Consider the following 45,426-nt stretch of genomic DNA (forward strand, 5'->3'; position numbering starts at 1 on the left):
CCAGCTAACCTGCGGCAAAATATCTGCGCCATCTAACTCGACCACCTCATCAAAGTGGGCGCCCGCGTCTGAGACTAAATCGCGCCACGCGGCCACGGCTTTATCCCAGTTTTCGCCGGTAGGCGCATAGGGGCGACCTTTGACATACTCAATCGTCGTATCATCGACAGCCACCATACCGGCGCGCGCGCCAGCCTCAATGGCCATATTGCACACGGTCATGCGACCTTCCATGCTCATATCGCGAAACACCTCACCGGCAAACTCAACCGCATAGCCGGTGCCGCCGGCTGTGCCAATTTTGCCGATAATAGCCAGCACCACATCTTTTGCGGTAACACCCGCGCCGAGCTTGCCGTTAACATCAATACGCATGTTGCCCATTTTTTTAGCGACCAAGCACTGAGTGGCCAGTACATGCTCCACCTCGCTGGTGCCGATGCCATGAGCCAAGGCCCCCAAGGCGCCATTGGTCGCCGTGTGGGAGTCGCCACACACCACTGTCATGCCCGGCAAACACGCGCCCGACTCGGGCCCAACCACATGCACAATACCCTGGCGACGGTCATTGATCTTGTACTCTACAATGCCAAACTCGTCGCAGTTGTCATCCAGCGTTTGTACCTGAATAAGTGACACCGGATCTTCGATGCCGCTGACGCCCGAGGCGCGCTCTTTAACGGTGGTAGGCACATTGTGATCGGGTGTTGCTAACACAGAGTCGACTCGCCAAGGCTTGCGCCCTGCTATACGCAGCCCCTCAAAGGCTTGCGGTGACGTTACTTCATGGACGATGTGGCGATCGATATAAATCAACGCTGAGCCATCGTCGCGCTGTTGTACAAGGTGGGCATCCCAGAGCTTGTCGTAAAGAGTTTTTGCGGCCATGTTGTCCTCGTTTGTGCGGTTCACGGTGCGATTTAAGAGAGCCTCTCACTCTAAGGTGAGATCGGATATACCGGCATATTTTGTAAGATCAATAATAGAGCCCACTCACAAATAAAACAAATTCATATTTTTTATATTTTCCATTCCATAAGGGAATGGTATTCTTGCCTGATGGATACGCAACACCTCACCACATTTATCACCATCGCCGAGACCGGCTCTTTCTCGGAGGCGGCCAATCGCTTACACCTCACCCAACCGGCGATCAGTAAGCGCATCGCCCTACTGGAGGGGCAATTAGATAAAAAACTGTTTGATCGGTTTGGCAAACATATCCACCTGACCCCCGCCGGACGAGTGCTACTGCCTCATGCGCGGCAAATACTGCAAAGCGTTGGCGACGCCAGCCGGGCGCTCACCGACCTCGACGGCGACGTCAGCGGGCCGCTCAGCATCGCCACCAGTCACCATATTGGCCTCCACCGCTTACCCGATGTGCTTAGTGAGTTCTCTCATAAATTTCCCCAGGTGCACCTCGACCTGCACTTTCTGGACTCCGAAAAAGCACTTCTGGCGGTTGAACAAGGCGAGTTTGAGTTAGGCGTCATTACCTTGGCCGAGAACATCGGCACACATATGGCCGAGCTGCCCGTCTGGCAAGACACCTTAGAGTTCGTCTGCGCGACCAATCATCCGCTGGCACAACGCGCGCACTTGCAGTTGAGCGACTTGTGCGACGTGCAGGCCATCGCTCCAGACAACAACACTCACACCACACGGCTGATTCAAAAACTGTTTGATCGCCGGGACTTAACCCTCAACATATCCATGGTCACCAACCACTTAGACACCATCAAAATGATGGTGTCTATCGGCCTGGGTTGGGGAGTTTTACCTCGCTCAATGATCGACGCCGGCTTAACCATTCTCGATTTACAGCTACCTCCACTGACGCGGCAACTCGGTGCGGTATTTCACACTAAACGCAGCCAAAGTAACGCCGCGCAAAACTTTTTAACGGTTTTACAAAGCTCAACACAAGCGCGCTGATCGAGACTGTTTTAGCGAATGCCACAATGCTATGATCCCGCAATTGCTCGTTCCACTCCGCTAGTTACCGCAAGGACTTTACCATGAGAGCTATTTTTGCCACGCCACTTGCCGCCCCTTTGGTCGCGTTATGCATAAGCGCCACAGCCCACGCAGACGCGATTGGTGTAAAAGGCGATATTGGTTTGTGGCGCTCTGATTACGCAGGCGACATTGGCAGCGCGTCGACCTCTGTGGGCTCGCTCGGTTACACCGATGAAACCAATCGTTTTCTGCACATCTCCGTAGAGCACCCTATTCCGCTGATTCCAAATTTTCGCGTCGGCTACACCGATATTAACGCCGGACGCTCAGTCGAATGGGAGGGCGGCAGCGCCAGCTCGACCATTGAGCTAACGCATCTCGATAACACCGCTTACTATGAGGTTTTAGACAACTGGGTGAGCATCGACCTTGGTTTGTCGCTACGCATCTACGATGGTCGCATTAGCTTAGCCACACCTAACACCAACGAGAGCATGAAAGTCGATGACGTTTTACCAATGGGGTATTTGCTAGTGGAAGCGGAACTACCTTTTACCGGCTGGTCGGCGGGAGTTGAAGGAAACTATACCGACTTTAGCGACTACCAGGTAACTGATTACACCCTTAAGCTGCGCTACCTTTTTGACTCACTGGTGGACTTAGGGGTTGAGTTTGGTTACCGCAATCAAGCGCTTAATATTGATCAAGGTATCGGCGCCGACTTAACCTTAGATGGCCCCTACGCGGCGTTTGCCTTTCACTTTTAAAACCGCCGATGAGCCGATGATGGGCCAGTAAAAGTGCGACGCTAAAAAAAGCCCAGACAAAATATTGTCTGGGCTTTTTTATTGGGCAACTGGTTGAGCCGGTGGATCATCAGGTTCAGGCCAGCGCAACGTAAAGCACGCCCCCCCTAAAGCCTGACTACGGGTCACCATAACCGTACCACCATGCCAATCGACAATACGCTTAACGATTGCCAACCCCAAGCCAAACCCTTGACTGTCACGGGAGGGCTCTTGATGCAACCGAACAAACGAATCAAACACCCGCGCGCAATCGTCATCGGCGATACCCGGCCCATCATCTTCTACCGTTACCCAATAACTGCCACTGTCATAGGCTAACGTCACCTGCACCTGAGTGTCGGCATATTTTGCCGCATTTCCCAATAGGTTTTGCAGTACGCGCTCAAACAAGTTCCACTCGCAACAGACACGCTTACCGGCCAACTGGTCGTCAAGATGAAACACCGGCATTCGCGTCGCGGCCGCTGTACCTCGCCTGATGAGATTATCGGTCAAGCCCTCCACCAAGGCACGCAGTGCTCCGGGGGCACCCGCTTGCAAGGTGAGCGCCTGCGTTTGGGTTTCAAAGCCGGCGTAATTTAACAATTGATTGATCAGGGCATCCATCTGCGCGACATCGGTGCGCAAGTTAACTATTTGTCGCTGACGCTGCTCTGCGGAAATGTCCCCTTCCGACAACTCTAACGCGAATTTCATACGCGCCAACGGGGTGCGCAACTCATGAGAAACCGCATAGGTCATCTCCCGATAAGACGCCAGCAACTCATCGATACGCTGCTGCATACGATTAAATTCTTGCGACAAACTGTACACCGCCGAGCGTGGACTAAGCCGCACTCGCGCGCCCATGTCAGCCCGACCGACAAGGCGCGCCTGAGCTTGCAGCGAGCGCAAATCACGCACCAAAGGCCAAATCCACAAATAAATAACCAGTGCCAAAAGCAGGTAAAAAATCACCAACAACAACCGGTACCACACTCCTTGCTCGGGTTCCGCCGGCAACACCAAACGCACCACTAAATCGGTATTGCGCAAGCGGTAATACACTTGACGCTGCTGCTCGGCAGTTAACACCACCGGGGTACCCGCAAGAATCTCTTGCTTCAGGCTGGAGTCCGCGAGATCAGACAGTTGATAGGCGTGGGCTGGCAGCGCCAGCTTATCAAGCTGACCGCGCAACGCCACTATCGGTGTCGCACCCGCTTGCACAGCGGCAATGACATTGGTTTCAAGCAAGGTAAAAAATGCGCGATTAATGGGGTCTGGCCGCTCGGGGTTAGTCACCGACAAATACAGGCGATCGAGCCCCCAGCCGGCCCCTAAAATAACGAGTACGACAATTAAATAAAGCGTTAAAAAAGTGCGCCCAAGCAAAGCACTTATTCCCACGCGTCGGCCACCAACATATAGCCGCGCCCCCACACCGTTTTTATACGCGTAGGGTTATCGCTATTATCACCAAGCTTTTTGCGTAAATGCGAGACTCGGACATCCACGGTGCGATCCAGCCCATCATAGGGGCGCTGACAAATCGTGGTAAATAAATACTCCCGGCTAAGCACCTTGCCCGCTTGGCGCGCCAGTGTTAACAACAAATCGTACTCGTGGCTAGACAGTGGCACTGGCTCCCCGGCAAACTGAACCTCTCGAGCGTGAGTGCGCAACTTTAACTGCCCTATTGTGACATCACCGGTGTCCACAGGCTCGCGATTAGAGCGGCGCAAAAGTGCGTGAATACGCGCGAGTAATACCCGAGGCTCCGCGGGTTTAATAACATAATCATCGGCGCCGACCTCAAACCCGAGCACCTGATCGGCATCGGCATCGCGAGCGGTTAACATCAGCACTGGCCCTTCATAGTTGGGGCGAATTTCTTTGCAGATGCTAATGCCATCTTTGCCTGGCAGCATTAAATCCAAAATCACAATATCCGGCTGCAGGTTTTGCACTTGACGGGGCACATTCAATCCGTGGGACTCAACCACAACCGTGAAGTCATTGGCTTGCAAAAAATCTTTTACTAAACCGGCCAGACGTTCATCATCTTCGGCTAACAGCACCACACTCATCAAAAAAAACTCCATGGATTACGCCGCCGACGACGGTAGCGTTTGGCGTCGGCGACGACCTCAAAAGCGCGACTGGCAACCACCTGCCGGCCGCTCGCCTCAACCAGTTGAAATTGCACATCACTTTCAGCCTCTAGCACAGAGGTGTGGCTACCGGAGCGTGTCTGTTGCCAACAATCAAGCGGGTCGGGCTCGCCGGATTCATACAGACACAGCGAACGACTGTGCGGCGCGCGCCAGTTTATCTTTACCTGATCGCGGCAGACGCTTTCACCTTCGGCCAGCACACATAAGCTTGGTTGAACAATTAACTCCACAGCGCCATTGTCTGACGCCGCGTACACCGGAACCACCGCTAACAGCGTGATGCCAATACCCAACACCAGCGCCGGCAAGTGCGGACTAAAAATGGTAAATACCCCCAATAAATACCGTGCTCGAACCGCTGCGATCAACCAGAGGACTGTCTTTAATGGCGCTGCCAAACCACTTTTGGTGGAGCGTCGCCTGCAACGTCCAGCGCTTGCTTAAGGGCCGGCGCCAGTCGAGCCGAAGATACGGGGTGACACTATCGTCAGCTTGATACTGTAACTCGGGGGCTTGCTCCACTTCTCCGGCATCCAACCCATAGTAGTAGTCCACCAACTCATCGCTCTGCCACACCAACCCGCCAGCTATTGTGTACTCATTTTGCCCTTGCTGAAAACGATGATCGGCCCCAAAGCGAACCTCTTGCCCGCCGTGCACCGCAATTAAGTCACTCAAAGCCTGCAGGCTAAGTCCAGTGTTTTGATAGTAAACGCTGTATTCCAGGCCACCCAAAACCGCCATCCGGCGAGGACTCAAATTATCCAGCGTGACTAGATCACCCCGCTCACTGGTAGCATTTACCGTTTTGTGAAAAAACTCACTGGGGCCGTCTTTGTCGGTGGTATTAGGCGTGTTGGTGTTGTCTTCGGGGACGATCATATCGTCGGTAACATTTTGCTCTGACGGAGCGGCACTGAGGGCATAGCTGCCACCCGCGCCTTCAATCACAAAATTACCCAGTGACAGATCATTGAAATACATATGATCGAGCCCTAAGGTCGACACCAATGACAGTGACTGACGCGGAGTCTCAAGCAGTGTAAAACCTACCGTGGTGGTATCAAAAAAGAACCGCTCACCGTAGTAGCTGGCCTGGGGTAACAGCAATATCGGAATATCGTCGCCACCCACCAATGGGTTAGTACGTCCGCCCAAGCCAACACCTAAGGACACCTGCCATTCACCAACGGCAATGCAATCACTCGGATGTTCTTGGCAATGCGGGTCCGCAGCACCCGCTATGGGCACCCAAAACAGCGCAGACAATAGCCCCGCCATAAGCCACGCTCTGCGCATCAGGTTCAAGATTGCCCCCACATCACTACCTCAATCACCGTTAACATAACTCCACTTCGGGCTCTTTGCGCCGAAATCCCTTCACTATAAGAAAAATTGTGAGGATATAGCTACTAAATCACCCGGCGGTTTTGTAACAGATTGTAATAACTAGCGTTTTAAGTGTTTTGGATCGGGGGTGCGCAGACGGCTCGCCAGCGGGTGTTGTTGGCGCTTGAGCTCTGTCAACACCAACTGTGCGACCTCGCGGGCACCTAAGTGATTCAAGTGCGTGTCGTCGCTCACCCCTATAGGGTAGTTGGGGTGCAAATCAGCGGCAATATGCATAAAGCGCAGCGCCGATAAATCATCACCCATTGCCTGAAAGTACTCACGAGTGATCGCCTCCATATCGAGAAAGGTCACTTTTTGCTCGCGCGCTACGTCGCGCACCAAATCGGCGTATACCCCATGGGTAGGCTCGATCACACCTTGCTCGTTAAAATAGCGGCGAGTGATGGGGGTCAGCAAAATAGGCTCTGCGCCCTTGCTGCGTACATCCGCCACAAAACCGGTTAAATTCGCCTGAAAGTCTTTGGGTGGCGTATAACGATCTTTTTTATGCTCGGACTGATCATTGTGCCCAAACTGGATAAACACATAATCATCTGAGCTTAGCTCGTCCATAATGCTCTGCCAGCGACCTTCGCTTTTAAACGTGCGCGTACTGCGGCCGTTGCGCGCGCGGTTATCCACTACCAGGTGCTCGTCAAAAAAATAACTGAAAGGAACGCCCCAGCCGGTTTCGGGGTAATCCTTAACCTCTTTAATCGACATGGTCGAATCGCCAGCCATAAATACGTGAGTCATCTTATTTGTCGGCTTAACCTCGGCAGCATGGGTCAGCACACTTACCAACAACACAAAAAAAACAGCAAAAATACGGAGCATTATTAACCTCTCTTTAGGGTTTGTCGTTATTGAATTATTGTTATGGGAGCGTTAGTCAATTACCAGAGAAAACTCATCGCCATCGAGGTGCGCAGGAAACCTTGCGCGATAATCGCGAAGCGCCGCTTCGCTCAGTTGTGCCGTGATTACCGACGCCTGATCACCAGCCTCGACCAACAATTCTCCCTCGGGCGAAAACACCACACTGCCCCCGGCGTAAGCTTGCTCGTAGGCATCGTGCCCGACTCGGTTTACGCCGATAACATAAGCTTGATTTTCAATAGCGCGAGCCTTTAAAAGCGAGCGCCAATGATCGTGTCGCGCTGCGGGCCAATTGGCCACATAGAGCGCCAGGTCATAATCATCGCGGTTGCGACTAAACACCGGAAAACGCAAGTCGTAACACACTTGCGCCAGCACCCGCCACGAGCCAAGGGTAAATATGCAGCGCTGGCGACCGGCGCGATAGCGCTCGTGCTCACCGGCCATGCGAAATAAGTGGCGCTTGTCGTAATACTGCAGAGGCTTATCGGGGGCGGCCCACAGCAGACGGTTGCAATGAGCATTGGCATCGTTAAACACCACTGAACCTGTCACCACAGCATTGTAGTGGTTAGCGTGCCGAGCGAGCCACTGACTAACCGGGCCGGCAGCGGTTTCGGCGTGTTGCCGTGCGCGGGGATGAAAACCGGTGGTGAACACCTCCGGCAGCACAATCAAATCGAGCGGATCAGGGCAATTCGCGGCCATTTGCCGCTCAAGAGCGGTCAAATTGGCCGCACTATCGTCGGGGATAATATCGCTTTGAATCAACGCCACACGTAAGTCAGACATATCGCCTCCCATAAAACTCACGGGGACTATAACATGGGCAAACCAAGCGATAACGGATTCAGCCCGATGTTATCGCCCCGGGCGCTAATCAGTCACGCTGCGCTGGGATATGCGGAATATTGTGCTCTACCCCACCGTTTTGGCCACGCTGGCGCAGTGCGTGATCCATCACCACCAACGCCAGCATCGCCTCGGCGATGGGCGTGGCGCGAATACCCACACACGGATCGTGACGGCCAGTGGTGACCACCTCAACCGGGGCGCCGTAAACATCGACACTGCGGCCGGGAATTCGCAAACTGGAGGTCGGCTTTAACGCCATGTGCGCGATAATATCCTGCCCGGTTGAGATACCGCCCAGCACACCGCCGGCATTATTAGAGGCAAACCCCTCAGGCAAAATCTCATCGCGGTGCTCAGTGCCCTTTTGCGCAACACTGGCAAAGCCGGCGCCTATCTCTACCCCTTTAACGGCGTTAATGCTCATCAGCGCGTGGGCGATGTCAGCATCTAAGCGGTCAAACACCGGCTCGCCCAGACCGGGCGCTACACCACTGGCCACCACGGTGATTTTGGCTCCTACCGAGTTGCCCTCTTTGCCCAGCGCTTTCATGTACGCTTCCATCTCGGGTACTTTACTGGCATCGGGGCAAAAGAACGGGTTGTTGGCAATCTCAGCCCAATCGACCGACTCGATAGCGATAGGGCCTAACTGCGACAAGTAACCGCGTATCTCAACACCGTAAGTCGCCTTTAAATACTTTTTAGCAATCGCACCCGCCGCCACACGCATGGCGGTCTCACGCGCTGAGCTGCGCCCGCCGCCGCGATAGTCGCGCACGCCATATTTGTGCATATAGCTATAGTCGGCGTGGGCGGGACGAAACTGATCTTTAATATTGGAGTAGTCTTTCGAGCGCTGATCGGTGTTCTCGATCAACAGGCCGATAGGGGTGCCGGTGGTTTTACCTTCAAACACGCCCGACAAAATCTTAACCTGATCCGCCTCGCGGCGCTGGGTGGTATAGCGCGACTGACCCGGCTTGCGGCGATCTAAATCCAACTGGATATCGTCTTCGGTCAGGGGCAATCCGGGCGGGCAACCATCAACGATGCAGCCAAGGGCCAAGCCGTGGCTCTCGCCAAAGGTTGTGACGGTAAAGAGTTTGCCAAAACTGTTGCCGGACATAGCGGTTCCATTACGGTAGACGAATTAAAGGGCCAGTATTATACGTAAATTACCAGTCGATGTATTGCCATAAACAAGGATATCGGCCAGCTTAGCGGCCCGCCTGAGCCACCAGGGCCTCGCGGGTGATGACAAACACCCCGTGGCCGCCGCGGGCAAACTCGACCCACTGAAAATCCAGCTCGGGGTAAGCCTGGGCTAAGGCCTGCGCGCTATTGCCCACCTCGACCACAAGAACACCGCCGTCGTTCAAATAATCCGGCGCCTCAGCCAGTAAACGGCGGGTAAAATCTAAGCCATCAAATCCCGACCCCAAACCAATGTCCGGCTCGGCGTGAAACTCCGCTGGCATCGCGACTAAATCGTCGGCGTCCACATAGGGCGGATTGCTAACAATTAAATCAAAGCAGCGCCCGTCCACGGCGGCAAATAAGTCGCCTTCAGCCGTGACCACTTGCCCGGCCAAACCGTGCTCGGCAATATTACTCTCGGCGACCGCCAATGCATCCGCACTGATATCGCTAAGCACCACCTCGGCATCGGGAAACTGATAGGCACAAGCAATACCGATACAACCGCTGCCAGTGCATAAATCCAACACATACTCGGGCGCGCCCGCAAGCCAGGGCGCAAAGCCCGCTTCGATCAGCTCGGCAATGGGCGAGCGCGGCACTAGCACCCGCTCGTCGACATTAAAATCCAGCCCACAAAAACGCGCACGTCCGGTTAAGTAGGCGGCGGGCACGCGGCGCTCAATCCGCTCAGCGATAAGCGCCAACACGCGGGATTTTTCGGAATCCGTCAGACGCGCATCCAGCACATGGGGGTTTTCAAAACCCAGCAAATGAATCGCTGCCAACACCAGTTGAGCTGCCTCGTCCCAGGCGTTGTCAGTGCCGTGGCCAAAAAACACACCAGCTTGATTAAAGCAGCTGGCGCCGTAGCGGATAAAGTCACGCACCGTAAAAAGCGCGGCGCGGGCGTCGTTAGTTTGCACTTGGTTAGCTTGCTGCACAGCGTCATTACCTGCTTTGGCCAAAAAAGCGCCATTGTACCGGTAATTAATGCAGGGGGAAGCCTTTACCGGCTGCAGAGTTTGGCGTAATGTTGCCGCCTTTTCACAAAACGTTAATAATGCGGCTTGTGTTACACAGATTCATCCGGCCGGCGCCGCGCGCCCGTCTTAGACAGGGTACCAACCATGCAGCAACATTTTGCCAAAATTATCGAAGGAATCGGCGAAGATTTAGAGCGCCCAGGGTTGGTAGATACCCCTAAACGCGCCGCCAAAGCTTTTGAGTTTTTAACCAAGGGGTACCACCAGTCGATTGACGAGGTAGTCAATGGCGCGCTTTTTCCGTCGGACTCTAACGAGATGATTATGGTAAAGGACATCGAGCTGTACTCGATGTGCGAGCACCACATGCTGCCGTTTATCGGTAAAGCTCACGTGGCCTATATTCCCACCGGCAAAGTCGTAGGGCTGTCTAAAATAGCGCGCATCGTCGACATGTACGCTCGCCGCTTGCAAATTCAAGAGCAGCTCACCGTGCAAATCGCCGAGTGTATTGCCGATATTACCGGCGCATCGGGCGTTGGGGTTATCATTGAAGCGAAACACATGTGCATGATGATGCGCGGTGTAGAAAAACAAAACTCCAGCATGAAAACCTCTGCCATGCTCGGCAGCTTTCGCAGCAATCAAGCCACTCGCACTGAGTTTTTATCGCTGTTGCGCTAGCACAGCAGATGTTGTCCCCGGCACCGCCAGGGGCAGCACTTACCTCGCCTCAGGCGCATCGCGCCGCAACACCTCCAGCTGCAAATACACCCGCTTATTGCCTCGCAACACCGCATACACAGTGACATAAACGCCGTTAGTGCCCGGCAGCATCACCTCGTAGGCGCCGTAATACTGATACTGATCCAAGCCGTAGAGCTGCAAGATATTAAAGTGGTTATTGGCCCAACTATTGGATTCGCCGCAGTCGCGTGATTCGCACACAAATAGCTCACGCAACGGATATTGCTGCAACTGTTTGGTGACAAACAAAAAGCCTTCTCGCGGGGTATGGTTGTCGGGCAAGCGAAATGTTTTGCGCTGCAAGTCACCACGTAAACGCAACTCCTCGACGCGCCATAAACCTCGTATTTTGCGATAAGTGCCAAGCGCCACCAGATAATCATCGGCGTGTTGCCGAGAGCTGGCTTCAAGGCTGGCGCCGGGAAACCCTTTAATACGTAAGCTTGCGCCCTCACCCATCACACTCACCGACGCTTCATCGGTGGGCGGGTTATCTTGCGCCGTATCGGTTGCCCCTAAGCTAACTGAACGCTCGCCAAGCGCGAGGGCCGGATGTGCCAGCACAAACAAAAACACAAAACAAACACTAAGACGAAGCGCCATTTTTATACGGTTAAAAAAAATCATTAATGTAACTCGCCACCTTCTCAGCTTGATCTTCCATATGCAGATGGTGACCACCCTCTAGGGTAATAACCTCTAATTGCGGGTACTGCTGCGCGGCCTCGGTAAAGCCTGGGTAGAGTTTGGGCATGCCGCCGTCAGCCAGCAACACGCGCGCGGGTGATGTAATCGCTGAAATAAAAGCGTGAATTTGGCCACGAGTTAACTTAAACGACGATGGCGCCAACAGACGCTGATCGGTACTCCAACTAAAACCGCCCACCACAGGTACCGTGCCTCGCTCGGTCAGTGCGCGCGCCGCGCCTTCGCTTAAAGGAAACATACCTTGCGTACGGGCTTTGACGGCCGCATTTAAATCGGCAAACACACGCAGCGGTTTATCGCCCAGCTCACGATTTTTACGGATGGAATCCGCCAACTGCTTGGGGGCGTTCTCAGAGCTTACCGGCTCGGGGAACAAGCCTTCCACCAGCACCATTTTATCGACTCGCTCGGGAAACGCACCAGCCAACAACGCGGATATAATCGCGCCACGAGAGTGGCTCAACAAACTAAAGCGCTGCCAACCAAGCGCATCGGCAATCGCCAGCACATCGGCCACGTCATCCCAAATATTATAAGGAGCGCTGCCCGGGCGGTGATCACTTTGCCCGTGGCCGGCCATATCCAAAGCTACTAGATTTAAGTTCGCCAACTGGGGGGCAAGGCGGCTAAAGCTGGCGCTATTATCAAGCCAGCCGTGCAAAGCCAATACCGGATGCCCCGCCTCACTGCCCCATTGCTGCGCCTTATATTGCAGCCCTGCTATGTCAAACTGTCGCGGCTTAGGGGTCATAAGAACTCCAAGGTAATCAAGAATGCCGGCGCAAAAACACCGGCACAACACCCCCGCTCGGGGTCGTTGTTATGGATGCACTAACCATCGTAATTGCCCCATATCGGCGGCAACAACATCCAGATCAACCGCCGCGAGCGATGCCGTTGACATATGGTGGGCTTCTGACGGGCCGCATAAAGTATCCAGCAACGTTGAAACCAACGGCTGATGGCTCACCAACAACACGGTGTCTAACTTAGCTTGATAGAGCGCATCGATCAGGCTGAAAACACGAGCCTCGGGTACCAGTAAGTTACTGACAAGCTCGCAAGTGTCGGGCAATGCTAGTACTTCACGGGCAATACCGGCGGTTTGCTGGGCGCGAAGATAGGGACTTACCCAAACATGGGGCACCGACCCTAGCGCGTCGCATTGACGGGTCACAACCTGACGAACGTCTTCGCGCCCAGAGGCTACCAAGGCACGGCTAGCATCGTCGGCTTTAAACGCTTCAGCACGGCCATGGCGCAACACAAATAAACGCACAAAAGCACTCCTGTTCCCAAAAATTTAACCCGTTTAAGCGACGCTACACTGACTTAGACTGACGATCGTCCCGATCATCGTCCGACTCAGAACCATCAGTAGGCATGTGGGCACTGGCTTCAGGCTCCACAACCACAGGCTCTGCCGCATCAGGCACAACAGCCTCAGCCACTGGGGCCGGCTCAGGCCAGTCGGCAAAAGGAAACGGCTTATCGTCGCTGTTATAGGTTAAAAAGCGCAGCGTTTGGGCAATATACTGAGTGAGTGAATCCCCCAGTTGACGCAAATTGCTATTGTCACTGCCGGTGATCAACGCAAACAAAAACTGCACTAAGACCAACACTCCAACTACAAAGGCGGCCACATACAAAATAAACGCAAACAAGATCATAAACACCAACCGAATCCAGTGATCGGCAGAGGTGATATTGGATTTTATCGTTTCGTTATCCATGGATAATCCCTAATTTAATTAAGATGTACACCTGTACAAACGACGCAACAAGCAACCTCCAGTGTACCATTGTGTGAGAAGAATCCCACCGCTCATCGGCCTGCCCTTGGTCGCGTATTGTTCGCACTTGGCTCATAAACTACTGATACACGCCACGGCGGTCGTAAAGCTCGTCCCGCTGGATCACATAAAACGCTTCAACCAAGCCGCAACCCCAAATAGCCTGCCCCAAAGGCCCAAGTCAATGCGCGAAAATAGAATAACCGGAAACACCCGCGCGGCGATAGGAATATCGCGCCGTGAGATGAGCGTTTTTGCCAAGCCAAGCGAGTGAAACTTTCGACATCAAGCACTGGCGGCAAAGCGCCAGTTTAGGGGCAGGAAAATACGAGCAACACGCAGCGGACGATCGTCGCTATCGCCATAATCGGCCAACGCCCCGACCCACCAAGCAGCGAGCATCTAGCCAAGAGGTGTAAGCGACGAGCAATAAAACGCGCGATAAAAATCCTCGCGTTTTACGCTAACGTCAATCAAGGTCGGGTTATTAGGCCCCGCGGTATTCCACATCGTTGCTTTGTTCGCCCAGCATTAGCTCGCGCACCACATCGGCAACCGCGCGACGCTCAAATAAGATGCTGTAAAGCCCCGATACCAAAGGCATATAAACCCCCAGCTCATCCGCCTTTTGTTTTACTTGATGCAGCGTATTGACGCCCTCTGCCACTTGCCCAAGGCCCGAGACCACCGCATCGAGCGGCTCACCTTGCCCCAGCTGGTAGCCCACACGGTAGTTGCGACTTAGATCAGAGGTGCACGTCAGAATTAAATCACCCACCCCCGCCAACCCCAAAAATGTCATGGGATTAGCGCCCATCTCGCCCGCAAAGCGCCCCATTTCGGCAAGGCTTCGGGTCAGCAGCATAGCTTGCGTGTTTTTCCCGGCACCCATGGCGGCCGCCATGCCGCAAATAATGGCGTAAATGTTTTTTAGGGCACCCCCGAGCTCAACGCCACCGCGGTCGGTATTGGCGTACACCCGAAACGTCTCCGAGCGCAAAATCTGCTGCACAGCATGACAAACACGCTCACTCTCGCTCGCAATCACGCTGCCGGTATGCTGCATGGCAACAATTTCTTTGGCAAAGTTGGGCCCGCTCAACACCCCGATATCGTGCTCTGGCAACTCTTGCAGCAGAATATCGCTCATCAGGGTAAAGCCCTCGGGCTCGATCCCTTTAGCCGTACTCACCACCATCGCATCACTCTTTAAATACGGGCGTAACTGCCGCGCAACCGACCGAAACGAGTGGCTGGGAATCGACACAAACACCAAGTCGGTAGCGGCAGCCGCGCGCTGCAAATCGGCGGTCACTTCCAGCCCTTCGGTCAAGCGGACACCGGGCAAGTAGCGTTCATTCTCGCGACTTTGCTGGCAGCGCGCGGCGTTCTCTTGATCACGCATCCACAAAAATGTCTGATGGCCGTTGGCCGCTACTATATTCGCAATCGCTGTACCGAAGCTTCCGCCTCCCAGCACTGCAACCTGTTGTTTATTACTCATGGGTTGTGAGTCCTCACCTGGCCTGCCGAACCCTATTGAACAGCAGTGCATATTTAAATTACTTATTTAGCCAATACCGCAATATAACCACCAGCATGATCAAAAACCGTCACTGTTGCTTGTTACTTAGTCAGCCAGACTGTAACCATTTTGCACAATTTCTCAGCGTTTAATTTTTTCCACACTTTCTGTGGATAACTTGGTGGATTGTTTTTGGGAAAAGCACCCTAAAGCCCGTATTTACTGGCAGGTGTACAAATTGAGCATTATTTAACCTTTATATTTAAATCCTTTATAATCAATAACTTGCGCAACTCCACCAGTGTTTTGTGACGTTTTGGAGTCATATTCAAGTAAAACGGCCAGATGCACTCGATAGATGTGCATAAAAAGTTAGTGGCCGTTAACCGCAAACTTGCCGTAGACACAAATCTTTCATAATTCCAACACACCTACGACGCCAAACTGTCATATTTCATTGCTCACCAGCGGTGCAGGCGCTGCTGGTGGCCCGCGCCCACGTTAGTGCTAACGGTGGCGTAGGTTTAGTCTTTATTGCTGTGAGACAACATGCCATTGAGCCGCTGGTAACCACCACTGTGATACAACAGCGGGTCCGACTCATGCTCGCTGACTAAGACATCATCGATACGCGCAATCACAATATGGTGGGTGCCGTAGCTCACCACTTTGTCAGTTTGGCAAAAAAACACCGCCTCAGAGTCCGTGAGGTAGGGAGTCGACTCGGGCCCTTCCAACCAGCTACCGACACTAAAACGATCATGCACCGGCTCAAATCCCGCGCAGACGTTAGAGACTCGCTCTTGGTGGTGCCCCAGTACATTTACTGCAAAGTGGCACCCCAAGTTTTCTAAATGTCCCTGCAACGATATTTGTTTGTTAATACACACCAGCAGTGATGGCGGACTATCCGACACCGAGGTTACCGACGATACCGTCATAGCAAAGCGCTCATCGTGCTTAATCCGCGTCGATAGTACACTGACCCCAGACGCTAAACGCCTCATCCCCTGCTTCATCGCCAGAGCTATATCAGTATTGTGCATAGAACCTCCACATTCATCAGGCCGCTATTTTGACCATCGCCGCCTAGAGACACAAGTGTACATCCATCTTGCTCGCCCCACCGATGCGCTTTTACCCAGTTTGCACGCCTTGCATGCAATTTGCGCATTCGCTGAACGACACCTAGCAAAGCCCACGCTCACGCTTCGATTTTTTTATAAATTCATTGGTTTTTCCGTTGACGACACGCTGGGGCATGGGTATTATGCGCACCTCTTGAAACGCGGGATCAACAACACCGCAACAAGACATCGGAGTGTAGCGCAGCCTGGTAGCGCGTCTGCTTTGGGAGCAGAATGTCGGGGGTTCGAATCCCTCCACTCCGACCATTTTACGCAAGCCGTCCGGTTCAATGCTCCAGCCATGCGCCCGTAGCTCAGCTGGATAGAGCATCCGCCTTCTAAGCGGATGGTCGCAGGTTCGAGTCCTGCCGGGCGCGCCATCCCTTGCTTGGGCCAAACCATTGCCTAATTAAGGTACACACGAACCGCTTTGCGGTATCTGTTTGCGACAAGAACAGGCAACGCCTGACTCAATGGTGGCTGTAGCTCAGTTGGTAGAGCCCTGGATTGTGATTCCAGTGGTCGCGGGTTCGATCCCCGTCAGCCACCCCACCCCCCTTATATAAAGCACCGCAAAACCTGCACCCCAGCACCCAGTGTCACAGAGTATAGGCGCGGCCAATCTAATCCAGCCAAGTCGTGTTATCCGCCTTTTTACTCAGTGCGCTATAGTTAATGAAGCTGTTATAGCAAAGCACGTAACGCCCCCTAAAAAAACCGTAAATTTAACGCTCGGCGCCTTGGCCTAGCGCGTCAGCTATGTGAAAATATCGCCCCTTTTCTCACGCAACGCAGCGCGCCACTTACTCGCGCGCCGCCAACTAAGGTAACTGCACTCCATGTCTGCACTGCTTCTCGATGGCAAGGCCCTTGCGGCAAAAACCGAACAGGAATTGTCTGCCCGGATTAGCGAGCTAAAATCTGATGGCAAAGGTCAAACCCCTATTTTGGCAACCATTCTGGTGGGCGATGATCCAGCCTCAGCCACCTATGTGCGCATGAAAGGCAATGCTTGCGAACGTATCGGCATGGAATCGGTAAAGGTAGAAATGCCCACCGAAACCACCACCGAGCAGTTGCTGGCTAAAATTGACGAGTTAAACAACAACCCCAATGTTCACGGGATTTTGTTGCAACACCCGGTACCCGAGCAAATCGACGAACGCGTCTGCTTTGACGCCATCGCCCTACAAAAGGACGTCGATGGTGTTACCTGCCTGGGATTCGGGCGCATGAGCATGGGCGAAGAAGCCTACGGCTGCGCCACCCCGAAAGGGATTATGCGTATATTGGAAGCGTACGATATCGAGCTGGCCGGCAAGCACGCCGTGGTCGTCGGTCGCAGCCCTATTCTGGGTAAGCCAATGGCGATGATGCTATTGGGCGCCAACGCCACCGTTACGATTTGCCACTCTCGCACCAAAAACTTAGCCGATCATATTCGTCAGGCGGATATAGTGGTGGGCGCAGTAGGCCGCCCCGAGTTTATCAAAGCCGACTGGATTAAAGATGGTGCGGTTGTGATTGATGCCGGTTACCATCCGGGCGGCGTCGGCGATATCGAATTGGCACCGCTGGTTGAGCGCGTTGCCGCTTATACGCCGGTACCCGGCGGTGTCGGCCCGATGACCATCAACACCTTGATATATCAAACCGTAGACTCCGGTGAAAAGGCCATTGCCGGAAAGTAGACAACCGTGCCCAAATCGAGCACCAGGAGCAAGCTTTATGGGTCGTACCATGTGTTTTTTTGTCGCGCTGATGGCTGCGGTGGCCGCCAGTGCCGCCGAGCCTGTTGCCAACTACACCTTTGTTTGCCAACTCGATGACAGCCGCCGCCGTATCGAAGTCGCCTATTTGCTACCCGACCAAAAGGTACCCTGCGAAGTCCGCTACCAAAAAGACACCGAGGATACTAAAGTGTTATGGCGCGCCGATAACCAAGAGGGTTTTTGCGAAAGCCATGCGCAAACCCTGGTTAAACAGCAGCGTGACTGGGGCTTCGAATGTGTCAGCGATGATGTGCCGCCACGCTCCACCGCTTTTAACCTTTACTGATACCTGCGCGACGTGCCCACCCCCGCAACGGTGCCAAGCAGCGAACCCGAACTGCCCATCTTATACCGAGACCAATACCTAGTTGCGATCAACAAACCCAGCGGGCTGCTGGTGCACCGCAGCCCTATTGATCGTCACGAAACCCGCTTTGCCATCCAGTTATTGCGCGACCAAATTGGCCAGCGGGTTTACCCCGTACACCGGCTCGACAAACCCACCTCTGGAGTATTGTTGTTTGCCCTAGAGCGCGACGTTGCCAGAGTCGTTAACGAATCCTGGCAAGCGGATAAGGTTAGCAAGCACTATGTGGCATTAGTGCGCGGCTATTTTAACGCGCCCTGCTTGGTCGACCATCCACTGCGCTACCAAGCGGACAAGCACGGGGATGCCCCCGGCAGTAGCCAGCCACTGCAAGAGGCGCAAACCGCGTTCACGCCACTTGCGCAAATTGAGCTACCCGAGGCTGTAGATCGCTACCCCACCAGTCGTTACTCACTGGTGCACTGCCGCCCTATTACCGGGCGTAAGCACCAGCTCCGGCGTCACCTAAAACACCTACACCATCCTATTATCGGCGACCCTAAGTATGGCAAAAGTGTTCACAACCGCTTTTTTGCCGACCGCTTTGGCGCCAATCGCTTGCTACTGGCGGCCACAGAACTGCAACTACAACACCCGGTAACCGGCGCGCCGCTAAGTATTTGCGCCCCCATTAACGGCCGCTTTGCAAAAGTCGTTGATAGCTTACAATGGCGCACGGCACTGCCCACTAACTGGCGCGAGAGCGATTATGCGACTGGATAAATTTATCGCCCACTGTACCGGCGCAAGCCGCAACGAGGTAAAACGTTGGCTGCACGCCGAGAAAGTCACGGTAGCAGAAAAAACCGTTAAAAATTCAAAGCAACAAATAACCTCCGAACAAATGGTGCGCGTAAACGGTCAGGCACTGCAGTACCCACATCCGCGTTATTTTATGCTGAATAAACCCGCCGGTGTTGTCTGCAGCAACGATGACGGTGAACACCCCACGGCACTCGATTGCTTAAAAGGTATTTCGCAAAGCAACCTACAAATTGCCGGCCGGCTCGACAAAGACACCACAGGCCTGGTACTGATTACCGATGACGGCCAATGGAATCACAAAATCACCGCCCCCCGGGCCGCAAAAAACAAAGTCTATTTAGCGTCGCTCGCGCAACCTATTAGCGAGTCGGCCGCCCAAGATTACATCACGCAATTTGCCAATGGTTTACAGCTCAACGGCGAGAGCAAGCTAACGCGCCCGGCACAACTCGCGTTTATTAACGAGCGCGAAGCCCGCGTCACATTGCAAGAGGGGCGCTATCATCAGGTAAGGCGTATGTTTGCCGCCTGCGGCAACCGCGTCGTCAGTTTGCACCGCGAATCGATCGCCGGCATAGTGCTCGACTCGACCCTCGCCCCGGGTCAGTTTCGCGCGCTCACTGAGGCCGAGCTGACCCAAACCCTAATCGCGCAAAAACACAACGCCCAACCTAAAAGCACTGACTCTCATTCATGAACGATCCCGCATTACACTGGCTGTTAGAGCACTACCACAATGCACCCGCCGCTATCGACTCGGTCTGGCTGTGCGATGAAGCGAGCCGAGAATTTACCGACCACCTTGCTGTTCGCGCCCAAACACAGTTTATCAGCAACCGTTGGGATGTATGTGAGCGTTTAAAAGCGCACCAACACGGCGTTACCTTTAACGACTTTGACTTAAGCGCGATCGCCGACAACTCGCAAGAGCGAGTTTATTATCGTATTTCCAAAGAAAAACCCGTGGTGCACCATATTATTAACGCCGCTGCGCGCGTACTACAGCCAGAAGGTGAATTAGTCATCGCGGGTTTAAAAAACGAAGGCGCCAAAAACTTTTTAGATAAAGCGGCGCAGGTAATGGGCTGCAGCAAAGCCACACAAAAGCATGGTCTGGCCTACAGCGCACAATTAAATAAGCGGCAAATATCGGCCCTGCTCGACGACAGTGACTATTCACGCCTGCGTCCAATCGCACCACTTAACAACACCGGCCAAACTCAAGGCGCAGGCGAGCTTTTGCTGTGGAGCAAGCCCGGGCAATTTGGCTGGCAAAAAATCGATGCAGGCAGTGCATTTTTGCTATCCACGCTGGCGCAACAAAACATGCCCAGCAACGAGCCATTAACGGTGCTGGATTTAGGCTGTGGTTACGGGTACCTAAGTTGCCGCGCCGCACAAACCTTATTTAACACACCACAAACCGCGTTTACCTTGACAGATAATAACGCCGCCGCGCTGCGCAGCGCGCATTACAATTGCGAGCAGCTCGGGTTAGATGCAACGGTTGTACCTTCTGACGCTGGCACTGAAATTGCCCAGCGTTTTGATGTCATTCTGTGCAACCCACCTTTTCATCAGGGTTTTAACGTCAGCGATGATTTAACCGAACGTTTTATTGCCAGTGCCGGGGAGCACTTACAACCCGGAGGGCAAGCATATTTTGTCGTCAACGCGTTTATTGGCGCCGAGCAAAAAGCCAAAGCGCACTTTGCTGAATGCCGGGCGCTTGCCAACAACCGTCAATTTAAAGTGTTGGCATTAAGCAAGCCGCGTTCAAAGCCTTAGATTTTTCGCGCTGTAAAATCCCGCGAGTTTGAGCGAGGAAGACAATGTGCCAAGGTGTCTCGCCAGTGGCGAGCGCAAACTTGACGGTAAAACGCACCGATGCGATTTTCATAGCGCCGGTGCGACCACTCAAGTGCCCCGGCAAAATAACAAGGGTCATCGCGCAACACCTGCCAAGCCGCGCGCAACTCGGACGCCGCCGCAAAATTTACCAACAATAAACCTTGGGCTGTTAAGGCGCGACACAACTGCCGTGACCACGCAGGCGTAAGCGCCACTACTCGCGTAGGCTCGCCCTCTTGCGCGGCAAACAAATCATCAATAACCAGATCAAACGCTGGCCCCGCGTAAAACTGCATAAATGCCAGGGCATCCGCCTCGATTAACAGCGTGTTAGGCCCACCCGCGCGAAAAAAGCGCCGGGCAATGGTCAAGTGCACCGGGTTTATATCAACCCCGATAATCAAGGCGCGGGGGTAGCGCTTGCGCAGCGCACAAATAACCGCGCCACCGCCGACGCCCAACACCAAGATTCGGCGCACCGACTGATTGCTCAGCGCAACGCTCGGCAACCACAGCAAATCCCATAAGCTGCCATCAAATTCACGCTTTGGGTGGTATTGTGTATGAAAAACTCCATCAGTATACAAACGCAAGCTTTGCCCGGCCCGACACACCCGGTAGTGGTGACCATACTGATCGCGGTAGTTAAACAGCTCCATTGCTTGCCAGATCTCTGCGCAGCACCGCCACCGCCCAATTAATATGCTGCAATTGCTCGGTATCGCCGCCGCGATCCGGATGCGCAGCCATCGCCAGCCGACGATAGCGCTGCTTAACTTCGGCTAAAGTCACCGGCATTTGCAATGACATAATCTCCAGCGCTCGGGCACGATCATCACAGCTCACCTGTGTCTGCACCGCCTGCCGCCAAAAGTCGCTTAACAAGTCTTCCACGCTGCGCTCAGTGGCGGCGTGGTAATGTGACCAATCGAGGTAATAATCACGCAGCTTGGCCTCGCGGGCGCCACCTACGGCCTGACTGGATGCCGATTCGAGGGTTCTCACTCGCACATCCAGCAAACCGATATCGAGATCTAGCCCCTGGGTTAACAACTCATCGCGCCAAAGGTATAAAGCATTAAACAAGGCAAAGTGAGTCTGAAATAACAACAGCGGATTAGCGCTGTAGTTTTCGGGTAACAACTCTTGCTCGACCAAGAGCTTGATTAAGCGTTGCTCGCTATACACTTGGCCGGCTTCATAGAGCAGCAGCTGCAGCGGTTCTAGCAATGGATTGGTCGCCATATATTCCCAGTTATAACTCAGTGAACCTTTTCCCAGTATAGCGATTTAGGCTGCGAGTGACGAACTCCCCTCGCAGGCTATCCTATTGAATTGTTTAGAGTTAATACAAATTGTGGAGTATTTGCTCAAGCATCTCTATTTATTCATTTTTTTAAAAGAAGGGGGTTGACGAAAAAGCAGAGGCTCTATAATATGCGCCCCACTTCCACAGAGGAAGTGACCGATCCGCTTTAGCTCAGTTGGTAGAGCAAATGACTGTTAATCATTGGGTCGCTGGTTCGAGCCCAGCAAGCGGAGCCAAATTAAGAACGAGGGGTTACTCACTAGTGAGTAACCCCTTTTTCGTTGTGCGCACCAAAGATCAACGACTCGATTGCGGTTAATCATTGCTCGAATCGCGGCCATTCGAGCTCGTTCGAGCCCAGCAGGCGGAGTCATATTAAGAGCAACGACCTACTCAGTAGTGAGTGGCCCTTTTTCGTTGCATACCCCGACGCTCAACGGATCTTTTGGCCTGCTGTTAATCATTGTCGAATCAGCAAGCGGAGCCACATTAAGATTGCGGCACTATTCAGCAATGGACAGCCCCTTTTTGTGGAAAGACAAAAAACAACGTCCCTTCAGGGAATCTCTCACCACCCAACCCTACCTCAGGATAAAAGGACATCGCTATGTTTGATGTAAACAACTACTTTGAAGGCAAAGTTGCCTCTATCGCCTTTGCTGGCGAAAAACTCCCCGCCACCGTCGGCGTGATGGCCCCAGGCGATTACGAGTTTGGTACCAGCCAAAAAGAATATATGAGCGTTATCAGTGGCGCACTCACCGTAAAGCTGCCCGGCAGTGACGAATGGGTAACCTACAGCGCTGGCGAGACATTTGAAATAGAAGCCAACCAAAAGTTTGGCGTCAAGGTTGCGCAAGATACCGCTTATTTGTGCCTGTACGAATAAACCCCTAACCGCTTAGCCTTGCTAGCGCAGCCGGCCAGTGTTCAGCGCAATCCTCAAAGCGCTGGCGCTGGCCACTTAAATACTCCTCTAGCTGCGCAAGCGCACAGCTTTTACTGCCCAGCACATGATGCCCTATCCCGCCAAACTCCGTCAGCTTGCTTGCGGGCCAGTGCCGGTGCAACTCGCGCGCCCACGCCACTGGGGTAATAGGATCAAACTTCCCCGCCAATAACGCCACTCGCGCAGGGGGCGCCGGTAGCTCTAAAGGCGCACCCTGGGGCCAGCGCTGACAGATTTGTCCCTGCCACATCCCGTTGAGAAAAGGCACTAACAGCGGGTGACGTGCCACGGCCGCCTCAAACTCTTGCTCGCGACCTAAACGGTTGTCCCGGCAATCTACGGCCATAAAGGTAAAGCTGGTAATAGAGTCTGACAGTGCCTGCGAGACAAACAATTGCATCAGCCGCGCCAGCGGCGCCCTTTCGCGCTGCTCGACGGCCCCCAGGGCACGAATGACGTCGCTCCAGCGGTGACGATGGTAACTCGCCGCAAAAACGGCGGCTAACAGCCGGTGATCATTAACCACCACTCGGCGCGGCAAACCCGCTACCTGTACATCCACTCTCATGGGCGCACGGCGCAACAGTGCCAGACTCGCAAACAACTTGGCTTGAAGCTGACTGGGATCTATAGCCGCACTAAAGCCTTGCTCACGCCACGCTTGCACGCAATCGGTATCATCCACACACGCGCGGTAGAAACCATCCAGCGCCCGCGACAGCGTATCGGGCCAATCGATCAACCCGCCTTCACCGGGGGGATACACAGAGTCGAGCACCATAGCTGCCACTGCCGGGCGCGTTTCACTCCCCGCCTTAGGCGCCGAGGCGAGTGCCAGCGCCAAGCGCGACCCATAAGACACCCCTAACACGTGCCAGCGCGCAATACCCAGCGCCACTCCTAACTGCTGAATATCGGCGGCGCTTATGAGCGTGCCGTAATCCGCAGGATTAAAACCCGGTGCAGCTGCTAAACAGGTATCAAGCACCTGCTGTGCTTCGCGCCACTCTTGTTGCAGCTCGAGGTTGCGCCCTAGCACCTCGCGACTAAAACGCTCGTACGCCTCGCAAATCTGACGGGGCTGACTGCCACCGGTACCGCGCCGATCCACCAGAATCAAGTCCCGGCGCAAACCGGAAAAATCTCGCCAATCGCGCCAGCGCTGTAGTGACCGTTTATCCCCTATACCCGCCCCGGCACCAGGGCCACCCTGCAAATAAAGCAAAGGCGTTGCCTGCTTATCATTTTGCAGATAACGCAGAATTACCACCGGTAGCGTAAAACGGCCATCACTTGTGTGCCACTCGCCACAGGTTAAATCCGCAGGGTGTGAGTCAAACGCCCCCTCCGGGCAGGGCCGCTGGCGCCAAGTGGCCGGTGGTGATGCGGAGGCGGACAACCTATTAGGTGAGCTTGAAGGGGTATTGCTGCGGTTCGCTGACGACAACATAAACCACCACAGAGCGAGCGACAACCCAATCAGGCTCAGCCCGACAAGGATTGTTATCTTGCCTCGAGCTAACACGCCGGCCATGCCATATTCCACGGCTCGGCCACATCGATAACGTCTCCACTCATCAGGTGGGTAAACGCCGTATCGCCAAATAACGCGCCGCTGCTTGGCGGTTGCGTAAAGCGCTGATACTCACCATTAATCTCAAACCCAAGAGAGTATGCGTGCAAGTACAGTCGGTCGGATGGCTCCGCACCATAGAGGGTATCCCCGACAATGGGTGCCCCCACACTTTTAAGGGCTACACGAATTTGGTGAGTGCGCCCAGTCGCAGGTTTAACCACAAACAACCGAAGCCCGGGAGCCATATGGCAACTGACAAAAGCGGTACGGGCCGGATTGTGTCGCGTTCGCGTAAGCATCCAGGCGCCGCGCCGCGCGCTGGTCATATCGCCCACCACCGACCCCTGTTTTTTACGGGGCTTTTTGCCGCTAATAGCAAGGTAGTACTTGTCGACTTGCCGCTGACGAAACTGCTCGCACAATTGCCGGTTAGCGTCGGCCGTCTTGGCCATCACCAATAAACCAGAGGTCGGCTTATCCAGCCGATGCACCGGATACAAGCTCGGAAACGATTGGGTCAGTGTGGCAAACAAGCCCGCCTCGCCCTGCTCGGAATGAAAATTCACCCCTGCGTGCTTATCGATCACCAACACCTGATCGGACTGCCAGACAATGTCGAACATAACCACCTTAATAAGGCACGCGACCGATAAACCGCCCGCGTAAAAGCCTCTATATTACCGTAAAACGTATCGCCAGATGGGTTAAGAGCCAGATCAACTAACCAGCCCATAGCCTTAAAAACTCACAGTGCTACACTTAGTTCAGGTGTCCGCCCGCCCGCATAACGGGATACGCTCGACGACTGCGTTCGCATAGAGGGAATCTGGCAGCGTTGATGAGCCTACGTTACCTGTGAGTGTCCACTCGATACTCCACCACGATCCGACAATGCACGCCCTAGCTCCGCGTGTTTCGGTGCACAAAAGAAACCGGCAGCGATTACCGCTGCAATGAAGGCGGCGGACACCTTTTCTTCCCCCCGCCTCACCAAGACGCTCGCAACCCCATCCCTCAAGGCTAATCACCCTCTTGTGCGCTATCGGCACGGCTGGGCTCTGAGCTACAATGGCGGCACATCTCTATAGGTTACGCCCTGCTTTATGCCCGATTCTGCCACCTATCAAGCTCAGCACAAACGCCGCTTAAGCTATATGCCCTGGCTTTATTACCGGCTAAAGCCTAAGCACCTAGAATGGGCCGCACCGTGGCAAGCCGCCATCCAAGCGCGCCTGTGTGAGCTTGAGACGGTTGAGATCGGGCGCAATGTCTTTATTGCCCCAGAGGCCCAGCTGTTTGCCGAGCCCGGCCGCCCTATTATTATTGGCGACAACAGTTATATTGCCGCCGATGCGGTATTGCACGGCCCGATCACCCTGGGAGAGAGTGTGTCCATCAATCATCACGCCAGCTTAGACGGCGGACGCGCTGGCATTCACATTGGCGACCACTGTCGCTTGGCCGCTTACTGCTCACTCTATGCGTTTAATCACGGCCTGGCGCCAGAGCGGCTGATTCGCGAGCAGCCAGTCAGCTCTAAAGGGATTATTTTGCAAAGCGATGTGTGGCTTGGCAGTCACACCGGGGTGGTTGATGGCGTAACCATGCGTCGTGGCGCCGTCGCGGGTATGCAATCGGTTGTAACGCGGGACGTGGCCAGCAACACCATCGTGGCGGGCAACCCGGCCCAAGTCATTGGTCAACGCTAGAACAGCGCTACCGCCGCCCTACATGTTCACCCAACTGGACATCGCCGTCAGTTTAAATTGGTGGTCCCCCTTGCGCAGAATCACACCGTCCTCGGCAATCACCTCTACCTCTAAATCTCCCAGTGTTTGCCCTTCGCGTAAGCTTTGATTATTAATCGTCACCTCACTGGCGCCACCTTGGCGGTATTCGTGAGCGGCGTACATCAGTGTCGGAATCGCATTTTGCACCGCTAAAGGTAAATCGCGAATAGTGCCCACATTGGGGTGCGCTGCCAGCAATGATGATCGCAGCGCTGCATCATCGGGCGCCGGACGAGTCGCCGCGGAATCTGTAATGGCCGATGCGGTCGCTGGGACCTTAACGGGCGCTACCGCTGGGCGAGGCGCAACTGTCTCAGGCGACTCGTCCGGTGGCGGTGCGCTATACAATCGTGCCACCTCAGCATCAACCGCAGGCTTATCCAGATTCTCTTGTGTGTCCATTTGCGTCGTATCGCTAGAGGCCTGCCCGGCCGCGGTTTGCGCCATACGCTTACTGGCGAGCGCGGCAGTGCTGCCCGACGCGACGCTTGATGCCGTTTTACCGTCCAACTCGCCCGGCGCTACCTCAAGCGATAGGCTGTCAGCCGACGCGCTGGTGATAGTGGGTGCACTCGCAACCGTTGCCTGTGCGGGAGCTGACGGTTTGGTTATGGACGAAACCGGCTCGGGTGCTTGAACCACCACCGGTGCCGCCTGATGACGCTCTAGCGCCAACCAGATAACCGCGGCCAATAACCCCAACACCACAACTGCGATCGCCACGAGCCAAGGCCATAATCTGCGAGGTGGCACCTCGGCCCGAGCGTGTGCCGCATCAAGACCCGGCACACCATTTTGTTGTTGCTGGCGCTCGCGGTCAGCCTTACGCAATGCATCCAAAATCAACGACATGCTCAGGGCTCCTGCACAGGTTCTAAGGTGGTATCGATCTCCAACCTTTCGTTGAGTTTAAGCAACGTCTGCTGCCCCAGTATGCCATCGGCAGTCAGCCCAGCTTGACGCTGAAATATTTTTAACCGCTCGGTTAACGCTTGGTTAAAGCGATCGTTCGTCAACCGGCGCGTCTGGCCATCTAACTGCGCAAACTGCTGCGCCAACCAGTGTACCGTTTGTCCTTGATCGCCTTGACTGATCGCACCGGTATAACCGGGCGGTTTATGCCAGACATAAAACACCGCACCATTCCAACGCTGGCCCAGCTCAGTCAATGGCATCAGCTGATGCTCGCCGGTGGATGTAATCAGCGCTGCCCGGTATTGCCCCAAACCGACTAATACTGCGTATACCGTAAATTTATCGGGAGTATTAAGGGTTAACACCGCCGGGCGATTTAAATCCCGCAGCTCAGACCAGGTGCTAAATTTGCGAGTCTCACACTGAATATCACTCGCAGCGGTTTGCCAGCAAGGGTTGCCCTCACCTGTCGCCATGCCGACATGGCCATATAATGCTTGCTGCGCCTCTTGCAGCCGCGCAAAATAAATAGCCTCTTGCGCCGGTCGCGCATTATTATTTGGCTTATTAGCAGCCACTGACGCGACCGATGAACTGCTGCTAACCGCGCTAACCTCTAGCGGTTTACTCGTACTTTTATCACCGGCTACAGGCCACAACACCCACAGCAATAACCCGATCACCACAACTAACGCCAGACCCAAGCCCCACACCAACCAATTGCGCAGATCTTTTGCCGGCTCATCCAAGCCGCCGACGACTTCGCGCCGCGCTAAGCGATAGGTTGCATTGTCGACCCGTTGTTTGTTGTGGCCGTATAAGCCCACCAGCGCCCGCTCGCACAAAATATTAATACGCCGCGGAATGCCGCCACTAAAACGATGAATTTTTTTCACAATGGCGCGCGGAAAAGGGTTGCGCTCTTCCGCCAAACCAGCCACTTGCAACCGATGGGCAATGTAGGCCTCGGTCTCGGCCAGGGTTAACGGGGATAAATGAAAACGCGCGGTAATACGCTGCGCCAACTGACGCAAGCGCGGCTGTGACAAGAGTGTGTTTAACTCGGGCTGCCCCACTAAAATGATCTGCAATAATTTTTTAGTGTCAGTCTCTAAGTTAGTCAGTAGGCGAATTTGTTCCAAGGCATCGGCAGAGAGCAACTGCGCCTCATCAATCAACAGCACCGTACTGCGGCCTTGGCGATGATTCTCCAACAGATACAAATGCAAGGCATCGGTCAGCGATTTTACGGTGTGCTCATCGGCGACGTACTTAACCCCAAGCTCGTCGCAAATCATACCAAGCATCTCGGGTACGTTGGCCATCGGGTTGAACACCATGGCGATATCGGTATTGTCGGGCAACTGCTCCAGTAGCGAGCGAATAATCGTCGTTTTACCGGTGCCCACTTCGCCGGTTAGCAACACAAAACCACCGCCGCGCACACCGTACAATAAGTGCGCCAAGGCCTCTTTGTGCTGATCGCTCATGTAAAGGTAGCGCGGGTTAACCGCAATGGAAAACGCAGGCTCTACCAAACCGAAGTATTGATGGTACATAAAACCCCGTCAGTGTTAGACCAATATCGTGGCCGTGATCATACCCTGTCACGCTCGCTGTGCCTATCGTCGCCCGCCGCCGCTAAAACGTCGCGGACATTAGCCTTTAATCAACAGGGCCATAGTTTCCAGATGCGAGGTCTGCGGAAACATCTCCATCACCCCAAAGCGCTGCAAGCGATACCCCTGATCGACCAAAATTCTTGCATCCCGCGCAAAGGTGGCGGGATTACACGACACATAAACGATACGAGCGCGCTTCAGCTTTCCCAGCTGCTCGCATATATCTCGTGCCCCATCACGCGGCGGGTCCAGCACGATCGCATCGGGCCGGCCCGCCTTTTGTACCAGCCGGTCAATGGACGATTGGCTTAAATCGGCGGCGAGAAACTCGATATTGGCAATATGATTGGCGGCGGCGTTTTCGCGCGCGCGCGCCACCATCGCCTCGACCGCCTCGACCCCGATTACCTGAGCGGCACACTGCGCCGCCGGCAACGAAAAGTTACCCACGCCGCAAAATAAATCCCACAACCGCTCACCGGCCGACAAACCCAGCCACTCGAGTACCTGGGTCACCATTTTTTGATTAATCGCCGGGTTTACCTGAGTAAAATCAGTGGGATGAAAACCTATGGTTAACGCCTTTTTTGCGCCGGGGGCAGCCGTTAGTGTGTAATGCAAGCGCGGGTCCACCGATTCACCACCAACAGTGGTGAGCGCTTTTTTATCACTGCCCGGCTGTAACAACACCTGCCAGCCACACTCATCTGCAAGCGTCATCAGCGCCTCGCTCGCATCATGTGCCAATGGCCGAATTAAACGTATCACCAAAGTACAAAGCTCAGTCGCCACCAGCTCAACATGAGTAACCGCAAGCACGTTAAAGCGCTCCAGCCACGCGGCCAGCGGAGCCAAGACCGACTGCAATGACGGTTGCAACACGGGACACTGCGAGAGTGCAACAAGCTGTTTATCGCCCGCGCGCCGAAACCCTAACGCCACCTTACCGGCCTTATTAAATTGCACCCCAAGACGAGCGCGAGCGCGATAACCCAACACTTGTGCCGTCAATGGTACGGCCATTTGCTCGGGCACCACATTGGCAAAGCGGCGCAATTGATCCAACACCCCTTGCTGCTTAGCGGCAAGCTGCTCAGCGGCGTCCATGTGCTGCAACTGACAACCACCACACTGACCAAAATGCACGCAAACCGGCGCTTGGCGCTGTTCGCTATGGCTGAGCAGCTCAAGCACCTGCGCTTCGCTATAACGGCCAAACTCTTGCTGTAATTTGGCGATTACACGCTCGCCCGGCAAGGCCCCACTGACAAACACCGTCTTGCCTTGGTGCGTGCCAATACCGCGACCATCGTGACTGAGCCTTATGATATCCAGCTCAAGCGGCGGCCCCGCAGGGGCTTGCCGTTTGGTTTTGGGTCGCTGACGTCCGCGATGGGGGGCTCGGCGGCTCATTGTGTGTTAGCGTCGAGTGCGGTATCAAATAACCCAGACGATAAATAGCGATCGCCGCGATCGCAAACGATCGCCACAATCACGGCGTTGTCCAGGGTTTCGGCCAGCTCCAGAGCGGCGGCCACCGCACCGCCCGACGACACGCCGCAAAAAATCCCTTCCTCACGCGCCAAACGCAAGGTCATCTGCTCGGCGCGGCTCTGACTCATACTAACAATACGATCGACCCGCGAAGCCTCGTACACCGCGGGTAAATAAGCCTCGGGCCAGCGCCGAATACCGGGGATACTCGCCCCTTCTTCGGGCTGCAAACCGATAATAGCAACCTCAGGATTTTGCTCTTTTAAATACCGCGAGCAACCCATAATGGTACCGGTCGTGCCCATAGAGCTGACAAAGTGCGTAATGCGCCCCCGGCTCTGCTGCCAAATCTCGGGACCGGTGGTACGGTAGTGAGCTGCCGGATTATCCAAATTGCCAAATTGGTCGAGTACTTTGCCCTCGCCGTTGGCCTGCATTTTGAGTGCAAGATCCCGCGCGCCCTCCATTCCCTCTTCTTGGCTCACCAAAATCAAACGAGCGCCGTAAGCGGCCATGGAGGCTTTGCGCTCGGCAGTGCTGTTATCGGGCATGATTAAGGTCAGCGGGTAACCTTTAATGGCGGCCACCATCGCCAAGGCGATGCCGGTATTGCCGCTGGTTGCCTCAATCAGGCGATCGCCGGGTGTTATTTCGCCGCGCGCTTCGGCGCCCTGAATCATCTCCAGTGCCGGGCGATCTTTAACCGAGCCGGCCGGGTTGTTGCCCTCAAGCTTCAGCAACAAGGTGTTACTGCTTTCGCCCAGTAATCGCTGAACCCGCACCATTGGGGTATTGCCCACGTACGCTTCAATGGTTGGGAAATCCATGCTTACCTCACAGCCATATAACACATAAAGGCGCCGCGCTTGCAGCACCACACAAAAGCCGTCTATTCTACTCGGCAAATGAAACGCGGGAAACAGGCGCTAGCGCACCTGCCTGCCATAATTTGACGAATTACCGCACCCCATGAAACCAAACAGCGTCAAAACCGAAGTCTGGCGACTTATCTTACTCCCTGCGATCAGTATTACAGTGCTGCTATCGGCGACCCTGACTTTTCTTTATATCTCGAAGCTCAACAACTTTGTCGAGCAGCGCGGATTGCTACTTACCGAAAAAACCGCTCATCTGGTTCACGTCGCCCTGAGTAACGGTCAAACAGAACTGCTAGAAAGCCTGATCCAGGCCACGTTAGAAGAGCCCATGGTGCGTGCCGTCCATTTATATGACACGCGCAACAATCGCCATTTACACAGCGGCCCCCGTTTTAACATCGGGGACATCACCCCCGCCAGCGTCGATCTCCATGGCCAAATGACCCGCACCGACAATGGCTACCGGTTTCGCTACCCAATCGTCGATGCGAATAAACAGCAAAGCTTAGGCTGGCTGGATATTGAATTAGTATTGTCTTCTTACTGGGTAACGGTATATCAAATGCTGTTAATTGTGGTACTGGCAACCACGGCCTGCTTACTTTTAGCCGGTTACCTCGCAATAAAGCTACACGGTAATATTATCGACCCACTCGCCAATATTCGGCAGGTCGTCAATAAGATTAGCGCCGGCCAGCTCGACGCTCGGGTAAACGGTAGCTTTGCCGATGAATTTCAGCGCCTGGCAAGTGCCGTAAATGCCATGGCCAGCACACAAGAACTCGCGCAACAAGACATGCAGCAACACATCGACCAGTCGATGGACGACTTACGTGAGACTCTAGAAACTATTGAGGTGCAAAACATTGAGCTCGATATGGCCCGCAAAGAGGCGCTGGCGGCCAGTCAAATTAAATCAGAGTTTCTCGCCAACACCAGTCACGAAATCCGCACCCCACTCAATGGCATTATCGGCTTTACCAACCTCGCGCTAAAAACCGAGTTGGACAAGCGGCAAAAAAACTACGTGCAAACCATTCACGACTCCGCCCAGAACCTAATGGCGATCATTAATGACATTCTCGACTTCTCCAAAATCGAGTCGGGCAAACTAGTACTCGACTACGTCTCGATGACGCTGCGCACCTTGGCAGAGACTACCGTCGACGCACTCACATTTGAAGCGCAAGAAAAAAACCTGCAGATTGTCACCATTATCGACAACAACATCCCACCCCAGCTAATGGGCGATCCATTGCGATTCGGTCAGGTGCTATCCAATCTGCTGGGTAACGCCATTAAATTCAGCCAACGCGGCACCATTAGCATTGAGTTTATGCTGCAACACTTTGTCGAAAACCAAGTCACCATTAAAGTGGTCGTACGAGACGAAGGCATCGGTCTTAGCAAAGAGCAGCAAGCGCAGCTGTTTTCAGCGTTTGCGCAAGCGGACTCTTCCAGCAGTCGCGAGCACGGCGGCACCGGGCTCGGGCTCGCCATCTGTAAAGGCTTGGTGGATCGAATGCAGGGCGAAGTGGGCGTTGACAGCTGCCCCAACAAAGGCGCGACCTTTTGGTTTACCGCCAAACTGGGAGTCGACCCCAATTACGCGGCGCCCGAGCAAAATGCACTAAAAGACAAGCGTATCCTGATTTGCAGCGATAACCCTCTCAGCTATCGCCAGCTCGAAAGTCTTGCCGATTGCTGGCAAGCGCAAACCCTTTGGATTGAATCCGTGCACGATATCTTTCCGCGACTGCGCAACGAAGGATTGGCTGGCCGCCCGTGTCATTTAATGATTCTCGACGTCGCCCCGGACGAGCGCAAACTCCCCCCCGCGCTACTTGGCAATCTCGCCGAACAACTAGAGCTGGAGTTTTCTTGTAAGGTGATTGTGTGCTGCATTAGCGCCCACATGGATGTTTTTACCCAGCACGACAATAGCGGAGCGATTGAGTTTGTCACCAAGCCAATCACTTACGATCACCTATTAAGCGCCATTAGCCACAGTCTTGATGTCGACCTTAACGATAGTGAGCGTAAGCCCGAGGCGCTGCCCGGCCCACAACAACGAATTTTATTGGTGGATGACAATAACGCCAACTTACAACTCACCACTGAGCTATTGCGTGATTTAAACGTCGAGGTCACTCAGGCCAACAGCGGCGAACAAGCCGTTAGCTTGTTTGCCCCAGGGAAATTTGATTTAATTTTTATGGATATTCAAATGCCGGGAATGGACGGCATGGAGACCACGCAGATACTTCGCGATCGCGAGGCCGCCTATGGCAAGCGCACACCGGTTGTCGCCTTAACCGCACACACCCTGACCGAGCACAAAACCGAATTGTTAATCGCCGGGCTCGATGACTGTATTCGCAAACCCGTGTCCGAGGCTTTACTCGCACAAATGTTAAACCGCTGGACCGGTCTATCATTAACCCAGCAGCGCCAAACACCAGTACCAACAACCGACAACAGCCTGCCGGAAGAGCCCGGAAGCCCGGTTAATATCTCCCAGTGCTTGGCGCTGGCTAATCACAAAGCCGACCTCGCCCGAGACATGCTCACAATGCTGATCGACAGTCTGGACACAGAGCAACAGGCGTTAAATTCGGCCTATCAAACCCAGGACTTTACGCTATTACAAGATCACATCCACAAACTGTATGGCAGTAGCTGCTATACCGGAGTGCCTCACCTGCGCAGCATCACCGGGCTGATGGACAAAGCGTTAAGTGCCGGGCAAACCAGTGACCTTGAACCCACCATCATCTGCTTAAACAAAGCCATAGACCATATTAAACAATGGCGTCAGGGGCGAAACATAGACGTTTTATTTGGGTTTAATTCGCCCAGCGCGTAGGCGCGCGGCACTATAAAAACAATTGGCGAGACTTCAGCGGCTGCTCGCCCAACAGCGGCCGCAATAGCGCTCGGCTAATATGCTTGGCGACTCTTTTGGTATCTGGCAACGCGTACTGATCACTGGCAATATCCATCAGGCAAGCACCAGAATAAGCGTTCGCTAGCCCAGCCGCGCCTACAGGAATAAAACCCGACTGGGTATCCAGCCTGTACCAGGCATCAGGTTTTAGCAGCTGCCCGGTGTCAGCATCACAACGCCAATCGATACCGTAGCCCAACTCGTGCAGCAAGTGTTTCTCAAAACGACGTAAGACAAGCTCTACGTCAACCTCGCAGGCGAGCTCCCCCAGTGCCTCCGTGTAATGACGGAATAAATCTGGGCAGCTATCCCATTCGGACAACACCCGCAGCAACAATTCATTGAGATACAAACCAGAAAATAACCGCGTGCCGACTAAATCCAAGCGATGCCCACTAGTCTCGATTCCGGTTAACAGCTTAAGAGAGCTTTTGCCTTGCAGTGAGATCAATAGAGGGATAAAGGGGTTGAGCAAAGAGCGTTGATTGTTTTTACCGCGGCGAACACCCCGTGCGACAGCACACACGCGACCGTGATCTGGCGTAAAACAATCAACAAGAAAACTGGTGTCCCGATAGGGCCTGGCGTGCACAACAAAAGCGGGTTGCAGCTCGATGCGGTGCATAAGTTTATAAGTCGTCGTACCCTAGGCTGCGCAAAGCGCGATCATCATCCGACCAACCCGATTTAACTTTTACCCAAAGGTTGAGCATAATCTTGCTGTCGAGCAGCTTTTCCATATCGAGCCGCGCCTGCTGCCCAATCTGCTTAATTCGATCGCCTTTATTGCCAATCAGAATACGCTTTTGCCCTTCCCGCTCAACCAAAATAACCGCGCCAATGTGTAGCACTGGGCCGCGCTGCTCGTACTGTTCGATCTCAACCGCCATTTGGTGAGGCAATTCATCACCTAGCTGACGGGTGATCTTCTCGCGGACAATCTCGGCAACCATAAAGCGCGCCGAACGATCTGTAAACTGATCTTCATCAAACATATGCATCCCTTCGGGGATGTAATTGAGAATAATGCTTTCCAGACGATCAAGGTTAGAGCCACGCAGTGCCGACAAAGGGATTATCTCGGCCACGCCTAAGCGGTTCGACAACTCTTGTAAATGTGGCAGCAGCTTATTTTTATCTTCCAATAGATCGACTTTGTTAACCACTAAAATAATGCTTGAGCGGGAGTTTTCCAGCTGACGGGCTACCAGCTCGTCCTCCTCGCTCCAAACCAAGCGATCCACCACAAACAGCACCAGATCAACGTCTTTCATGGCGGCGCCAGCGGCGCGATTCATATAGCGATTAATGGCGCGCGGCTCGTGTTTATGTAGCCCCGGGGTGTCGACGAAGATAATTTGATCGGCACCTTCGGTTTTAATCCCGGTGACATTATTGCGCGTCGTTTGCGGCTTGCGTGAGGTGATACTCACCTTTTGCCCCAACATGTGGTTCAACAAGGTTGATTTGCCCACGTTAGGCCGACCCACAATGGCAACATAGCCGCAGCGGGTAACAGGTTGGTCACTCATGGTTAAACTCCAAGACGCTTAAGAGCCTGTGCGGCAGATTTTTTTTCAGCAACCCGGCGGCTGCTCGCGCGCGCGCGCTCGGGGGTATCTAGCAAAGAGACATGGCACTCGACCGTAAACACTTGAGCGTGTGCCTCACCGTCCACTTCGGCGACGCGGTAATCGGGCAACGGTTGCTGCCGGCTTTGCATATATTCTTGCAAGCGGGTCTTAGCATCTTTGGCGGGGGTGTCGAGCGATAAGGTAGCGAGTCTTGTTTGATACCAATCCAGTACACGCTCGCGGCAGGTTTGCATACCGGCCTCAACATAAATCGCACCGATAATCGCTTCAACCGCATCCGCCAAAATCGAATCGCGCCGCTGTCCACCGCTTTTCATTTCGCCCTCGCCCAACAGCAGGCAGGGGCCTATTTCAAACTCCCGGGCAATCTCGGCGAGGGTTTCACCTTTGACCATTTGCGAGCGCAAGCGGCTTAACTGACCCTCGCGGGCAGCCGGAAACTTATCAAACAGCGCCTGGGCGATGATAAAATTCAAAATTGAGTCGCCCAAAAACTCAAGGCGCTCGTTATTGTGGGCGCCTACGCTGCGATGGCTTAACGCTAAGCGCAACCGCTCGGACTCCTCAAAAGCGTAACCCAACCGGCGCTGCAGGCGCTCAAACAAAATATCGTTCACGCTATTATTCCGCAGCCTTGCAGCACTCATCAGGGCGGTCGCTGTCGAGTACGTTTTTAAAGCTCACCACGACGTCGATATTGGCCAAAAGCGGAACACGGGATTCGTATTCATTAATCACCAACAAATTCCGGCTATTGCGAACCACCTCTAGCTGCTTGGCACCTTCGCTCCTGACGTTATTAATAGTGTAATAACGGTTCATCGCCTTCTTGATGTCATTGGTGCTCATTTTACTCAAGTCGGGGTTATCCTCCGCCAAGGTTTTTAAGCCCGCCGTAATGTAGTAATTCTCGGCATAGATTGGCACCACTTTAAATGCGCACAGCATCAAAAACGCCGCAATAACGAGCACCAGCAGCAACGATATAGCCGAAAGACCTGATTGTTTTATGTTTACTCGCATAACTATCCCCTGCGCAACGCGCCAGCCATTACCATCATTAAATGCATTAGTCGATCGCACCAGCCCGATCAAAGCTCGGCAAACTCAGCAAAGACTCCCAGTGCATCCATACCACCACCGCTTTGCCGACGATGTTTTTCTCGGGGACAAAGGGGTCATCCCAGCCCCGGCTATCAAAGCTATTGTCGCGGTTATCGCCCATCATAAAGTAGTGTCCCTCGGGCACCGTCCAAGCACCACGCACACTGTAGCGACCTGGACGCAAATATTTACGCGCGGTAAATTCGTGCTCACCGATGGTTTCTTGCGTTAAACGAAACTGCGGTTGGCCGGCCGGAAGCACCGCTTGAAGCTCCTCGGATACCGGCTCGCCGTTTATCGTGAGCTTATGATTAACGTATTCAATTTTATCGCCGGGCAAACCAATAACACGTTTAATATAGTAGGTGTCGGGCAAATGCGGCGGAAAAAACACCATGACATCGCCTCGCTCAGGTTTGCTGACCGGGATAACCTCTTTGTTAATGACCGGTAAGCGAATCCCGTAGGCGTATTTGTTCACCAGAATAAAATCGCCAATATCCAGCGTGGGCTCCATTGAGCCCGAGGGAATCTGAAACGGCTCAACCAAAAATGAGCGCACCACAAACACCAACAACAGTACCGGGAAAAATGACTTACTGTACTCCACCAGCGCCGGCTCGCGGCTCGCTTGCCCAATAGCCAGCTGATACGCTTTATCGCCTGAGTTCGGCCCGGCATTATCCTGGGCATCAACCTGCGCAGCATCAGCCTTATTGGCGTCATCGCGTTTAAACTGCGCATTGACGGCGGCTATTTTCTGGCGGCGCGGTCGCGCTAAAAACGCAATGTCGTACAACCAAATAACACCGGTGATCAATACGCCCAGCGATAAAATAAGAGGAAGGTTTATATTACCCATAAAACAGTCGGTCCGGCTTAATTATCAACTTGCAGCACGGCCAAAAAGGCCGACTGCGGTATTTCAACATTGCCCACTTGTTTCATGCGCTTTTTGCCTTCTTTTTGCTTTTGCAGCAGCTTTTTCTTGCGCGAGGCGTCGCCGCCATAACACTTGGCTGTTACGTTTTTTCGCAGAGCTTTAACAGTGGTACGAGCAATAACATGGCCGCCAATCGCCGCTTGAATCGCGACATCGAACATCTGGCGGGGGATTAACTCTTTCATTTTCTCGGTCAGATTGCGCCCCATACCTTGCGCGTGATCACGGTGCACAATTAGCGCCAGCGCATCCACTCGATCGCCGTTAATCAAGACATCCAAACGCACCAAGTTAGCTTCCTGAAAGCGGGTAAAGCTATAGTCGAGCGAAGCAAAGCCACGACTAACCGACTTGAGTCGATCAAAGAAGTCCAGCACCACCTCGCTCATGGGCAAGTCGTACTTTACTGACACCTGCTTGCCCATATAGTGCATATCGCGTTGTATCCCGCGTTTTTCGGAGCACAGGGTAATCACCGAGCCCAAATGCTCTTGCGGCACTAAGATATTAGCTTCGACAATGGGCTCGCGCATCTCATCGATTACACCAATATCAGGCAGTGACGAGGGGTTATCCACATAGATAATCTCGCCATTGCTTTTTACCACCTCGTAAACCACCGTTGGCGCACTGGTGATCAAGTCGAGGTCGTATTCGCGCTCTAGCCGCTCTTGGATAATCTCCATGTGCAGCATGCCAAGAAAGCCACAGCGAAACCCAAACCCCAGCGCATCAGAGCTCTCAGGCTCAAAAAATAGCGAGGCATCGTTAAGGGTTAATTTCTGCAACGCATCCCGGAAGTTTTCAAAATCATCGGAGCTGACCGGAAACATACCCGCGTAAACTTGTGGCTTAATTTGCTGAAAGCCAGGTAATGCCGGGGTATCCGGATGCGAACTACTGATAATGGTATCGCCCACGGGCGCGCCTTGAATTTCTTTAATACCGGCGACAATAAATCCAACCTCACCGGCTTTTAGTTCTTTTAATTTATGCAGCTTAGGGTTAAATACCCCCACACTATCGACCACATGGGCCTTACCAATCGATTTGGTAAAAATCTTGTCTTTTACTTTTAAGGTACCCTGAGTCACCCGCACCAGCGACACAACACCCATATAATTGTCGAACCAAGAGTCGATAATCAGCGCTTGCAAGGGGGCGTCCACATCGCCTACCGGCGGCGGTACCAGGCGCACCAGCTCTTCGAGTACGTCCTCCATGCCCAGACCTGACTTGGCGCTACAGCGCACCGCCTCGGTGGCATCAATACCAATGACATCTTCGATCTCTTGCGCCACCCGGTCGGGCTCGGCTTGCGGCAGGTCCATCTTGTTCAGTACCGGAATCACCTCCAGCCCTTGCTCGATGGCGGTATAGCAGTTGGCCACTGACTGCGCCTCGACCCCTTGCGCGGCATCGACCACCAGCAGCGCGCCCTCGCAGGCTGACAGCGAACGGGAAACCTCGTAAGAAAAATCCACATGCCCAGGAGTGTCAATAAAGTTGAGCTGGTAGGTTTTACCGTCGCGAGCCGAGGTAAAGCTGAGCGTAACGCTCTGGGCTTTAATGGTAATACCCCGCTCCCGCTCAATATCCATAGAGTCGAGGACTTGCTGAGCCATTTCACGCTCGGTGAGGCCCCCGCACATCTGAATAAAACGATCGGCGATGGTGGATTTGCCGTGGTCAATGTGGGCAATGATCGAAAAGTTGCGAATATGGCTTAGGTCAGTCACGAAGTAGAGGCACACCTTGAGTTGAACATGTTCGGGTCGGGCCCGTAAAGCCGGCAAGTGTAGCTTATTTACCCCTAAGGCGCTACGCGTCACAGCGCGCTTTCGGGCGTCAATTTTGCTAGAATCGCCGCTTTAATCACCAACCGAGACCTCCCATGCCCCAGACTCAACACTCCGCCACCGTGCAATTAGCTTGTGATTTAATCGCCCGCCCCTCTGTCACCCCCGAAGATGAAGGCTGTCAGGCGCTGATGATTGAACGGTTAGAGCGTATTGGGTTTAGCGTACAACGGCTGCGCTTTGGCGAGGTGGACAATTTTTGGGCGGTACGGGGCGACAGCGGCCCTATTGTTGTGTTTGCCGGGCACACGGATGTCGTACCCACTGGCCCCGAGCAACACTGGCAACACCCGCCATTTGCGCCGGTCGTCCGCGACGGCATGTTACTCGGGCGCGGCGCGGCCGATATGAAGGGCTCGCTAGCGGCCATGATCGTCGCCTGCGAGCGTTTTGTCGCCGAGCACCCCAACCACTCGGGCCGTATCGGCTTTTTAATTACCAGCGATGAAGAGGGCCCAGCCGCCAACGGCACCGTTAAAGTGATTGAATGGCTGCAAGAGCGCAACGAAACCATTGACTGGTGCATTGTCGGCGAGCCTTCAAGCACCACTGTCGTGGGTGATGTGATTAAAAATGGCCGTCGTGGCTCGCTGGGCGCTGAGCTAACCGTAAAAGGGGTGCAAGGGCACGTGGCCTACCCACACTTGGCCGACAACCCCATCCACGCCTTTGCCCCGGCCCTGGCCGAGCTGGCCAGCACTCACTGGGACTCAGGCAATGAGTTTTTTCCTGCCACCAGTTTTCAGGTGTCTAACCTCAACTCTGGCACCGGCGCCACCAATGTGATTCCCGGTGAAGCGCACGTCGTTTTTAACTTTCGCTTCTCGACTGAACTGACCGACGCCGAGTTACGCACCCGCACCGAGGCGATTCTCGATCGTCACGGACTCAACTATGATTTAACCTGGAAGCTTAGCGGCCAAGCCTTTTTAACCGAGCGCGGTGACTTGGTGGATGCGGTGGTCAAAGCCGTCGCCGACACCACCGGCCGCACACCGGAGCTATCCACCAGCGGCGGCACCTCAGACGGACGCTTTATCGCCCCCACCGGCGCCCAAGTCATTGAGCTGGGGCCAATAAACGCAACCATTCATAAGGTCGATGAATGCATCAGCGCTGACGATTTAGACACATTAACCACCGTCTATTGCGCAAGCCTAACCAATTTATTGGTGTAACGTCTCATTCACCCAATAGAATCTCCCCCTGCCAAGCTCGATCGAGGGAGATTACCTTACGGTCGGGCGCGCGCAACTGTTGCTCGGCCCACCTAAAGCGCGGAATAGACTGAAACAGCGCGGCAAATTCGCCATTTTGCTGCGCTCTTTTAAGCCCCAACGCAATTCGCTCGGCCAAACGCTTGTCGCTTTGGCGAACAAAAAAGTACGTAAAGCTTGGGTACTTAAGCAGAATATTCGGCTCGATCACCAAATCTAACTCCGGGTAAAACAACAGCTCTGAGGTGATTTGATAGATACCGCGAGAAAAGTAATCAAACCGGCCCGCCGCCAACATCCGAAACAACTTGCCGTACCCGGTAACCGCCACATAGGGCAATCCGTTCTCGGCCATTACCTCCGCATCCGCCCACTGGGAGTTCATTCCTCCGGTAAGCGCCTGCAAATCGTCTAAGGTTTGCACGGTGGCAAACGTCGCTTCATCGCCACGGCGAATAAGCAACATGCGATAGTGACTCAGCTCCCCCAATAGCGGTACATGGATCGCCCGCATTTGCCGCTCATCCAGCTGACTGGCAACCAACCAAAGCACATCGACCTGCCCTTGCTGCAACGAGGCCTTTAGGCGATCATCCGAGAGGTAAACGGCGGGCTCTTCTAAGCAATAACGGCCAAACTCATCAGCGGTCAAATCGAGTGACAGTCTAAGCAAACGCGTAAAATAGTAAGCGTCATCGGTAGGTTCTTGTGCGTGGTATATGGGCGCCCTGATCCTAGTGCAGCCGGCCTGAGCTGATGCTTTGCACTGGGTATCGCAGCTCGCCACCGCAAGTGGTACCAACGCAAAAAAACATGTCAACGCCAAGCTCAGAGCAACCACGGCTTTAGCGGGTCGATCCAGCTTGCGGATTTGCAAGCAAGTTGCTGCCATGTCAACACCGCCTAGCGCACGGGTTTAATTACACGACTTTTAGTATAGACCCAATCGTGCGATCACGCCGGATTCGTACCGCAACGCTGATGAGGCCACGCCAAACGCGCTATAATAGGCACTCACCACGCTTTTAACACAGATTTCCCACGCACAAGGTTTCCTTTTGACTCTTTATTTACAATTTATTCAGCGCAGCTGGCCACTGCTGTGCTTTGGTTTTGTCAGTATTTTTTGGGGCAATTTCGGTCAATCATTTTTTGTCAGTTGGTACGGTGCCCACATTCAAGAATCGCTCGGCCTTAGCGCGGCGCTGTACGGCAGCCTTTACTCGGCCGGCACGCTGGGCAGCGCACTCACTATTATGGCCGTGGGCGGGCTCATTGACCGCTGGCCACTACAACGCTTTGCCGCCGCCGTGGGCGCAGGGTTAATGCTCGCCTGCCTGATCATGCTAGTCAGTTACCACGCCATCACCCTACTGGTAGGGTTTTATCTATTGCGCTTGTGTGGCCAGGGCCTATTGCCCCACACAGCACAAACCACCATGGCGCGCTACTTTGATGCCGACCGCGGCAAAGCCCTTAGCCTATCGGCCAGCGGTGTTCCCGTGGGCGAGGTTATTTTGCCGCTATTAGCGGTAGCACTTATCGGTGCCGTTGGTTGGCGCGGCAGCTGGCTGGTGTTTGCCGCCTCTGTCCCCCTGCTTTACCTACCGCTTATTCTGTATTTTTTGCGTCGTGCACCGCAAGACACCAACACTCCACCGGTGCAGCAAGCCAAAGCTCATAACGACACCAGCATGGGCCGGCGCCAGATGTTGCGCGATTACCGTTTTTGGCTGGCGCTGCCGGCGGTACTGGCGGCTCCCTTTATCGTGACCGGAGTTTTTATTCAGCAAGGCTTTATTTTAAGCGCCAAAAATTGGGACCCACTGTGGCTGGCCAGCTGTTTTATTATGTACGGTGTCGCCCATTGGCTGGCATCGTTATTGGCTGGCGTACTGGTAGATTTTTTCAGCGCCCGGCGCCTACTGCCCTTTATGCACGCGCCGTTAATTGCCGCGCTGGGGGTACTGGGCTTTTACAACGGCCAATGGGTGGCACCGGTGTTTATGATTCTTTTGGGCACCACTATTGGCGTCGTTGGGCCTATTACCGGGGCCCTCTGGGCCGAGGTTTACGGCACCGGAAAACTGGGCTCGCTGCGCTCGTTAATGACGGCCTTTATGGTGCTCTCAACCGCCATATCGCCGGTATTGTTTGGCGCACTGATTGATGCCGGAATCACCGTTCAAGGTTTATTTGGCAGCTGCGCGATTGGGGCGATTTTGGCGAGCGTGCTGGTGAGCTTTTCATACCCGCGTTTAAAGCTCGATTAACTGGCTTCTATCGGATTGGGGCGGCTGTTATGATTCTGACACGGTTTTTATTAAGGATATAACACGTGCCGCCTCTACTAGAAAAACTATCGCGAATACTCTGGCCGGTATTTTTGCTGGGCCACTGGCTCAGCTGCGGCTTTGTCGCCTGGATGTTGTTGGCACAGGTCAACTTTGCCTACCCTCTGGCCTATAAAGCGCTCGACGTCGAGCAACATATTGCCCACTACGGCCCCGAGAATCGTTACCGCGACAATTTTGCCGACACCTCCAAGCAGCAACACATCGAGTTGTTTAGTCAAATTAACCACGCTATCCATCACGACGCAAACGAGCTTAGCCACATCACCTTTACCCCCCGCACGGGCAACACGCAAACGTTGCTGCGCCGCGATGAAGTCCTGCACTTAACCGATGTGGCACACCTTATTGATAAAGTTTACCTGCTGGGCATTAGCGCCGTTATCGCCATGATAATCAGCGGTGTGCTTTTGCATCGTGATCGCTCGACCTTGCCGCGCCCCAAAAACGTTGTGCTTAGCGTGTGTGGCACCATAGCCGCACTCATTGCCGCCGTATTAATCATCGGCTCCAAAAAAGTCTTTTACTATTTACACACGTGGATATTCCCCCCCGAGCACCCGTGGTTTTTTTACTACCAAGATTCCCTCATGACCACACTGATGAAAGCCCCCGACTTATTCGGACTCATCGCCGCGTTACTGCTGGCCTTGTGGTTGCTGCTCTGGGGCGCCACATTATTTATGATTACACGGTTCTGGCCTCGCCCACTCCGTAGCGCTACAAACAAGGAACAAGCATGATTATTCAACAAGAAACCGTCGATATCACCACGCCCACTGGCGTGATGCGCACCTACGTGCACCGCCCTCAAGCCGAGGGTAAATTCCCGACCATTATTTTTTACTCCGAGATCTTTCAGCAAACCGCACCCATCGCCCGCTCAGCGGCGATTATGGCCGGTCACGGTTTTGTCGTGTTAGTACCTGAAGTCTTTCACGAACTTAACCCCATCGGCACCGTGCTCGGCTACGACGATGCCGGCAAAGACAAAGGCAACGCCGACAAATTTGCCAAGCCCCTGCCCGATCACGACAGCGACACCCAAGCCATGATCGACTTTATTGACAATGCCCCCTACACCACCGGCGATGTCGGCACCATGGGCGTCTGCATCGGCGGCCATTTAGCGTTTAGAGCCGCCCTAAACCCAGCAATTAAATCCGCCTGCTGCCTCTACGCGACAGACTTGCACTCGAATACATTACCGACCTCTGACACAGACCAAACCCTAGCCCGTGCGGGAGATGTAAAAGGCGAGCTAATGATGATCTGGGGCCGCCAAGACCCCCACGTCCCCGATCAAGGCCGCGCCGATATTAATCAAGCACTGCGCAGCGCCGGCTGTACTTTCACTTGGCACGAAGTAAACGGTCAACACGCGTTTATGCGCGACGAAGGCGAGCGGTTTGATCCGGAGCTAGCGCTTAGCTGTTATCAGATGGCGGTTGGGTTGTTTCGTAGGACGTTGGGGTAAGGGTTGGTTTGTAGTGTTTTGATGCCGCTAACGCGGGCTTTTCTATAAGCCCGAGTCGCCGGGCGTGGCGAGTTACTTTTCTTTGTTTGGGCAAAGCAAAGTAACCAAAAGAAAACCCACCCCGGCATCTCAGCCCTTCGGGTGCCCTCGCTCCGGTCGATTTTAGAGGGCCGTCTCGACAGGCCCTCCATGGCCTGGCGAGACTTGCGCGAGCGTCCTGCTCACTTACCCCCTAAAATAGACCTACGCTCGGCTGGCTGCAGGGGATCTGAAAACAGTGCTTCGTAGCTAACCGGTAACACGCTTGAGATAATGGCGCAGCAGTGCAGGAATCAAAGACTTGGCCCGATTGCCTCGTTTATAGGTAATTTGAGCAGTTAACGCCTAAATTACCGGAAATATTTGTGTAGTGAGCGCAGCGAACGAAGCAAATGTTTTCCGGTAGATTTACTTGTGTACGCCCAGCATGGGCATGAACTAATGGGGTGAAAGTCCCCTGTAGGAAG

The 45,426-nt window shown here is 54.0% G+C and carries 45 protein-coding genes and 4 tRNA genes (1 of these 49 only partly in view); 19 read left to right on the forward strand and 30 right to left on the reverse strand.

The annotated features are described in order from the left end of the window. Positions 1 to 888 carry the 5' portion of a 3-isopropylmalate dehydratase large subunit gene (gene leuC / locus AACY82_RS04335; protein ID WP_339615538.1) on the reverse strand. 540 nt of this gene lie to the left of the window's left edge, so the window shows 888 of its 1,428 coding nt (coding positions 1–888); its start codon is at positions 886 to 888; its stop codon lies off the left edge, out of view. Positions 889 to 1,059: 171 nt separating this feature from the next. Between leuC and AACY82_RS04340 the strand changes: the two genes are divergently transcribed. Together AACY82_RS04340 and AACY82_RS04345 are read left to right on the forward strand one after the other, a co-directional pair. Then, positions 1,060 to 1,938 carry a LysR family transcriptional regulator gene (locus AACY82_RS04340; protein WP_339615540.1) on the forward strand — a complete coding sequence of 293 codons (879 nt, stop codon included), beginning with the start codon at positions 1,060 to 1,062 and terminating at the stop codon, positions 1,936 to 1,938. A gap of 83 nt (positions 1,939 to 2,021) precedes the next feature. Further along, positions 2,022 to 2,729: a TIGR04219 family outer membrane beta-barrel protein gene (locus AACY82_RS04345; protein ID WP_339615541.1), complete on the forward strand. Its 708-nt coding sequence runs from the start codon at positions 2,022 to 2,024 to the stop codon at positions 2,727 to 2,729. A 78-nt stretch (positions 2,730 to 2,807) separates the two neighbouring features. Here the strand turns inward: AACY82_RS04345 and AACY82_RS04350 are convergent, their stop codons facing one another. The 8 genes from AACY82_RS04350 to prmB form a co-directional block, all read right to left on the reverse strand. Further along, a complete protein-coding gene (locus AACY82_RS04350) occupies positions 2,808 to 4,160 on the reverse strand; it encodes an ATP-binding protein (protein ID WP_339615542.1) in 1,353 nt (450 codons plus the stop codon). Continuing rightward, the gene (locus AACY82_RS04355; RefSeq protein ID WP_339615543.1) at positions 4,151 to 4,855 is read right to left on the reverse strand and encodes a winged helix-turn-helix domain-containing protein; all 705 of its coding nucleotides are present in this window, start codon (positions 4,853 to 4,855) and stop codon (positions 4,151 to 4,153) included. The genes AACY82_RS04350 and AACY82_RS04355 overlap by 10 nt, the downstream gene beginning before the upstream one ends. Continuing rightward, complete coding sequence (locus tag AACY82_RS04360; RefSeq protein ID WP_339615544.1) at positions 4,840 to 5,265, reverse strand: DUF3019 domain-containing protein; 426 nt, start codon at positions 5,263 to 5,265, stop codon at positions 4,840 to 4,842. Before AACY82_RS04360 ends, AACY82_RS04355 begins: the two co-directional genes overlap by 16 nt. Further along, on the reverse strand, positions 5,243 to 6,208 hold the full coding sequence (locus AACY82_RS04365) for a MipA/OmpV family protein (RefSeq protein WP_339615545.1): 966 nt from the start codon (positions 6,206 to 6,208) through the stop codon (positions 5,243 to 5,245). Before AACY82_RS04365 ends, AACY82_RS04360 begins: the two co-directional genes overlap by 23 nt. A 168-nt stretch (positions 6,209 to 6,376) precedes the next feature. Continuing rightward, positions 6,377 to 7,156, reverse strand: a complete 780-nt coding sequence (locus tag AACY82_RS04370) for a rhamnogalacturonan acetylesterase (RefSeq protein ID WP_339615546.1) — start codon at positions 7,154 to 7,156, stop codon at positions 6,377 to 6,379. A gap of 51 nt (positions 7,157 to 7,207) precedes the next feature. Further along, entirely contained in the window at positions 7,208 to 7,990 is a 783-nt protein-coding gene (locus tag AACY82_RS04375) for an amidohydrolase (RefSeq protein WP_339615547.1), read from the reverse strand. 88 nt (positions 7,991 to 8,078) lie between these two features. Then, positions 8,079 to 9,179, reverse strand: coding sequence for a chorismate synthase (aroC, locus tag AACY82_RS04380; protein WP_339615548.1), 1,101 nt, complete (start codon positions 9,177 to 9,179; stop codon positions 8,079 to 8,081). Positions 9,180 to 9,270: 91 nt separating this feature from the next. Then, the gene (gene prmB, locus AACY82_RS04385) at positions 9,271 to 10,176 is read right to left on the reverse strand and encodes a 50S ribosomal protein L3 N(5)-glutamine methyltransferase (RefSeq protein WP_339615601.1); all 906 of its coding nucleotides are present in this window, start codon (positions 10,174 to 10,176) and stop codon (positions 9,271 to 9,273) included. A 204-nt stretch (positions 10,177 to 10,380) separates the two neighbouring features. On the opposite strand from prmB, the gene folE reads away from it, so the two are divergent. Continuing rightward, a complete protein-coding gene (gene folE / locus AACY82_RS04390; RefSeq protein WP_339615549.1) occupies positions 10,381 to 10,920 on the forward strand; it encodes a GTP cyclohydrolase I FolE in 540 nt (179 codons plus the stop codon). A 39-nt stretch (positions 10,921 to 10,959) separates the two neighbouring features. Here the strand turns inward: folE and AACY82_RS04395 are convergent, their stop codons facing one another. The 6 genes from AACY82_RS04395 to AACY82_RS04420 all read right to left on the reverse strand — a co-directional run bounded on the left by AACY82_RS04395 (position 10,960) and on the right by AACY82_RS04420 (position 16,055). Next, positions 10,960 to 11,610 carry a DUF4892 domain-containing protein gene (locus AACY82_RS04395; RefSeq protein ID WP_339615550.1) on the reverse strand — a complete coding sequence of 217 codons (651 nt, stop codon included), beginning with the start codon at positions 11,608 to 11,610 and terminating at the stop codon, positions 10,960 to 10,962. Further along, entirely contained in the window at positions 11,597 to 12,442 is an 846-nt protein-coding gene (locus AACY82_RS04400) for an alpha/beta hydrolase (protein ID WP_339615551.1), read from the reverse strand. Before AACY82_RS04400 ends, AACY82_RS04395 begins: the two co-directional genes overlap by 14 nt. A gap of 69 nt (positions 12,443 to 12,511) precedes the next feature. Beyond that, a complete protein-coding gene (gene sixA, locus AACY82_RS04405) occupies positions 12,512 to 12,970 on the reverse strand; it encodes a phosphohistidine phosphatase SixA (protein ID WP_339615552.1) in 459 nt (152 codons plus the stop codon). A gap of 43 nt (positions 12,971 to 13,013) precedes the next feature. After that, a complete protein-coding gene (locus AACY82_RS04410) occupies positions 13,014 to 13,424 on the reverse strand; it encodes a DUF4389 domain-containing protein (RefSeq protein ID WP_339615553.1) in 411 nt (136 codons plus the stop codon). Between the two features lie 547 nt (positions 13,425 to 13,971). Further along, entirely contained in the window at positions 13,972 to 14,988 is a 1,017-nt protein-coding gene (locus AACY82_RS04415) for an NAD(P)H-dependent glycerol-3-phosphate dehydrogenase (protein WP_339615554.1), read from the reverse strand. A gap of 545 nt (positions 14,989 to 15,533) precedes the next feature. Beyond that, complete coding sequence (locus AACY82_RS04420; protein WP_339615555.1) at positions 15,534 to 16,055, reverse strand: flavin reductase family protein; 522 nt, start codon at positions 16,053 to 16,055, stop codon at positions 15,534 to 15,536. Between the two features lie 271 nt (positions 16,056 to 16,326). Here AACY82_RS04420 and AACY82_RS04425 point away from each other — a divergent pair. The 8 genes from AACY82_RS04425 to AACY82_RS04460 all read left to right on the forward strand — a co-directional run bounded on the left by AACY82_RS04425 (position 16,327) and on the right by AACY82_RS04460 (position 20,828). Then, positions 16,327 to 16,403 (forward strand) — tRNA-Pro (locus AACY82_RS04425). Positions 16,404 to 16,439: 36 nt separating this feature from the next. Next, positions 16,440 to 16,516 (forward strand) — tRNA-Arg (locus AACY82_RS04430). 96 nt (positions 16,517 to 16,612) lie between these two features. Beyond that, a tRNA-His gene (locus AACY82_RS04435) sits at positions 16,613 to 16,688 on the forward strand. A gap of 287 nt (positions 16,689 to 16,975) precedes the next feature. Next, positions 16,976 to 17,827, forward strand: coding sequence for a bifunctional methylenetetrahydrofolate dehydrogenase/methenyltetrahydrofolate cyclohydrolase FolD (gene folD, locus AACY82_RS04440; RefSeq protein ID WP_339615556.1), 852 nt, complete (start codon positions 16,976 to 16,978; stop codon positions 17,825 to 17,827). 37 nt (positions 17,828 to 17,864) lie between these two features. Next, positions 17,865 to 18,194 (forward strand): hypothetical protein, encoded by a 330-nt coding sequence (locus AACY82_RS04445; protein ID WP_339615557.1) that lies wholly within the window; start codon positions 17,865 to 17,867, stop codon positions 18,192 to 18,194. 12 nt (positions 18,195 to 18,206) lie between these two features. Continuing rightward, the gene (locus AACY82_RS04450; protein WP_339615558.1) at positions 18,207 to 18,998 is read left to right on the forward strand and encodes a pseudouridine synthase; all 792 of its coding nucleotides are present in this window, start codon (positions 18,207 to 18,209) and stop codon (positions 18,996 to 18,998) included. Then, a complete protein-coding gene (gene rsuA / locus AACY82_RS04455; RefSeq protein WP_339615559.1) occupies positions 18,985 to 19,737 on the forward strand; it encodes a 16S rRNA pseudouridine(516) synthase RsuA in 753 nt (250 codons plus the stop codon). Before AACY82_RS04450 ends, rsuA begins: the two co-directional genes overlap by 14 nt. After that, positions 19,734 to 20,828, forward strand: a complete 1,095-nt coding sequence (locus tag AACY82_RS04460; RefSeq protein ID WP_339615560.1) for a methyltransferase — start codon at positions 19,734 to 19,736, stop codon at positions 20,826 to 20,828. Before rsuA ends, AACY82_RS04460 begins: the two co-directional genes overlap by 4 nt. On the opposite strand, the gene AACY82_RS04465 is transcribed toward AACY82_RS04460, so the two are convergent. Together AACY82_RS04465 and AACY82_RS04470 are read right to left on the reverse strand one after the other, a co-directional pair. After that, on the reverse strand, positions 20,825 to 21,550 hold the full coding sequence (locus AACY82_RS04465) for a methyltransferase domain-containing protein (protein ID WP_339615561.1): 726 nt from the start codon (positions 21,548 to 21,550) through the stop codon (positions 20,825 to 20,827). The two genes, AACY82_RS04460 and AACY82_RS04465, sit on opposite strands and share 4 nt — an antisense overlap. Further along, positions 21,537 to 22,136 carry a DNA-J related domain-containing protein gene (locus AACY82_RS04470; RefSeq protein WP_339615562.1) on the reverse strand — a complete coding sequence of 200 codons (600 nt, stop codon included), beginning with the start codon at positions 22,134 to 22,136 and terminating at the stop codon, positions 21,537 to 21,539. Before AACY82_RS04470 ends, AACY82_RS04465 begins: the two co-directional genes overlap by 14 nt. A 224-nt stretch (positions 22,137 to 22,360) precedes the next feature. Between AACY82_RS04470 and AACY82_RS04475 the strand changes: the two genes are divergently transcribed. Beyond that, positions 22,361 to 22,436: transfer RNA gene (locus AACY82_RS04475), tRNA-Asn, on the forward strand. A gap of 371 nt (positions 22,437 to 22,807) precedes the next feature. After that, positions 22,808 to 23,089, forward strand: a complete 282-nt coding sequence (locus tag AACY82_RS04480) for a pyrimidine/purine nucleoside phosphorylase (RefSeq protein ID WP_339615563.1) — start codon at positions 22,808 to 22,810, stop codon at positions 23,087 to 23,089. Between the two features lie 4 nt (positions 23,090 to 23,093). Here the strand turns inward: AACY82_RS04480 and AACY82_RS04485 are convergent, their stop codons facing one another. Together AACY82_RS04485 and AACY82_RS04490 are read right to left on the reverse strand one after the other, a co-directional pair. Beyond that, the gene (locus AACY82_RS04485; RefSeq protein WP_339615564.1) at positions 23,094 to 24,683 is read right to left on the reverse strand and encodes an alpha/beta fold hydrolase; all 1,590 of its coding nucleotides are present in this window, start codon (positions 24,681 to 24,683) and stop codon (positions 23,094 to 23,096) included. Then, positions 24,668 to 25,348, reverse strand: coding sequence for a TIGR01621 family pseudouridine synthase (locus tag AACY82_RS04490; RefSeq protein WP_339615565.1), 681 nt, complete (start codon positions 25,346 to 25,348; stop codon positions 24,668 to 24,670). Before AACY82_RS04490 ends, AACY82_RS04485 begins: the two co-directional genes overlap by 16 nt. A 480-nt stretch (positions 25,349 to 25,828) precedes the next feature. Between AACY82_RS04490 and AACY82_RS04495 the strand changes: the two genes are divergently transcribed. Next, complete coding sequence (locus tag AACY82_RS04495; protein ID WP_339615566.1) at positions 25,829 to 26,434, forward strand: acyltransferase; 606 nt, start codon at positions 25,829 to 25,831, stop codon at positions 26,432 to 26,434. A gap of 18 nt (positions 26,435 to 26,452) precedes the next feature. Here the strand turns inward: AACY82_RS04495 and AACY82_RS04500 are convergent, their stop codons facing one another. The 4 genes from AACY82_RS04500 to cysM form a co-directional block, all read right to left on the reverse strand. Continuing rightward, complete coding sequence (locus AACY82_RS04500) at positions 26,453 to 27,367, reverse strand: general secretion pathway protein GspB (protein ID WP_339615567.1); 915 nt, start codon at positions 27,365 to 27,367, stop codon at positions 26,453 to 26,455. Between the two features lie 2 nt (positions 27,368 to 27,369). Next, on the reverse strand, positions 27,370 to 28,989 hold the full coding sequence (locus tag AACY82_RS04505; protein ID WP_339615568.1) for an AAA family ATPase: 1,620 nt from the start codon (positions 28,987 to 28,989) through the stop codon (positions 27,370 to 27,372). 99 nt (positions 28,990 to 29,088) lie between these two features. Then, complete coding sequence (rlmD, locus tag AACY82_RS04510) at positions 29,089 to 30,465, reverse strand: 23S rRNA (uracil(1939)-C(5))-methyltransferase RlmD (RefSeq protein ID WP_339615569.1); 1,377 nt, start codon at positions 30,463 to 30,465, stop codon at positions 29,089 to 29,091. Continuing rightward, a complete protein-coding gene (cysM, locus tag AACY82_RS04515; RefSeq protein WP_339615570.1) occupies positions 30,462 to 31,373 on the reverse strand; it encodes a cysteine synthase CysM in 912 nt (303 codons plus the stop codon). Before cysM ends, rlmD begins: the two co-directional genes overlap by 4 nt. A gap of 142 nt (positions 31,374 to 31,515) precedes the next feature. On the opposite strand from cysM, the gene AACY82_RS04520 reads away from it, so the two are divergent. Next, positions 31,516 to 34,290 (forward strand): response regulator, encoded by a 2,775-nt coding sequence (locus AACY82_RS04520; RefSeq protein WP_339615571.1) that lies wholly within the window; start codon positions 31,516 to 31,518, stop codon positions 34,288 to 34,290. A 10-nt stretch (positions 34,291 to 34,300) separates the two neighbouring features. Here AACY82_RS04520 and recO read toward each other — a convergent pair whose 3' ends face one another. The 6 genes from recO to lepA are packed head-to-tail and all read right to left on the reverse strand — an operon-like array spanning position 34,301 to position 39,752. Continuing rightward, complete coding sequence (recO, locus tag AACY82_RS04525; RefSeq protein WP_339615572.1) at positions 34,301 to 34,996, reverse strand: DNA repair protein RecO; 696 nt, start codon at positions 34,994 to 34,996, stop codon at positions 34,301 to 34,303. A 4-nt stretch (positions 34,997 to 35,000) separates the two neighbouring features. Further along, complete coding sequence (era, locus tag AACY82_RS04530) at positions 35,001 to 35,903, reverse strand: GTPase Era (RefSeq protein WP_339615573.1); 903 nt, start codon at positions 35,901 to 35,903, stop codon at positions 35,001 to 35,003. Between the two features lie 2 nt (positions 35,904 to 35,905). Then, positions 35,906 to 36,583, reverse strand: coding sequence for a ribonuclease III (gene rnc / locus AACY82_RS04535; protein ID WP_339615574.1), 678 nt, complete (start codon positions 36,581 to 36,583; stop codon positions 35,906 to 35,908). Between the two features lie 4 nt (positions 36,584 to 36,587). Next, complete coding sequence (locus AACY82_RS04540; protein WP_339615575.1) at positions 36,588 to 36,989, reverse strand: DUF4845 domain-containing protein; 402 nt, start codon at positions 36,987 to 36,989, stop codon at positions 36,588 to 36,590. Between the two features lie 46 nt (positions 36,990 to 37,035). Then, a complete protein-coding gene (gene lepB / locus AACY82_RS04545) occupies positions 37,036 to 37,932 on the reverse strand; it encodes a signal peptidase I (RefSeq protein ID WP_339615576.1) in 897 nt (298 codons plus the stop codon). A gap of 17 nt (positions 37,933 to 37,949) precedes the next feature. Next, the gene (lepA, locus tag AACY82_RS04550) at positions 37,950 to 39,752 is read right to left on the reverse strand and encodes a translation elongation factor 4 (protein ID WP_339615577.1); all 1,803 of its coding nucleotides are present in this window, start codon (positions 39,750 to 39,752) and stop codon (positions 37,950 to 37,952) included. A 155-nt stretch (positions 39,753 to 39,907) separates the two neighbouring features. Between lepA and dapE the strand changes: the two genes are divergently transcribed. After that, positions 39,908 to 41,050, forward strand: coding sequence for a succinyl-diaminopimelate desuccinylase (dapE, locus tag AACY82_RS04555; protein WP_339615578.1), 1,143 nt, complete (start codon positions 39,908 to 39,910; stop codon positions 41,048 to 41,050). 4 nt (positions 41,051 to 41,054) lie between these two features. Here the strand turns inward: dapE and AACY82_RS04560 are convergent, their stop codons facing one another. After that, positions 41,055 to 41,981, reverse strand: a complete 927-nt coding sequence (locus AACY82_RS04560) for an ABC transporter substrate-binding protein (RefSeq protein ID WP_339615579.1) — start codon at positions 41,979 to 41,981, stop codon at positions 41,055 to 41,057. Between the two features lie 166 nt (positions 41,982 to 42,147). Between AACY82_RS04560 and AACY82_RS04565 the strand changes: the two genes are divergently transcribed. The 3 genes from AACY82_RS04565 (at position 42,148) to AACY82_RS04575 (ending at position 44,920) form a co-directional block, all read left to right on the forward strand. After that, entirely contained in the window at positions 42,148 to 43,362 is a 1,215-nt protein-coding gene (locus AACY82_RS04565) for an MFS transporter (protein WP_339615580.1), read from the forward strand. 65 nt (positions 43,363 to 43,427) lie between these two features. Further along, positions 43,428 to 44,186: a DUF1461 domain-containing protein gene (locus AACY82_RS04570; protein ID WP_339615581.1), complete on the forward strand. Its 759-nt coding sequence runs from the start codon at positions 43,428 to 43,430 to the stop codon at positions 44,184 to 44,186. Beyond that, on the forward strand, positions 44,183 to 44,920 hold the full coding sequence (locus AACY82_RS04575; RefSeq protein ID WP_339615582.1) for a dienelactone hydrolase family protein: 738 nt from the start codon (positions 44,183 to 44,185) through the stop codon (positions 44,918 to 44,920). The genes AACY82_RS04570 and AACY82_RS04575 overlap by 4 nt, the downstream gene beginning before the upstream one ends. Positions 44,921 to 45,426: the final 506 nt, after the last annotated feature.

The sequence above is a fragment of the uncultured Gilvimarinus sp. genome (assembly GCF_963972205.1).
Taxonomy (GTDB): Bacteria; Pseudomonadota; Gammaproteobacteria; order Pseudomonadales; family Cellvibrionaceae; genus Gilvimarinus; species Gilvimarinus japonicus.

What these genes read in the sequence shown, in the direction of transcription:
- AACY82_RS04340 (WP_339615540.1), top strand. Translation starts at nt 1,060, where the DNA reads ATGGATACGCAACACCTCACCACATTTATCACCATCGCCGAGACCGGC.
- AACY82_RS04345 (WP_339615541.1), top strand. Translation starts at nt 2,022, where the DNA reads ATGAGAGCTATTTTTGCCACGCCACTTGCCGCCCCTTTGGTCGCGTTA.
- AACY82_RS04355 (WP_339615543.1), bottom strand. Translation starts at nt 4,855, where the DNA reads ATGGAGTTTTTTTTGATGAGTGTGGTGCTGTTAGCCGAAGATGATGAA.
- AACY82_RS04365 (WP_339615545.1), bottom strand. Translation starts at nt 6,208, where the DNA reads ATGGCGGGGCTATTGTCTGCGCTGTTTTGGGTGCCCATAGCGGGTGCT.
- AACY82_RS04370 (WP_339615546.1), bottom strand. Translation starts at nt 7,156, where the DNA reads ATGCTCCGTATTTTTGCTGTTTTTTTTGTGTTGTTGGTAAGTGTGCTG.
- AACY82_RS04375 (WP_339615547.1), bottom strand. Translation starts at nt 7,990, where the DNA reads ATGTCTGACTTACGTGTGGCGTTGATTCAAAGCGATATTATCCCCGAC.
- aroC (WP_339615548.1), bottom strand. Translation starts at nt 9,179, where the DNA reads ATGTCCGGCAACAGTTTTGGCAAACTCTTTACCGTCACAACCTTTGGC.
- folE (WP_339615549.1), top strand. Translation starts at nt 10,381, where the DNA reads ATGCAGCAACATTTTGCCAAAATTATCGAAGGAATCGGCGAAGATTTA.
- AACY82_RS04395 (WP_339615550.1), bottom strand. Translation starts at nt 11,610, where the DNA reads ATGATTTTTTTTAACCGTATAAAAATGGCGCTTCGTCTTAGTGTTTGT.
- AACY82_RS04400 (WP_339615551.1), bottom strand. Translation starts at nt 12,442, where the DNA reads ATGACCCCTAAGCCGCGACAGTTTGACATAGCAGGGCTGCAATATAAG.
- AACY82_RS04410 (WP_339615553.1), bottom strand. Translation starts at nt 13,424, where the DNA reads ATGGATAACGAAACGATAAAATCCAATATCACCTCTGCCGATCACTGG.
- AACY82_RS04415 (WP_339615554.1), bottom strand. Translation starts at nt 14,988, where the DNA reads ATGAGTAATAAACAACAGGTTGCAGTGCTGGGAGGCGGAAGCTTCGGT.
- AACY82_RS04420 (WP_339615555.1), bottom strand. Translation starts at nt 16,055, where the DNA reads ATGCACAATACTGATATAGCTCTGGCGATGAAGCAGGGGATGAGGCGT.
- folD (WP_339615556.1), top strand. Translation starts at nt 16,976, where the DNA reads ATGTCTGCACTGCTTCTCGATGGCAAGGCCCTTGCGGCAAAAACCGAA.
- AACY82_RS04445 (WP_339615557.1), top strand. Translation starts at nt 17,865, where the DNA reads ATGGGTCGTACCATGTGTTTTTTTGTCGCGCTGATGGCTGCGGTGGCC.
- rsuA (WP_339615559.1), top strand. Translation starts at nt 18,985, where the DNA reads ATGCGACTGGATAAATTTATCGCCCACTGTACCGGCGCAAGCCGCAAC.
- AACY82_RS04460 (WP_339615560.1), top strand. Translation starts at nt 19,734, where the DNA reads ATGAACGATCCCGCATTACACTGGCTGTTAGAGCACTACCACAATGCA.
- AACY82_RS04465 (WP_339615561.1), bottom strand. Translation starts at nt 21,550, where the DNA reads ATGGAGCTGTTTAACTACCGCGATCAGTATGGTCACCACTACCGGGTG.
- AACY82_RS04470 (WP_339615562.1), bottom strand. Translation starts at nt 22,136, where the DNA reads ATGGCGACCAATCCATTGCTAGAACCGCTGCAGCTGCTGCTCTATGAA.
- AACY82_RS04480 (WP_339615563.1), top strand. Translation starts at nt 22,808, where the DNA reads ATGTTTGATGTAAACAACTACTTTGAAGGCAAAGTTGCCTCTATCGCC.
- AACY82_RS04485 (WP_339615564.1), bottom strand. Translation starts at nt 24,683, where the DNA reads ATGGCCGGCGTGTTAGCTCGAGGCAAGATAACAATCCTTGTCGGGCTG.
- AACY82_RS04490 (WP_339615565.1), bottom strand. Translation starts at nt 25,348, where the DNA reads ATGTTCGACATTGTCTGGCAGTCCGATCAGGTGTTGGTGATCGATAAG.
- AACY82_RS04495 (WP_339615566.1), top strand. Translation starts at nt 25,829, where the DNA reads ATGCCCGATTCTGCCACCTATCAAGCTCAGCACAAACGCCGCTTAAGC.
- AACY82_RS04500 (WP_339615567.1), bottom strand. Translation starts at nt 27,367, where the DNA reads ATGTCGTTGATTTTGGATGCATTGCGTAAGGCTGACCGCGAGCGCCAG.
- AACY82_RS04505 (WP_339615568.1), bottom strand. Translation starts at nt 28,989, where the DNA reads ATGTACCATCAATACTTCGGTTTGGTAGAGCCTGCGTTTTCCATTGCG.
- rlmD (WP_339615569.1), bottom strand. Translation starts at nt 30,465, where the DNA reads ATGAGCCGCCGAGCCCCCCATCGCGGACGTCAGCGACCCAAAACCAAA.
- cysM (WP_339615570.1), bottom strand. Translation starts at nt 31,373, where the DNA reads ATGGATTTCCCAACCATTGAAGCGTACGTGGGCAATACCCCAATGGTG.
- AACY82_RS04520 (WP_339615571.1), top strand. Translation starts at nt 31,516, where the DNA reads ATGAAACCAAACAGCGTCAAAACCGAAGTCTGGCGACTTATCTTACTC.
- recO (WP_339615572.1), bottom strand. Translation starts at nt 34,996, where the DNA reads ATGCACCGCATCGAGCTGCAACCCGCTTTTGTTGTGCACGCCAGGCCC.
- era (WP_339615573.1), bottom strand. Translation starts at nt 35,903, where the DNA reads ATGAGTGACCAACCTGTTACCCGCTGCGGCTATGTTGCCATTGTGGGT.
- AACY82_RS04540 (WP_339615575.1), bottom strand. Translation starts at nt 36,989, where the DNA reads ATGCGAGTAAACATAAAACAATCAGGTCTTTCGGCTATATCGTTGCTG.
- lepB (WP_339615576.1), bottom strand. Translation starts at nt 37,932, where the DNA reads ATGGGTAATATAAACCTTCCTCTTATTTTATCGCTGGGCGTATTGATC.
- dapE (WP_339615578.1), top strand. Translation starts at nt 39,908, where the DNA reads ATGCCCCAGACTCAACACTCCGCCACCGTGCAATTAGCTTGTGATTTA.
- AACY82_RS04560 (WP_339615579.1), bottom strand. Translation starts at nt 41,981, where the DNA reads ATGGCAGCAACTTGCTTGCAAATCCGCAAGCTGGATCGACCCGCTAAA.
- AACY82_RS04575 (WP_339615582.1), top strand. Translation starts at nt 44,183, where the DNA reads ATGATTATTCAACAAGAAACCGTCGATATCACCACGCCCACTGGCGTG.